Annotated in this window: 46 protein-coding genes, 3 pseudogenes and 3 riboswitches (1 of these 52 cut by a window edge); of the genes and pseudogenes, 24 read left to right on the top strand and 25 right to left on the bottom strand. The window is 70.6% G+C overall.

Annotated features, from left to right (window positions below; genetic code table 11):
• The 4 genes from ACWFRJ_RS22665 to ACWFRJ_RS22650 all read left to right on the top strand — a co-directional run.
• On the top strand, positions 1–121 hold the final stretch of the coding sequence (locus tag ACWFRJ_RS22665) for a GNAT family N-acetyltransferase (RefSeq protein ID WP_453533682.1). 413 nt of this gene lie to the left of the window's left edge; 121 of the gene's 534 nt are visible here — the last part of the coding sequence; its start codon lies off the left edge, out of view; the stop codon is at positions 119–121.
• Between the two features lie 85 nt (positions 122–206).
• A complete protein-coding gene (locus ACWFRJ_RS22660; RefSeq protein ID WP_453533679.1) occupies positions 207–1,700 on the top strand; it encodes an ABC transporter substrate-binding protein in 1,494 nt (497 codons plus the stop codon).
• A gap of 7 nt (positions 1,701–1,707) precedes the next feature.
• Positions 1,708–3,489 (top strand): ABC transporter permease subunit, encoded by a 1,782-nt coding sequence (locus ACWFRJ_RS22655; RefSeq protein ID WP_453533676.1) that lies wholly within the window; start codon positions 1,708–1,710, stop codon positions 3,487–3,489.
• Positions 3,486–4,730, top strand: a complete 1,245-nt coding sequence (locus ACWFRJ_RS22650; protein ID WP_453533673.1) for an MDR family MFS transporter — start codon at positions 3,486–3,488, stop codon at positions 4,728–4,730. Before ACWFRJ_RS22655 ends, ACWFRJ_RS22650 begins: the two co-directional genes overlap by 4 nt.
• Here ACWFRJ_RS22650 and ACWFRJ_RS22645 read toward each other — a convergent pair.
• The 10 genes from ACWFRJ_RS22645 to ACWFRJ_RS22600 all read right to left on the bottom strand — a co-directional run bounded on the left by ACWFRJ_RS22645 (position 4,719) and on the right by ACWFRJ_RS22600 (position 15,113).
• Complete coding sequence (locus ACWFRJ_RS22645; protein ID WP_453533670.1) at positions 4,719–5,624, bottom strand: energy-coupling factor ABC transporter ATP-binding protein; 906 nt, start codon at positions 5,622–5,624, stop codon at positions 4,719–4,721. The two genes, ACWFRJ_RS22650 and ACWFRJ_RS22645, sit on opposite strands and share 12 nt — an antisense overlap.
• On the bottom strand, positions 5,621–6,370 hold the full coding sequence (gene cbiQ / locus ACWFRJ_RS22640) for a cobalt ECF transporter T component CbiQ (protein WP_453533668.1): 750 nt from the start codon (positions 6,368–6,370) through the stop codon (positions 5,621–5,623). The genes ACWFRJ_RS22645 and cbiQ overlap by 4 nt, the downstream gene beginning before the upstream one ends.
• A gap of 6 nt (positions 6,371–6,376) precedes the next feature.
• Positions 6,377–6,751, bottom strand: a complete 375-nt coding sequence (locus ACWFRJ_RS22635) for an energy-coupling factor ABC transporter substrate-binding protein (RefSeq protein ID WP_453533665.1) — start codon at positions 6,749–6,751, stop codon at positions 6,377–6,379.
• A 5-nt stretch (positions 6,752–6,756) separates the two neighbouring features.
• Positions 6,757–7,497, bottom strand: a complete 741-nt coding sequence (locus tag ACWFRJ_RS22630; protein ID WP_453533662.1) for an energy-coupling factor ABC transporter permease — start codon at positions 7,495–7,497, stop codon at positions 6,757–6,759.
• 30 nt (positions 7,498–7,527) lie between these two features.
• A riboswitch (cobalamin riboswitch) is annotated at positions 7,528–7,725 on the bottom strand.
• Between the two features lie 61 nt (positions 7,726–7,786).
• Positions 7,787–8,590: an enoyl-CoA hydratase gene (locus tag ACWFRJ_RS22625; protein WP_453533659.1), complete on the bottom strand. Its 804-nt coding sequence runs from the start codon at positions 8,588–8,590 to the stop codon at positions 7,787–7,789.
• Entirely contained in the window at positions 8,587–9,507 is a 921-nt protein-coding gene (gene mmsB, locus ACWFRJ_RS22620; RefSeq protein WP_453533656.1) for a 3-hydroxyisobutyrate dehydrogenase, read from the bottom strand. The genes ACWFRJ_RS22625 and mmsB overlap by 4 nt, the downstream gene beginning before the upstream one ends.
• Positions 9,501–10,577, bottom strand: a complete 1,077-nt coding sequence (locus tag ACWFRJ_RS22615; protein ID WP_453533653.1) for an enoyl-CoA hydratase/isomerase family protein — start codon at positions 10,575–10,577, stop codon at positions 9,501–9,503. The genes mmsB and ACWFRJ_RS22615 overlap by 7 nt, the downstream gene beginning before the upstream one ends.
• Entirely contained in the window at positions 10,574–11,722 is a 1,149-nt protein-coding gene (locus ACWFRJ_RS22610) for an acyl-CoA dehydrogenase family protein (protein WP_453533650.1), read from the bottom strand. Before ACWFRJ_RS22610 ends, ACWFRJ_RS22615 begins: the two co-directional genes overlap by 4 nt.
• A gap of 5 nt (positions 11,723–11,727) precedes the next feature.
• A complete protein-coding gene (locus tag ACWFRJ_RS22605; RefSeq protein ID WP_453533647.1) occupies positions 11,728–13,227 on the bottom strand; it encodes a CoA-acylating methylmalonate-semialdehyde dehydrogenase in 1,500 nt (499 codons plus the stop codon).
• A 243-nt stretch (positions 13,228–13,470) separates the two neighbouring features.
• Positions 13,471–13,641, bottom strand: a riboswitch (cobalamin riboswitch).
• A 53-nt stretch (positions 13,642–13,694) separates the two neighbouring features.
• Entirely contained in the window at positions 13,695–15,113 is a 1,419-nt protein-coding gene (locus ACWFRJ_RS22600; protein ID WP_453533644.1) for a short-chain fatty acyl-CoA regulator family protein, read from the bottom strand.
• A 368-nt stretch (positions 15,114–15,481) separates the two neighbouring features.
• On the opposite strand from ACWFRJ_RS22600, the gene aceA reads away from it, so the two are divergent.
• The 5 genes from aceA (at position 15,482) to ACWFRJ_RS22575 (ending at position 25,471) form a co-directional block, all read left to right on the top strand.
• On the top strand, positions 15,482–16,771 hold the full coding sequence (gene aceA / locus ACWFRJ_RS22595) for an isocitrate lyase (RefSeq protein WP_453533641.1): 1,290 nt from the start codon (positions 15,482–15,484) through the stop codon (positions 16,769–16,771).
• 135 nt (positions 16,772–16,906) lie between these two features.
• A complete protein-coding gene (gene aceB, locus ACWFRJ_RS22590) occupies positions 16,907–18,499 on the top strand; it encodes a malate synthase A (protein WP_453533638.1) in 1,593 nt (530 codons plus the stop codon).
• Positions 18,496–19,365: a 3-hydroxybutyryl-CoA dehydrogenase gene (locus tag ACWFRJ_RS22585; protein ID WP_453533635.1), complete on the top strand. Its 870-nt coding sequence runs from the start codon at positions 18,496–18,498 to the stop codon at positions 19,363–19,365. Before aceB ends, ACWFRJ_RS22585 begins: the two co-directional genes overlap by 4 nt.
• Positions 19,366–19,536: 171 nt before the next feature.
• A riboswitch (cobalamin riboswitch) is annotated at positions 19,537–19,754 on the top strand.
• A gap of 169 nt (positions 19,755–19,923) precedes the next feature.
• Positions 19,924–22,245: a 5-methyltetrahydropteroyltriglutamate--homocysteine S-methyltransferase gene (gene metE, locus ACWFRJ_RS22580; RefSeq protein WP_453533632.1), complete on the top strand. Its 2,322-nt coding sequence runs from the start codon at positions 19,924–19,926 to the stop codon at positions 22,243–22,245.
• Positions 22,246–22,360: 115 nt separating this feature from the next.
• A complete protein-coding gene (locus tag ACWFRJ_RS22575) occupies positions 22,361–25,471 on the top strand; it encodes an NACHT domain-containing protein (RefSeq protein WP_453533629.1) in 3,111 nt (1,036 codons plus the stop codon).
• Between the two features lie 21 nt (positions 25,472–25,492).
• Here ACWFRJ_RS22575 and ACWFRJ_RS22570 read toward each other — a convergent pair whose 3' ends face one another.
• Positions 25,493–25,984 (bottom strand): MarR family winged helix-turn-helix transcriptional regulator, encoded by a 492-nt coding sequence (locus tag ACWFRJ_RS22570; protein WP_453533626.1) that lies wholly within the window; start codon positions 25,982–25,984, stop codon positions 25,493–25,495.
• A 167-nt stretch (positions 25,985–26,151) separates the two neighbouring features.
• On the opposite strand from ACWFRJ_RS22570, the pseudogene ACWFRJ_RS22565 reads away from it, so the two are divergent.
• A pseudogene (locus ACWFRJ_RS22565) lies at positions 26,152–26,616 on the top strand (SDR family NAD(P)-dependent oxidoreductase); the annotation flags it as partial.
• A gap of 153 nt (positions 26,617–26,769) precedes the next feature.
• Here ACWFRJ_RS22565 and ACWFRJ_RS22560 read toward each other — a convergent pair.
• Both ACWFRJ_RS22560 and ACWFRJ_RS22555 read right to left on the bottom strand, forming a co-directional pair.
• Positions 26,770–27,948 carry a cytochrome P450 family protein gene (locus ACWFRJ_RS22560; RefSeq protein ID WP_453533623.1) on the bottom strand — a complete coding sequence of 393 codons (1,179 nt, stop codon included), beginning with the start codon at positions 27,946–27,948 and terminating at the stop codon, positions 26,770–26,772.
• A gap of 571 nt (positions 27,949–28,519) precedes the next feature.
• Positions 28,520–29,485 carry a pirin family protein gene (locus ACWFRJ_RS22555; RefSeq protein ID WP_453533620.1) on the bottom strand — a complete coding sequence of 322 codons (966 nt, stop codon included), beginning with the start codon at positions 29,483–29,485 and terminating at the stop codon, positions 28,520–28,522.
• 196 nt (positions 29,486–29,681) lie between these two features.
• Between ACWFRJ_RS22555 and ACWFRJ_RS22550 the strand changes: the two genes are divergently transcribed.
• Positions 29,682–30,029, top strand: a complete 348-nt coding sequence (locus ACWFRJ_RS22550; RefSeq protein WP_453533617.1) for a tetratricopeptide repeat protein — start codon at positions 29,682–29,684, stop codon at positions 30,027–30,029.
• A gap of 109 nt (positions 30,030–30,138) precedes the next feature.
• Here ACWFRJ_RS22550 and crcB (ACWFRJ_RS22545) read toward each other — a convergent pair whose 3' ends face one another.
• Genes crcB (ACWFRJ_RS22545) through ACWFRJ_RS22535 form a run of 3 tightly spaced genes read right to left on the bottom strand, consistent with a single transcriptional unit; the run spans position 30,139 to position 31,390 of the window.
• Positions 30,139–30,513, bottom strand: coding sequence for a fluoride efflux transporter CrcB (crcB, locus tag ACWFRJ_RS22545; RefSeq protein WP_453533614.1), 375 nt, complete (start codon positions 30,511–30,513; stop codon positions 30,139–30,141).
• Between the two features lie 22 nt (positions 30,514–30,535).
• On the bottom strand, positions 30,536–30,970 hold the full coding sequence (gene crcB, locus ACWFRJ_RS22540; protein WP_453533611.1) for a fluoride efflux transporter CrcB: 435 nt from the start codon (positions 30,968–30,970) through the stop codon (positions 30,536–30,538).
• A 54-nt stretch (positions 30,971–31,024) separates the two neighbouring features.
• The gene (locus tag ACWFRJ_RS22535) at positions 31,025–31,390 is read right to left on the bottom strand and encodes an ArsR/SmtB family transcription factor (RefSeq protein WP_389906500.1); all 366 of its coding nucleotides are present in this window, start codon (positions 31,388–31,390) and stop codon (positions 31,025–31,027) included.
• A 103-nt stretch (positions 31,391–31,493) separates the two neighbouring features.
• Between ACWFRJ_RS22535 and ACWFRJ_RS22530 the strand changes: the two genes are divergently transcribed.
• Positions 31,494–33,518 (top strand): heavy metal translocating P-type ATPase, encoded by a 2,025-nt coding sequence (locus ACWFRJ_RS22530; RefSeq protein WP_453533608.1) that lies wholly within the window; start codon positions 31,494–31,496, stop codon positions 33,516–33,518.
• Between the two features lie 78 nt (positions 33,519–33,596).
• Here the strand turns inward: ACWFRJ_RS22530 and ACWFRJ_RS22525 are convergent, their stop codons facing one another.
• Entirely contained in the window at positions 33,597–35,024 is a 1,428-nt protein-coding gene (locus tag ACWFRJ_RS22525; protein WP_453533605.1) for a dihydrolipoyl dehydrogenase family protein, read from the bottom strand.
• Between the two features lie 144 nt (positions 35,025–35,168).
• Here ACWFRJ_RS22525 and trxA point away from each other — a divergent pair, with 144 nt between their 5' ends.
• A complete protein-coding gene (gene trxA / locus ACWFRJ_RS22520; RefSeq protein ID WP_389906497.1) occupies positions 35,169–35,558 on the top strand; it encodes a thioredoxin in 390 nt (129 codons plus the stop codon).
• A 75-nt stretch (positions 35,559–35,633) separates the two neighbouring features.
• Here trxA and ACWFRJ_RS22515 read toward each other — a convergent pair whose 3' ends face one another.
• A complete protein-coding gene (locus ACWFRJ_RS22515) occupies positions 35,634–36,674 on the bottom strand; it encodes a LacI family DNA-binding transcriptional regulator (RefSeq protein ID WP_453533601.1) in 1,041 nt (346 codons plus the stop codon).
• Between the two features lie 182 nt (positions 36,675–36,856).
• Between ACWFRJ_RS22515 and ACWFRJ_RS22510 the strand changes: the two genes are divergently transcribed.
• On the top strand, positions 36,857–38,266 hold the full coding sequence (locus ACWFRJ_RS22510; RefSeq protein ID WP_453533598.1) for an amidase: 1,410 nt from the start codon (positions 36,857–36,859) through the stop codon (positions 38,264–38,266).
• Positions 38,267–38,376: 110 nt separating this feature from the next.
• Positions 38,377–38,808, top strand: a complete 432-nt coding sequence (locus tag ACWFRJ_RS22505) for a type II toxin-antitoxin system PemK/MazF family toxin (protein WP_453534599.1) — start codon at positions 38,377–38,379, stop codon at positions 38,806–38,808.
• On the opposite strand, the gene ACWFRJ_RS22500 is transcribed toward ACWFRJ_RS22505, so the two are convergent.
• Positions 38,793–39,674, bottom strand: a complete 882-nt coding sequence (locus ACWFRJ_RS22500) for a TIGR02452 family protein (RefSeq protein ID WP_453533595.1) — start codon at positions 39,672–39,674, stop codon at positions 38,793–38,795. The genes ACWFRJ_RS22505 and ACWFRJ_RS22500 overlap by 16 nt on opposite strands.
• 247 nt (positions 39,675–39,921) lie before the next feature.
• On the opposite strand from ACWFRJ_RS22500, the gene egtA reads away from it, so the two are divergent.
• The 4 genes from egtA to egtD are packed head-to-tail and all read left to right on the top strand — an operon-like array spanning position 39,922 to position 44,295.
• Positions 39,922–41,256, top strand: coding sequence for an ergothioneine biosynthesis glutamate--cysteine ligase EgtA (gene egtA, locus ACWFRJ_RS22495; protein WP_453533592.1), 1,335 nt, complete (start codon positions 39,922–39,924; stop codon positions 41,254–41,256).
• Positions 41,253–42,581 (top strand): ergothioneine biosynthesis protein EgtB, encoded by a 1,329-nt coding sequence (gene egtB, locus ACWFRJ_RS22490; RefSeq protein WP_453533589.1) that lies wholly within the window; start codon positions 41,253–41,255, stop codon positions 42,579–42,581. Before egtA ends, egtB begins: the two co-directional genes overlap by 4 nt.
• The gene (egtC, locus tag ACWFRJ_RS22485) at positions 42,581–43,336 is read left to right on the top strand and encodes an ergothioneine biosynthesis protein EgtC (RefSeq protein ID WP_453533586.1); all 756 of its coding nucleotides are present in this window, start codon (positions 42,581–42,583) and stop codon (positions 43,334–43,336) included. The genes egtB and egtC overlap by 1 nt, the downstream gene beginning before the upstream one ends.
• A complete protein-coding gene (egtD, locus tag ACWFRJ_RS22480) occupies positions 43,333–44,295 on the top strand; it encodes an L-histidine N(alpha)-methyltransferase (RefSeq protein ID WP_453533583.1) in 963 nt (320 codons plus the stop codon). The genes egtC and egtD overlap by 4 nt, the downstream gene beginning before the upstream one ends.
• Before the next feature lie 29 nt (positions 44,296–44,324).
• Here the strand turns inward: egtD and ACWFRJ_RS22475 are convergent, their stop codons facing one another.
• Both ACWFRJ_RS22475 and ACWFRJ_RS22470 read right to left on the bottom strand, forming a co-directional pair.
• Complete coding sequence (locus tag ACWFRJ_RS22475; protein WP_453534596.1) at positions 44,325–45,578, bottom strand: extracellular solute-binding protein; 1,254 nt, start codon at positions 45,576–45,578, stop codon at positions 44,325–44,327.
• Between the two features lie 209 nt (positions 45,579–45,787).
• A pseudogene (locus ACWFRJ_RS22470) lies at positions 45,788–46,591 on the bottom strand (glycoside hydrolase family 16 protein); the annotation flags it as partial.
• A gap of 319 nt (positions 46,592–46,910) precedes the next feature.
• Between ACWFRJ_RS22470 and ACWFRJ_RS22465 the strand changes: the two are divergent.
• Positions 46,911–47,696, top strand: a complete 786-nt coding sequence (locus ACWFRJ_RS22465; RefSeq protein WP_453533580.1) for a GntR family transcriptional regulator — start codon at positions 46,911–46,913, stop codon at positions 47,694–47,696.
• A 49-nt stretch (positions 47,697–47,745) separates the two neighbouring features.
• Positions 47,746–47,967 (top strand): dodecin, encoded by a 222-nt coding sequence (locus ACWFRJ_RS22460; RefSeq protein WP_383270185.1) that lies wholly within the window; start codon positions 47,746–47,748, stop codon positions 47,965–47,967.
• 16 nt (positions 47,968–47,983) lie between these two features.
• On the opposite strand, the gene ACWFRJ_RS22455 is transcribed toward ACWFRJ_RS22460, so the two are convergent.
• Positions 47,984–48,472, bottom strand: a complete 489-nt coding sequence (locus tag ACWFRJ_RS22455; RefSeq protein WP_453533577.1) for a phosphatase domain-containing protein — start codon at positions 48,470–48,472, stop codon at positions 47,984–47,986.
• On the bottom strand, positions 48,469–49,215 hold the full coding sequence (locus ACWFRJ_RS22450) for a TetR/AcrR family transcriptional regulator (protein WP_453533574.1): 747 nt from the start codon (positions 49,213–49,215) through the stop codon (positions 48,469–48,471). The genes ACWFRJ_RS22455 and ACWFRJ_RS22450 overlap by 4 nt, the downstream gene beginning before the upstream one ends.
• Positions 49,216–49,381: 166 nt before the next feature.
• Between ACWFRJ_RS22450 and ACWFRJ_RS22445 the strand changes: the two genes are divergently transcribed.
• A complete protein-coding gene (locus ACWFRJ_RS22445) occupies positions 49,382–51,610 on the top strand; it encodes an MMPL family transporter (RefSeq protein ID WP_453533571.1) in 2,229 nt (742 codons plus the stop codon).
• Positions 51,611–51,630: 20 nt separating this feature from the next.
• On the opposite strand, the gene glgX is transcribed toward ACWFRJ_RS22445, so the two are convergent.
• Complete coding sequence (gene glgX / locus ACWFRJ_RS22440) at positions 51,631–53,751, bottom strand: glycogen debranching protein GlgX (protein ID WP_453533568.1); 2,121 nt, start codon at positions 53,749–53,751, stop codon at positions 51,631–51,633.
• A gap of 51 nt (positions 53,752–53,802) precedes the next feature.
• Positions 53,803–54,342: a pep a2 gene (locus ACWFRJ_RS22435; RefSeq protein WP_453533565.1), complete on the bottom strand. Its 540-nt coding sequence runs from the start codon at positions 54,340–54,342 to the stop codon at positions 53,803–53,805.
• Between the two features lie 186 nt (positions 54,343–54,528).
• Here ACWFRJ_RS22435 and ACWFRJ_RS22430 point away from each other — a divergent pair.
• Positions 54,529–54,726: pseudogene (locus ACWFRJ_RS22430) on the top strand (DUF5133 domain-containing protein); the annotation flags it as partial.
• A gap of 133 nt (positions 54,727–54,859) precedes the next feature.
• On the top strand, positions 54,860–56,854 hold the full coding sequence (locus tag ACWFRJ_RS22425; RefSeq protein ID WP_453533562.1) for an alpha-1,4-glucan--maltose-1-phosphate maltosyltransferase: 1,995 nt from the start codon (positions 54,860–54,862) through the stop codon (positions 56,852–56,854).
• The last annotated feature ends 69 nt before the right edge of the window (positions 56,855–56,923 follow it).

Genomic DNA, 56,923 nt, shown 5'->3' with positions numbered 1-56,923 from the left:
CGATCCGGCGGTCACCGGCGCCGAGGGCTTCTGGCGCTCACTGGGAAAGATCGTGTACGACGAGCGCGAGGACTCCGGCGCATCGCGCGTCGTGCATTTCGAAGTACCCATGCGGCCCTGACCCGCTCCACCTCCACCTCACTCCACGCCGCCGCTTCACCCCGCTCCGCCCCGCTCCACCCAGCTCCGCCCCGAGAACGAGGACCATGCGCTCCGTCCGCCACCGCCCCCTCATAGCAGGACTGCTCGTCGCTCCCCTGCTCGCCGGCTGTTTCGCCAGCAAGAACGAATCGTCGGGCGACACCGCGGGCGGCGCCCGGCTGAAGGTCGCGCTGGCCTTCCCACCCTCCGAGAACTTCAATCCCTACGGTGCCGACGCCACCCTCCTCAGCCGTCTCGGCGTCACCGAGGGCCTGACCGAGCTGGACGCGAACGGCACCGCCGCCCCCGCGCTCGCCGCGTCCTGGAAACAGGAGAGCGACCGCAGCTGGCTGTTCACCCTGCGCCGGGCCGACTTCCAGGACGGCACCCGGGTCACCCCTGCCGCCGTCTCGTCGGCCCTGACCCACGCGGCGAACGCCAAGCCCGTCACGGCCGCGCTTTCGGGGGCGAGTCTCACCGCCGAGCCCGTCGGCGACGACGGGGTCCGGATCACCACCGCCGACCCGGACCCGGCACTCCCGCTGCGCCTGTCGAGCCCCGGACTCGCCGTGCTCTCCGCGAAGGCGTACGAGAAGGGCGGCAAGGTCAGTCCGGTCGGCACCGCCACGGGCCCCTTCGAGCTCACGAAGACCACCGGCGCCACCGCGGCCACCCTCGACCGCTTCGACGACTACTGGGACGGCCGCGCCCAAGCGTCCGGCGTCGACGCGAGGTTCATCGCCGACGGCACCGCCCGCACGAACGCGCTGCGCACCGGCGACGTGGACATCGCCGAGGCCGTACCCGTATCCCAGGCCGCATCCCTCGACAAGGGCCACGACCGCGAGACCGCCACGGCACGCACCACGGCGCTCCAGCTCAACACCGAGAAGGGCGTCTTCAAGGACCCCGGTCTGCGCGCCGCCGCCCGCGCCGCGATCGACACGTCCGCACTCGCCAAGGACGTGTACGAGGGCCACGCCGACACCGGCAAGGGCATCTTCGGACCCGCCCTGAACTGGGCCGACGGTAAGCGCGACAAGCCCACGGGACAGGCGCGGGCCAAGGCACCCGCCGGGAAGTCGATCACCCTGGGCACGTACGACAACCGGCCCGAGCTGCCGGAGGTCGCCCAAGTGCTCAAGCAGCAGCTGCAGAAGGCCGGATTCAAGGTGACCCTTGAGGTCCGTGAGTCCTCCCGTATCGAGGGCGACGCGCTGGAGGGCAAGTTCGACGCGTTCGTCGGCGCCCGCAACACCATGCTCGACACCGGCGACCCCGTGTCGGTCCTCGCCAGCGACTACACCTGCGACGGCAGCTACAACCTCTCGCTGCTGTGCGACTCATCGGTGGACAAGGCCGTGAAGAAGGCCGAGAACGCGGCCGACACCGCGAAGCGGCAGGACGCGACCATGGCCGCCGAGGCCGCGATCCTCGGCACCGACGCCGTCGTACCGCTGGTCCACCAGCGGATCATCACGGGTGTCGGCGGCTCGGTGCGCGGCGAGATCCTCGACCCGTACGAGCGGACGCTGGTCTCCGTCGGCACGAGGCGCTGAGGGCCGCGTGCGGAGCCTCACCCGCACGGGCGGACCGGCGCTGCTCTGGCGCGTGGTCCTCGCCGCGGCGCTGCTGTGCGGGATCGGCCTGCTGCCCTGGCTCTCGCGCACCGACCCGGCGCTCACCGTGCTCAAGGCCCGGGCCGCCGAGCGCACGCCGACCCCCGAGGTCCTGGCGTCCATCCGCGCCGAACTCGGCCTCGAGCAGGGCCCGTTGCATCTGCTCGGCCAGTGGACGGGCGGGCTGCTTCACGGGGACGCGGGGCGGTCGTGGATCTCCGGCGAGGCGGTACTGCCCTCCGTCGCGCAGTCCCTGGGCGTCTCGTTGCTCCTCATGTCCGTGGCCCTTGTGGTGGCCGTCGTCACGGCAGGCGCGGTGTGCGCCCGCACACTGTGGCTCGGCCCCCGCCGACGGCTCGCCGGGCGCCGTCGTTCCGGCGGCGGAGCGGCGGTCCTCGCCGCGCTGCCCGAGTTCCTGATCGCCTCGGTGCTCGCCACCGTGGTCGGCGTACATCTGGGCCTGCTGCCCGCACTCGGCTGGTACGGGCCGCAGTGGATGGTGCTGCCCGCCGTATCGCTCGGTCTGCCCGCCGGGGCGCTGCTCGGGCGGCTCATCGACGACCTGCTGCCCGGCGCGTTCGCCGAACCCTGGGCGCGGGCCGCCGCTGCCCGCGGCATCCCGGGCAGACGCATCGCGTGGCAGGCGCTGCGCCGCTGCGTACCCGGCCTGCTGCCGAACCTCGGCCTGTTCCTCGTGGGCCTGACCGGTGGCGCGGTCGCGGTGGAGCAGATCTTCGACATTCCCGGGCTCGGCCGCTCCACTCTGCAGGCCGCGGTGGCGCAGGACCTGCCCGTCCTTCAGGCAGGCGCTCTGGCCCTCGTGCTGCTCGCCGCCGTGGCGGGCGGTCTCTTCCGCCTCGCGGCCCGGCTCACGAGCGGTCCCGCCCTGCGCGACGGCGCCCTTCCGACCCTGCACAGCCCGGCGCCGCCCGCTCCGAGCCGACTGCCCTTCCTGTACGGCGGGGTGCTGTTGGGCGTCATCCTGCTCAGCCTGGCCCGGGATCCCCTCGCCCTGGACACCGCGGCCCGGCTCCAGGCGCCTTCCTGGGCGCACCCGTTCGGCACGGACGCACTGGGCCGCGACGTCCTTGCCCGGGTCGGGCACGGCGCGCTCCACACCCTCGCCCTGGCCCTGGGAATCAGCGCCTTCGCCCTGGTCACCGGCGTTTTGCTGGGCCTCCTGCCCCGGTTCTCCGGTCCGCTCCTCGACACGCTCAACGCGATACCGCCGACGCTCGCGGGCCTCCTCGTCGCCGGTGTCGCAGGCAGCGGAGCGGCCACCCCCGCCATCGCGGTGGCCGCCGTCGCCTGGGTCCCCCTGTCCGCGCACACCGCCGCGCTGCTCCTCCAGGAGCGCGCCACCCTCCATCTGGCGGCGACCCGGAGTCTGGGCGCGGGCCGTCGGCACCAGCTCAGGCACCATCTGCTGCCCGCGGTCCTGCCGCCCGTCACCCGCCACGCGCTCCTTCGGCTCCCCGGCGTCGCGCTGGCCCTTGCCGCACTCGGCTTCCTCGGCCTCGGCGCCCAGCCTCCGTCCCCCGAGTGGGGCCTCCTCCTCGCCGAGAGCAGGCCCTACGCCGAACGCGCCCCCTGGGCACTGCTCGCCCCGGCAGCCGCGCTCGCCCTCCTGGGAGCCCTCGCGGTGACGGCGGCGGGCGGCGTGCCGCTTCCTCGGCGGGTGCGGCGGAGGCGTCGGCCCGACCGTGCGGTCACCGTGGGCCAACCTTGATCACGAAACGTCCGCGCCGCGAACGGACCTGGTCGAGCCTCTCCCCCTTGCTCCGACTGCTGATCCTGACCCAACTCGCCTTCAACATCGGCTTCTTCCTAGTTCTGCCCTTCCTGGCGGAGCACCTGGGCGCCGCGATCGGCATGGCGGGCTGGCTGGTCGGTCTCGTGCTCGGCCTGCGGACCTTCAGCCAGCAGGGGCTCTTCGTCGTGGGCGGCGCCCTGACCGACCGCTACGGCGTGCGGCCCGTCGTGCTCACCGGCTGCTCGCTGCGGATCGCCGGTTTCGCCTGGCTCGGTTACGCGCAGGAGACCTGGTCGGTCATCGGCGCGGTACTCCTGATCGGCTTCGCCGCCGCCCTGTTCTCGCCCGCCGTGGAGTCCGAGGTCGCCCGGCAGGCGGTGCTCTGGGAGGAGGCAGGACGCGGCCCGCGTACCCGCGTCCTGGCGCTGCTCACCGTGGCGGGCCAGGCCGGTGCGTTCGTCGGTCCGCTCATCGGCGTGCTGCTGCTCTCGGTCGACTTCCGCACCGTCTGCCTCGCCGGGTCCGGGGTCTTCGTCCTCGTACTGGCCGGGCATCTGCGGCTGTTGCCCCAGCGCATACCCGGCCGGGAGCGGATCCGCGTACAGGGAGGCGTACGCGAGATGCTGCGCAACCGCCGCTTTCTGGCGGTGTGCGGCGCGTACGGCGCCTACCTCCTGGCGTACAACCAGCTCTATCTCGCACTCCCACAGGAAGTGGAGCGCACGGCCGGGTCGCAGGCGCCGTTGGCCTGGCTCTTCGCCCTCTCCTCGCTGCTTGTGGTGAGCACGCAGCTTCCGGTCACCCACTGGGCGGCGGACCGGCTCGATCTGCGGCGCTCCATGGCGGCCGGGCTCGTGCTCATCTCCGTCGGGTTCGCCGTCGTGGCGCTCGCGCGCCCGGCCGCCCGGACCGGTGTCGCCGGGCTGCTGCCCGCCGCCGCGTTCGTCGTCCTCCTCACGCTCGGCCAGATGCTGGTCGCACCGGCCGCGCGCGCCTGGGTCCCCGACCTCACCCCCGACGGCAGGCTGGGCCTCTACACGGGTGCCCTGTCCTCGGTCTCCGGCCTGATCGTCCTCGCGGGCAGCGCAGCGACCGGCTCACTCCTCGACGCCGGGCTTCCGCCCTGGGCGCCGTGGCTCGCACTCGCCGTGATCCCGCTCCTGGCCGTGGCGCTGCTGCCCGGCCGCACCCCGGCCCCGGTTCCGTCAACCGGCTGACGCACCGGGCATCGCCGGGGCCATGAGGGCGGCCAGCTCCTCCGGTGTGCGCGGCCCTTCGCCGTCCCCGTCAAGGAGGCCCTTCGTCCGAAGGAACTCCGAGACGGCGATTCCCCACGGCAGGCGAAGTCCCGCCTGCGCCAGGAGATCCCGCCTGGCGAGCATCTCCGCGACCGGCCCTGTGCGTACTCCCGAGGGGGTGAGCAGCGCCGCGTCGTCGGCCCAGCGGAGGGCCAGATCCACGTCGTGGGTGGCCATGACCACGGTCGTCCCCGCGTCCCGCAGCCCTTGCAGGGTGATCAGGAGGCGTTCCTGGCCGTCCGGGTCGAGTCCGGCGGTCGGCTCGTCGAGGATCAGTACGCGGGGGCGCATCGCCACGGCGCCCGCGATGGCCGTCCGCTTGCGCTGGCCGTAGGAGAGCAGATGGGTGGGGCGGTCCGCCAGGGCGCCGATGTCGAGCGCGGCGAGCGACTCGGCGACCCGCGCCCGGACCTCGGCATCGGGCAGCCCGAGGTTCAGCGGCCCGAAGGACACGTCCTGCTCCACCGAGGCGGCGAACAACTGGTCGTCGGGGTCCTGGACGACCAGTTGGACTGTGGTGCGCAGCCGGGTCAGACCCTTGCGGTCGTACGTCACGGGAACGCCCGCGACGCTCAACCCGCCCTGGTCCGGGCGGAGTCCGCCGCTCAGCAGCCGCATGAGGGTGGTCTTGCCACTGCCGTTGCGCCCGAGCAGCGCGAGAGCACGGCCCTCGGTGACATCGAAGTCGAGGCCGCTGAGCACGGTCGGCCCCTCTTCGTACGCGTAGGAAGCGGCGCGAAGAGCGACCAAGGACGCGCCCGGCTCTCGCTCGCGAGGAGCTCTCGCGTCGCTCGGGTCGCTCGGGTCGCTCATGGAAGGAGCCTTTCCAGTACGAGGGTGAGGACCGCGAGGCCCGTGAGGAGTACCGCGCTGGCCGCCACGAAGGGCCGGGAGATCCGGGCTTCGGGCACAAGGACGCGCAGGGTTCCGTCGTAGCCGCGTCCGGCGAGCCCGGCCTGCAGCCGGGTCGCCCGGTCGAAGGCCCGCACGAACGCGGTGGCCCCCAGAGAGCCGAGGGAGCGCCAGGTGGCGGCCCGGGTGGTGTGGCCGAGCCGCGCGGCCTGCGCCTGCCGGATGCGGCTCATGGAGTCCAGGAGCAGGAAGCTCATCCGGTACATGACGAGGGCCACGTCCACGACCGGCGCCGGAACACCCGCCTTCACCAGGCGGGGCAGCAGATCCGACATCGGCGTGGTGAAGGCGAAAAGGAGGACGCCGAGCGAGGCCGCCGACGTGCGCAGGAGCAGACCGCCCGCCCTGGCGGGACCGCCGTCGGCGAGCGTGACGAACCCTTCGGTTCCGCCGAGTTGGACGATCAGGGTCAGGGCTCCGGTGACGCAGAAGCCGAGCGGTACGCGGTAGGCGCGCCACAGTTTACGCGGCGGCACACCGGCAGGCCCGAGCAGCACGGCGAGCGCCGCGATCAGCACCAGGGCGGCGCCGGGCCAGGGCGGCAGCGAGACGGCAAGGACAGTGAGGCCGAGCCCGAGGACAGCCTTGTCCACGGGGTGACGGCGGCGCCAGCGACTGCTGTGCGCCGCCGCGTCGATGGGCAGCACGCGGGCTCAGACCTGCTCGGTCTCGGGCCGGACGCCCTCCACGTCGCCGGACTGCTCCGCAGGTGCTGCCTGCGCCCGTGCCGTCTCCGCGCCCTGACGGCGCCCCTTGCGCACACCGAAGTAGTACGCGAGGACGCCCGCACCGAGTGCCGCCTGCAAGGCGAAGAGCGCCGACTCGATCTCCCCGGAAGGGGGTTCGTACAGCGGCGAGAACCAGGGCTCGTAGTCCGGCTTGATCTCGGTGATCGCGGTCTCGGCCTGGGCGTCCGCCCCGGCGAACGGTTCCTTCTCGTCGTCGCCGAGACCGAGCGCCACCGGCAGCACCGCGAGCGCGGCGACGATGACGAGGAGCACAATGTTGATCTTCGCGTTCCGGCTCATGCTCATCAGGCGCTGGCCCCCGTCTCGGTCTCCGTCTTCTTCGCCGCAGTCGTCGCGGTCGTCGCGGTCGCCGCCGCCTGCTTGCCCTGCAGCAGTACGCCGAGCCGCGTGAGTTCACCCTTGCTGGACTGCACGAGCAGCCGCATCACCAGGACGGTGAGAAGCCCCTCGCTGACGGCCAGGGGGATCTGCGTGACGGCGAAGATGCCGCCGAACTTGCCCAGAGCACCGAGGAATCCGCTGCTCGGGTCGGGGAACGCCAGGGCCAGCTGGACGCTGGTGACGCAGTACGTGGAGAGGTCGGCGACGAACGCGCCGAAGAACACGGCGACCATGAGCGGCACGTCGTACCGCTTCAGGAGCCGGTAGACGGCGTATCCGGCCCATGGCCCGACGATCGCCATGGAGAACACGTTGGCGCCCAGCGTGGTGAGCCCGCCGTGGGCGAGCAGCAGGGCCTGGAAGAGCAGCGTGATGGTGCCGAGCACCGCCATGATCGGCGGCCGGAACAGGATCGCGCCGAGCCCGGTGCCCGTCGGATGCGAGCAACTGCCCGTGACGGAAGGGATTTTCAGTGCGGAAAGGACAAAAGTGAAGGCTCCGGAGGCGCCCAGGAGCAGGGTGCTCTCCGGGTGCTCCTTGACCTCACGGGTCAAGGAGCGGACTCCGTGGACGACGAACGGCGCGGACGCTACGCTCCAGGCGATCGCGTGCGCCGGCGGGAGGAAACCCTCGGCAATGTGCATGGCTAAGCAGACCCTCTCCAGCACCTCGTGGATGGACAACGCGCCTTGGTCGGTCTCCTGGCTTACGGGTCATACCGACCGGACTCCGCCTTCCCGGATGCGTGTGCACCCAGTGGCTGCCGCGAGGGCTGGAGCCGGACTTCCCGATCACAGTGGCGAGGGCCGCACCGGCATCACACCGGATTTCCCGTTCACCAAGGCGTGGTGACCATAGTGCGCAACCGAGATTCCTGACAACTTGTGGGACGGCCGCGCCTGTGGGCGTACGCCCCTGGTCAGACCTCAGACCTCAGGAGTGCGTGAAGCCGGGCGGTCGCTTGTCGACGAAAGCGGCCATGCCCTCCTTCTGGTCCTCGGTCGCGAACACGGCATGGAAGAGGCGGCGTTCGAAGCGGACCCCCTCCGCGAGGGTCGTCTCGAACGCCCGGGACACGGCTTCCTTCGCCATCATCGCGACGGGCAGGGACATCCCCGCGACGGTCTCGGCGACGGCGAGGGCCTCGCCGACGAGTTCCCCCGCGGGCACCACGCGCGATACGAGTCCGGCCCGCTCCGCTTCCTCGGCGTCCATGGTGCGACCGGTCAGGCACATCTCCATGGCCTTGGCCTTGCCGACCGCGCGGGTCAGCCGCTGCGAGCCGCCGATGCCGGGGATGACCCCCAGTTTGATCTCGGGCTGACCGAAGACGGCGGTATCGGCGGCCAGCAGGATGTCGCACAGCATCGCCAGCTCGCAGCCACCACCGAGCGCGTACCCGGAGACGGCCGCGACCGTCGGCGTGCGCAGCGAGCCGAGCCTGTCCCAGGCGGCGAACCAGTCGCTGAGGTACATGTCCATGTAGCTCCGGGGCCGCATCTCCTTGATGTCGGCCCCGGCGGCGAACGCCTTCGGCGATCCGGTCAGGACGACGCAGCCGACGTCCGGGTCCCGATCCAGTTCCGCCGTCGCGGCGACGATCTCGTTCATCACCTGAAGGTTGAGGGCGTTGAGAGCCTTGGGCCGGTCGAGCGTGAGAAGTGCGGTACGGCCCTTTCGTTCGATGCGGATCGTCTCGTACGACGCTGAGGTCGTCTCGTACGGCTCTGTTGTCATGCGCTGTCCCCGTCCCCTGCCGTGTGCTGTCTGATGGTGTTGACGATCCCGGAGAAGTCCTGGTCCGATCCGGCGCCTTCCGCGTAGGCGGCATACAACTCGGCTGCCTTCACACCGAGTTGTGCATGGATTCCACTGGCCTCGATTGCGCTGGCCGCGAGTCCCAGGTCCTTGGCCATCAGTGGGGCGGCGAATCCGGGTCGGTAGCCGCGGTTGGCTGGGCTGGCCGGAACGGGCCCCGGCACCGGGCAGTTGACGGTCAGGGCCCAGCACTGCCCGGAGGCGGTGGAGGCCACGTCGAACAGGGCCTGGTGGGACAGGCCCAGGCTCTCGCCCAGGACGAACGCCTCGCTCACCGCGATCATCGAGACGCCGAGGATCATGTTGTTGCAGATCTTCGCCGCCTGTCCGGCGCCGGGTCCGCCGCAGTGCACCGCCTTGTTCCCCATGATCGTCAGGAGCGGGTCCGCCTCGGCGAACTCGGCATCGCCGCCGCCCGCCATGAAGGTGAGCGTGCCTGCGTCGGCGCCCACCACTCCCCCGCTGACCGGGGCGTCGAGGGCCCGCATCCCGGCCGCCGTCGCGGCCGTGTGTGCGCTGCGCGCGTCGGCCACGTCGATGGTCGAGCAGTCGATGAACAGCGTGCCAGGCCGGGCGGCGGCAAGGAGCCCCTCCTCCTGGTAGAGGCTAAGGACGTGCCGCCCGGCAGGCAGCATGGTGATCACCACGTCCGCCACGGCGGCGGCGTCCGTCGACGATCCGGCGGCCACCACGCCGTTCTCGACCGCCTCGGCGAGCAGTTCGGGCAGCAGGTCGTGGCCGAGCACCCGGTGCCCCGCCTTGACGAGATTGGCGGCCATCGGGCCGCCCATGTGACCGAGCCCGATGAAGCCGATGGTGAGAGCGGTGTTCACCACGCCACCTCCTGTGGGGTCGTCGCCAGGTGGATGTCGCCGTCGGCGGGCGGGCCGAAGTGGCGCGCCACGTCCGCGTCGGTGACCTCGGCCAGGGTGGCCGGTTTCCAGCGGGGACTGCGGTCCTTGTCGATCACTTGCGCCCGGATCCCCTCGACCAGGTCGTACGAGGCGAGCGCGGCGCGGGAGACCCGGTACTCCTGCTCGAGGACGCGCTCCAACGGGCCGAGCCGCCGCGCCCGGCGCAGTGCGGCGAGCGTGACCTTCAGGGCGGTGGGCGACTTGGTGGCAAGGGTGTCGGCCGCCTCCGTCGCCGCGCGCGCTCCATGGCCGCGCAGCCGGGCGAGGATCTCCTCCACCGTGTCGGCGGCGTAGCAGTCGTCGATCCAGGCCCGGTGACCGGCAAGGTCGCCGGGCGGCGGCTGGCGCACGTACATCTGGAGGGCGTCCCAGACCGGCTGCGTGGCGAAGTCGCCAAGCAGCCTGGGCATGTCGCCAGAGGCCACGAAATGATCGGCGAGCCCGCACAACAGGGCATCGGCGGCGCCGACTTGCGCGCCGGTGAGCGCCAGGTGGGTGCCGAGTTCACCGGGGGCCAGGGCCAGCAGGTAGGTGCCGCCCACGTCGGGGACGAAGCCGATGCCGGTCTCCGGCATCGCGATGCGCGAGCGCTCGGTGACGATGCGGACGTCGCCGTGCGCGGAGACTCCGACGCCGCCGCCCATCACGATCCCGTCCATCACGGCGACGTACGGCTTGGGGTAGCGGGCGATGCGCGCGTTGAGCCGGTATTCGTCGCGCCAGAAGTCGGCGGAGGCGGCTGTCCCCGCACGTGCGTCCTCGTAGATGGAACGGATGTCGCCGCCCGCGCACAGACCGCGCCCGCCTGCGCCTTGGACGACCACGGTCCGTACGGCAGGGTCGCTCTCCCAGGTGGTGAGCGCTTCGTCGATGCGCCGCACCATGGTGTGGGTGAGGGCGTTGAGGGCCTGGGGACGGTTGAGCGTGAGGTGGGCCGCGCGGCCCTCGGTCCGGAGCAGGACAGCGTGCTCGGTGTCCTTGGCCGCCGTCACCGCAGTGCTTCCGTCAGGCCTCGGGCCACGATGACGCGCATGATCTCGTTGGTTCCTTCCAGGATCTGATGGACACGGAGGTCGCGGACGATCTTCTCGATGCCGTACTCGTTCAAGTAGCCGTATCCGCCGTGCAGTTGGAGGGCGCGATCGGCGACGGAGTAGCCGGTGTCGGTGGCGAACCGTTTGGCCATCGCGCACAGCTGCGGCGCCTGGGGGTCACGGCGATCCAGAGCCTTGGCTGCCTCGTGGACCAGGGCGCGGGCCGCGGCGAGTTCGGTCGCCATGTCGGCGAGACGGAACTGCAGGGCCTGCGCGTCGAGGAGCCGGGCGCCGAACGCCTCCCGGTCGGCGAGATACGACAGGCTCTTGTCAAGGGCGCTGCGGGCGCCGCCCAGGGAGCAGGCGGCGATGCCGAGCCGACCGCCGTTCAGGCCGCTCATGGCGATCCGGAAGCCGTTGCCGGCCCGGCCGAGCAGCCGGTCCGCGTCGACCCGCACGCCGTCCAGGATCACCTGGCGGGTGGGCTGGGCGTTCCAGCCCATCTTCTTCTCGTCGGGGCCGAACGACAGCCCGGGGTCGTCCCGTTCGACGACGAACGCGGAGATCCCCCGGGGTCCCTCGCCGTCGGTGCGCGCCATGACGACGTACACCTGCGCGGCACCCGCACCGGAGATGAACTGCTTGACCCCGGTCAGGACATAGCTGTCGCCGTCGCGGACCGCCCGGGTGCTCAGGGATCCGGCGTCCGATCCGGTGCCCGGTTCGGTGAGGCAGTAGCTGCCGAGGTCGTCCATGGAGCACAGCCGGGGCAGCCACCGTGCCCGTTGCGCCTGGTCGCCGTAGGTGTCGATCATCCAGGCGACCATGTTGTGGATGGAGAGGTAGCCCGCGATGGACGGGCAGCCGGAGGCGAGGGCTTCGAAGACAAGGACGCCGTCGGCCCGGCTGAGGCCGCTGCCTCCCGCGTCCTCCCCTACGTACACCCCGCCGAGCCCGAGCCCGGCCGCCTTGCGCAGTACGTCGAGGGGGAAGTGCTTGTCCTGGTCCCACTGCACGGCACGGGGAGCCAGGTGGTCCTCCGCGAAGTCGAGCGTGGTCTCGACGAGGGCCTGCTGGTCCTGGGTGAGCGATGCGCTGGTCATGGCGCTCATCCCATGGTGGGCAGGGTGAAGCTCGCGCCTTCCCTGACCCCTGAGGGCCAGCGCGAGGTGACGGTCTTGGTGCGGGTGTAGAAGCGGATGGCGTCCGGGCCGTGCTGGTTCAGGTCGCCGAAGCCGGAGCGCTTCCAGCCGCCGAAGGTGTGGTAGGCGACGGGGACCGGGATGGGGACGTTCACTCCGACCATTCCGGTGTCGACGCGGCGCGTGAAGTCGCGGGCGGTGTCGCCGTCCCTGGTGAAGATCGCGACCCCGTTTCCGTACGGGTGCTCGCTGGGCAGCCGCAGGGCTTCCTCGTAGTCGGCGGCCCGTACGACGCACAGGACGGGCCCGAAGATCTCCTCACGGTAGATCCGCATCCGCGGACTGACCCGGTCGAAGAGCGATGCTCCGGCGAAGAACCCGTTCTCATGGTCCGGAAGCTCGAACTGCCTACCGTCCACGACGAGTTCGGCGCCCTCGTTCACGCCGATGTCGACGTAGCGCCGGACCCGGTCGAGCGCGTCCCTGCTCACCAGCGGGCCGAAGTCGGCTTCGGGGTCGTCGCTGCGGCCGATGCGGAGCGCGCCGATACGTTCCTTGAGTGCGGCGACCAGCGCGTCGGCGGTCTCCTCACCGACGGGCACGGCCACCGAGATGGCCATGCAGCGCTCGCCCGCCGAGCCGTATCCGGCACCGATGAGGGCGTCGACGGCCTGGTCGAGATCGGCGTCCGGCATGACGATCATGTGGTTCTTGGCGCCGCCGAAGCACTGGGCGCGCTTGCCGTGGGCGGCGGCGGTGGCGTAGATGTGCGCGGCGACGGGAGTGGAGCCGACGAAGCCGAGCGCGCCGACGCGGGGGTCCTCCAGGAGGGTGTCGACGGCTTCCTTGCCACCGTTGACGACGTTCAGGACGCCGGGCGGCAGGCCTGCCTCGAGGAACAGTTCGGCGAGGCGCAGGGGCACGGACGGGTCGCGCTCGGACGGCTTGAGGATGAACGCGTTGCCGCAGGCGATGGCGGGCGCGGCCTTCCACAGCGGGATCATGGCGGGGAAGTTGAAGGGGGTGATCCCGGCGACGACTCCGATCGGGGAGCGCAGCGAGTGCACGTCGATGCCGGTACCCGCGTTGTCGGTGAACTCGCCCTTGAGCAGGTGCGGGATACCGGCGGCGAACTCCACGACCTCCAGGCCGCGTTGAAGGTCGCCGTGCGCGTCGGCCACGGTCTTGCCGTGCTCGGCCGAAAGCATCCGCGCAAGGGATTCGCGTTCGGCCTCGACGAGTTGGAGGAAGCGCAGGAGGACGCGGGCGCGCCGCTGCGGGTTCCAACGGCCCCACTCCTGCTGTGCGTTGACGGCGTCAGTGATCGCCGTCTCGGTGTCGGCCCGGCCCGCGAGCGGTACGCGGGCCTGGACGGTGCCGGTGTTGGGGTCGTACACGTCGCCGAAGAGGCCCGACGTGCCGGCGGTGTGCTTGCCGCCGATGAAATGCGTGAGTTCACGGACCATGGGTGCCTGCTCTCGTCAGGTGCGATCCGGGGAGGGCACGGCGAGCCGCCGGCGGGGCGCACGGGTGTGTGCGCTGCCGGGGTGAGCCGCGGGACAGGGGACGTCGGGACCGTCAGGCGTGGAGGAAGAGTGCCGGAGGTCGCGAAGTCCTATGAGCGCGTGGTGAGTTGACTGCGCTCCGCCGGATCACCAGGGTCGTGGGTACGTACCGGTGCCATGCGTGTCTGCTCCATCCTCGTGGACAACACGGAACGTTCCGCGGCCGGTATCCTGACTCCCGGATCTACGCGCGGCGCCCGCCTTCCCGGCAGACCTCGCCAGTGGCGTGTGGATGGCAGCACACTCCCCGGTCACAGTGGCGGGACCGTGCCGGTTTCACACCGGCTTCCCTGCACCGCGGACCTTGTGTCACGAAGATATAGTTGGACGTCCTAGTAAGTCCACCCCCTCACTCGGCGTCCACCCCCTCATTCGATGCCCGCCCGCTTCACGGCCACGGGGTAGGGCACGAAGGTGCTGCTGTTCTCGTCGATCGCCAGGCTGCGGTCCAGTGGTGGCACCGCCCGCTGTGGGCAGTCCGTACGTTCACAGAGACGGCAGCCCATGCCGATGGGCACGGCGGACGACGCGCTGTCGAGGTCGAGGCCGTCGGAGTAGACGAGCCGTGAGGCGTGGCGGATCTCGCAGCCGAGGCCGATGGCGAAGGTCTTGCCGGGCTCGCCCCAGCCGCCGCGATGCCGGGTGACCGCTCGTGCGGTCCACAGGAAACGCTGCCCGTCCGGCATCGATGCCACCTGGACGTGGATGCGGCCGGGCGCGGCGAACGCCTCGTACACGTTCCAGAGCGGGCAGGTGCCGCCCGCGCGGGAGAAGTGGAAGGCGGTGGCGGACTGCCTCTTCGACATGTTGCCCGCCCGGTCGACCCGCACGAAGGAGAAGGGCACACCGCGCAGCCGGGGCCGCTGCAGGGTGCTGAGGCGGTGGCAGATCGTCTCGTAGCCGAGTCCGAAGTGGTCGGTGAGACGCTCGATGTCGTAGCGGAACTCCTCGGCGGCCGTGTGGAAGCGGCGGTAGGGCAGGATCAGCGCGGCGGCGAAGTAGTTGGCGATGCCGATGCGGGCCAGCGGCCAGGCCGCGGTCTCCTGGCCGAAGTCCTCCGAGGCGAGCGCGGAGATGTCGTCCGCGTATTCGAGCAGCACGAGTTGGGTGGCCATCCGGAACGCCTGCTGGCCGGGGCGCAGACGGTTGGAGAGGTGCAGGACGCGGGCCGTCGGGTCGTAGTGGTGCAGGAGCTCCTGGGCGTCCGCGGCCAGGCGCACTCCGTGGCGCTCGGCGAGGCGCGCGGACAGGGCGCGTACGACCTCGCCGGGGCGTACGCCGATCTCGGCGGCGAACCGCTCGGCGGCGAGATCGATGTCGTGCAGATAGTTCTGGCGCCGGTAGAAGAACTCACGGATCTCCTCGTGCGCGGAGCGGGGCTGCGCCGCCGTTCCCGGCCCCCGCCCCTCCGCGGCTTCGGAGAGCTGTTCGGTGAGGTGCTGGTTCCGTCGTCCGAGGTCCACCAGGACCGTCGCCACGGCGGGCATGCGCGATGCCAGGTCCGAGAGGTCGGAGGCGGACACCCGGCCCGCGGAGACCTCTCCGGTGAGGGCGTCCCGCAGGTCGGCCACCAGACGGCTCGTGTCGCGCTCGGAGAAGAAGCCCGGGTCGACGCCGAACGCCTCCGTGAGCCGCAGCAGCACGGGCACGGTCAGCGGCCGGGAGTCGTGCTCCATCTGGTTCAGATAGCTCGGCGAGATGGCAAGGGACCGGGCCAGATCGGCCTGGCTCATGCGGCGCTCCTCCCGCAGCCTGCGCAGCCGCGCTCCCGCGTACGTCTTGCTCACCCGTGGCTCCTGTCCGGTCACGATCACCCTCGTCGGCACTGCCCGTGATGGTAGCCACGCGAACGGGACTCCAGGCATTAACAGACTTGGCAATACGGCGTCGGAAGATGCGCAGAAGTTGGCAGCTTTCCCCGGTTGTTGGCACTGAGTGCCGGTGTCAGAGTCGTACCGCGGCCCGCCGGACTCCGTCGGGCGGATCGGAATCGGGGCGCGACTCGATGCCCTGACGTCGGTGATCCCGACCCTTCCGCCCAACTCGGCAGCATTGCTCGGATTGCACACCCAGGGGATCGGTGGGCCGCACCCTCAATTTGTCCGGCACTCAGTGCCAAGCATTCGCACAGTTCACGATTCCTCAGGAGACGGTCATGGCTCAGGCAGGGACGACCACAGCAACGGCCCAGGAGCTGGCTCAGCGGTGGGCATCCGCCCCCCGGTGGAAGGGCATCGAGCGCACCTACACCGCCGAGGACGTGGTCAGGCTCTCCGGCAGCGTCCGCGAGGAGAGCACCCTCGCCCGGCGCGGCGCCGAACGCCTGTGGCGCCAACTGCACGAGCAGGACTACATCCACGCGCTCGGCGCCCTGACAGGCGGCCAGGCGGTCCAGCAGGTCAAGGCCGGTCTGCAGGCGATCTACCTGTCCGGCTGGCAGGTGGCCGCCGACGCGAACCAGGCCGGGCACACCTACCCCGACCAGTCCCTCTACCCCGCCAACTCGGTCCCCCAGGTGGTCCGCCGGATCAACAACGCCCTGCTGCGCGCCGACCAGATCGCCACCGCCGAGGGCGGCGATGACACCACCGACTGGCTCGCGCCGATCGTCGCCGACGCCGAGGCGGGCTTCGGCGGACCGCTCAACGCCTTCGAGCTGACCAAGGCGATGATCGCCGCAGGTGCGGCGGGCATCCACTACGAGGACCAGCTGGCCTCGGAGAAGAAGTGCGGGCACCTGGGCGGAAAGGTGCTCGTGCCGACCGGCCAGCACATCCGCACCCTCAACGCGGCCCGCCTCGCCGCCGACATCGCCGATGTGCCGACGCTGATCGTGGCACGCACGGACGCGCTCGCCGCGAACCTGCTGACCAGCGACGTCGACGAGCGTGACGCCCGGTTCGTCACGGGCGAGCGCACCGCCGAGGGCTTCTACCGGGTGCGGAACGGCATGGAGCCCGTCATCGCCCGCGGCCTCGCCTACGCCCCGCACGCCGACCTCATCTGGGTCGAGACCGGCACCCCTGACCTCGCCCAGGCCCGCGAGTTCGCCGAGGCGATCCACGCCGAGCACCCCGACCAGATGCTCGCCTACAACTGCTCGCCGTCGTTCAACTGGCGTGCCGCCCTGGACGACGACCAGATCGCCAAGTTCCAGCGCGAGCTCGGCGCGATGGGCTACCGCTTCCAGTTCATCACCCTGGCCGGCTTCCACTCCCTCAACCACGGCATGTTCGACCTGGCCCGCGGCTACGCCGAGCACGGCATGACCGCCTATGTGGACCTCCAGGAGCGCGAGTTCGCCGCGCAGGCGCAGGGCTTCACCGCCGTGAAGCACCAGCGTGAGGTCGGCACCGGGTACTTCGACCAGGTGTCCACCGCGGTCAACCCGGCCTCCTCCACGACTGCGCTCGCCGGGTCCACCGAGGAGGAGCAGTTCCACTAGACGCTTCGCTGGAACGCGGCAATCACACCCTCGGGCCGGTGGGGGCTTGGCGCGCAGTTCCCCGCGCCCCTTCGGGGCACGTCCATCGCGCCCCCACCGCCCCGTCAGTCCGCCCCGCCTGCTGAGGAGACCCGCATGTCCATCTCCGCTCCGACAAGCCGTGCCCAGGTCCTCGGCGTGCCAGGTCACCGGCACGACGAGATCCTCACCCCCGAGGCTCTGGATTTCGTAGGCAGCCTCGTCGAAGCCTTCGCCGATCGCCGTCTGGAGATCCTCAAGGAGCGCACGCGGGTGGGCGCACGCCTCGCCTCCGGCTCCCCGCTCGACTTCTCCGTCGCCACCGCCCGCGTACGGGAGGACGACTCCTGGCAGGTCGCACCTCCGGCGCCCGGACTGACCGACCGCCGCGTCGAGATCACAGGACCGCCGGAGCGCGGGATGGCGGTCAACGCCCTCAACTCCGGTGCCCAGGTGTGGATGGCGGACTTCGAGGACGCCACCTCACCCACCTGGGACAACATCATCGGCGGTCAGCTGAACCTGCTCGACGCCATCGAACGCAGGATCGACTTCACCACGCCGGAGGGCAAGGGCTACCGGCTCGGCGAGCAGATCGCGACCATCGTCGTCCGCCCGCGCGGCTGGCATCTGGACGAAGAGCACCTTGAGATCGAAGGCCACCCCGCGCCCGCCTCTCTCGTGGACTTCGGGCTCTACTTCTTCCACTGCGCCCAGCGGCAGATCGACGCCGGGCACGGCCCGTACTTCTACCTGCCGAAGCTGGAGAACCGCGACGAGGCACGGCTGTGGAACGACGTGTTCGTCCTCGCCCAGGACCTCCTCAGCATCCCCCGCGGCACGATCCGGGCCACCGTCCTCATCGAGACCATCACGGCCGCCGTCCAGATGGAGGAGATCCTCTACGAGCTCCGCGAGCACAGCTCCGGCCTCAACGCGGGCCGCTGGGACTACCTCTTCAGCCTCATCAAGACCTTCGGGCACCGCACCGACTTTCTGCTGCCCGACCGGGCGAAGGTCACGATGACCGCCCCCTTCATGCGCGCGTACACCGAACTCCTCGTACGCACCTGCCACAAGCGGGGCGCCCACGCCATCGGCGGCATGTCCGCCCACGTACCCGGAAAGGATCCTGACGCCCACCGGGCGGCCCTCGCCACGGTGCGGCTCGACAAGGAACGCGAGGCCGAGGACGGCTTCGACGGCTCCTGGGTCGCCCACCCCGCCCTTGTGCCCGTCTGCCGCGAGGTGTTCGACGGAGTACTCGGCATCCAACCCCATCAGATCGACCGCGCCCGCGCCGACGTCGAGGTGACGGCGGCACAGCTCCTGTCCGTGCGCCGCGTCAGCGCACCGCCGACCGCAGAGGGCGTACGCACCAACATCGCGGTCGCCCTGCGCTACTTCGCCGCCTGGCTGCACGGGCAGGGAGCCGTCGCCCTGTACGGCCTGATGGAGGACGCGGCCACCGCCGAGATCGCCCGGGTGCAGATCTGGCAGTGGCTGCGGCACCGGGCCGTCGGCCGCGAGACGGTCCTCGAACTGGTGGAGGAGGAGCTCGCCGCCCTGGGCGCGGAGTATCCGTGGGCCCCGCTCGCCGAGGTCCGTGGGCTGTTCGAACGTACCGCCCTGTCAAGGGAGTTGCCCGCATTCTTCACCACGGATGCCTACCACCGCCACCTCACGCACCGCCCGGAGGGACAGTCATGACCACAGCCATCCGCCGGGTCGGCGTGGTGGGCGGGGGCCAAATGGGCGCCGGGATCGCCGAGGTGTGCGCCCGCGCCGGTCTGGACACCGTTGTGTGCGAGGCCGACGCACCGGCCGCACGTGCCGCCCGCGAGCGTGTGGCCGTCTCACTCGAACGGGCAGTCCAGCGAGGGAAGCTGGACCGCATCGGCGCCGAGGACGCACTGGCCCGCATGGTCTTCACCGGCAGCCTCGACGACCTGGCCGACCGCCAACTCGTCATCGAAGCCGTCGTCGAGGACACCGCCGCGAAGACGGAGGTCTTCGCCGTCCTGGACAAGGCCGTAGAGGACCCTGAGGCGATCCTGGCCACCAACACCTCCTCCATCCCGGTCATGCGTCTGGGCATGGCGACCCGGCGTGCCGACCGCGTCCTCGGCCTTCACTTCTTCAACCCCGCCCCCGCCCTTCCCCTGGTCGAGGTCGTCTCCTCGCTGCACACGGCCGCCGAGGCCGTGGCCGCCGTCCAGGACTTCGCCACGCACACCCTGGGAAAGACGGTCGTACGGTCCCAGGACAGAGCGGGCTTCGTCGTCAACGCGCTGCTCGTCCCCTACCTCCTCTCGGCGATCCGGATGACGGAGTCCGGCTTCGCCACGGCCGCCGACGTGGACGCGGGCATGGAGCTGGGCTGCGCGCACCCGATGGGGCCGCTGAAACTGGCGGACCTGATCGGCCTCGACACGGTCGCCGCCATCGCGGCATCGCTCTACGAAGAGTTCAAGGAACCCCTGTACGCCCCGCCGCCGCTGCTCCAGCGGATGGTGGAGGCGGGGCTGCTCGGCCGCAAGAGCGGCCGCGGGTTCCACCTCTACGACCGGGGCTGAGGGGCCCGGGTCCGCCGCCGGGCCGAGGGGCCTGCGGCTGCTGTGAGCGGGGCGCGGAACGGAGTGGTGATCCGTTCCGCGCCCCTTCGTGTGTCCCCCACTCCGTGGATCCGTGTCTCACCTCACGGTCCGGAATGTGATCAGCACTGCCCAAGAAGACGACCACCCCTTAGCCTGACCAGTGCAGCTGGTTCGCCCTGCCCGCCAGGCAGACGCGTCGTAAGAGGGAACCCGGTGAGAATCCGGGACTGCCCCGCAGCGGTGAGTGGGAACGACCGCCGTCATACGCACTGGATCCGAGCGCGGATCCGGGAAGCGACGGCCAGTAGGAACCTGCCTCGGCAGGTGTGCCCGCGAGTCCGAAGACCTGCCCGTTGCCCGTACGTGACCCCTCATGTGCGGATATCCCGGTGACCTCGTGGGCGGGTCGGCGTCAGATCAGGTGGAGTACCGCAGCACCGCGCCGACGGCGCGCGTTCGGTCCGCCAGGTCCGTCACCCTTCGCGTCCGTGTCCCGTCTCCGGGATCTCAAGGAGTCATCTCGCGAAGGAGATTTCCGTGACATCGAAGTCCGCAGCCGCGGCAGCACGGTCCACCGTGTACGGCTACCCCCGCCAGGGCCCCCATCGGGAACTGAAGAAGGCCGTCGAGGGCTACTGGAAGGGCCGTGTCACCGCCGACGCCCTCCGGGAGACCGCGGCGCAGCTGCGCCGGTCCACCTGGCAGCACCTGGCCGACGCCGGCATCGATGAGGTGCCGACCGGCGACTTCTCGTACTACGACCACGTCCTCGACACCAGCGTCATGGTCGGCGCCGTCCCTCAGCGACACCGCGAGGCCGTCGACACCGACGGGCTCGACGGCTACTTCGCGATGGCCCGCGGCACCCAGGACGTGGCGCCGCTCGAGATGACCAAGTGGTTCGACACCAACTACCACTACCTCGTGCCGGAGCTCGGCCCCGACACCGTCTTCACCGCCGACTCCGCCAAGCAGGTCACGGAGCTGGGGGAAGCCCTGTCGCTCGGCCTCGCGGCCCGTCCGGTCCTCGTCGGCCCGGTCACCTATCTGCTGCTCGCCAAGCCCGCGCCCGGCGTCACGGCCGACTTCGAGCCGCTCACGCTCCTCGACCGCCTGCTGCCCGTGTACGCCGAGGTCATCGCCGACCTGCGCGCGGCGGGCGCGGAGTGGGTGCAGCTCGACGAGCCCGCCCTGGTCCAGGACCGCACCCCGGCCGAGCTCAACGCCGCCGCCCGCGCCTATCGCGATCTGGGTGCCCTCACCGACCGCCCGAAGATCCTGGTCGGCTCCTACTTCGGCAGGCTCGGCGAGGCACTACCGGTGCTCGCCAAGGCGCCGGTCGACGGTCTCGCCCTGGACTTCACCGAGGCCGCCGCGAGCCAGCTCCAGGACCTCGCCGCCGTCGGCGGTCTTCCCGGCAAGCGTCTGGTCGCGGGCGTCGTGAACGGCCGCAACATCTGGATCAACGACCTGGAGAAGTCCCTCTCCACGCTGGGCACGCTCCTGGGTCTCGCGGACCGGGTCGACGTCTCCGCGTCCTGCTCCCTCCTCCACGTCCCGCTGGACTCCACCGCCGAACGGGACATCGACCCGCAGATCACCCGCTGGCTGGCCTTCGCCCACCAGAAGACGGCCGAGATCGCTACCCTGGCCCGCGGCCTGGCCCAGGGCACGGGCGCCATCACAGCCGAACTGTCCGCCAACCGCGCCGACCTGGCGTCCCGCTCGGGCTCGGCCCTGACCCACGATCCGGCCGTACGTTCCCGGGTCGCCGCCGTCACCGGCGCCGACGCCCGCCGCGCGCACGCCTACCCGGAGCGTGCGGCTGCCCAGCGGACCCGCCTCGGCCTCCCCCAACTGCCCACGACCACCATCGGCTCCTTCCCCCAGACCACCGAACTGCGCACGGCACGGGCCGACTTGCGCGCTGGACGCATCGACACGGCCGGTTACGAGGAGCGCATCAAGAACGAGATCCGCGAGGTGCTCGCCTTCCAGGAGAAGGCAGGCATCGACGTCCTGGTGCACGGCGAGCCGGAACGCAACGACATGGTGCAGTACTTCGCCGAGCAGCTCACCGGCTACCTCGCCACGCAGCACGGCTGGGTCCAGTCGTACGGCACCCGCTATGTGCGACCCCCGGTCCTCGCGGGCGACATCTCACGGCCCGAACCGATGACGGTGCGCTGGACCTCGTACGCCAACTCCCTCACCGACCGCCCGGTCAAGGGCATGCTCACCGGCCCGGTCACCATGCTCGCCTGGTCCTTCGTCCGCGACGACCAGCCGCTCGGCGACACGGCGCGCCAGGTCGCCCTCGCCCTGCGCGACGAGGTCAACGACCTCGAGACAGCGGGTACTTCGGTCATCCAGGTCGACGAGCCCGCGCTGCGCGAGACGCTGCCGCTGCGCGCCGCCGACCGTCCCGGCTACCTGGACTGGGCCACCGAGTCGTTCCGCCTCACCACCAGCGGCGTACGTCCGGACACCCAGATCCACACGCACATGTGCTACGCCGAGTTCGGTGACATCGTCCAGGCCATCGACGACCTCGACGCCGACGTCATCAGCCTGGAAGCCGCCCGCTCACACATGCAGGTGGCCCGCGAACTGGCGGAGCACGGCTACCCGCGCGAGGCGGGCCCCGGCGTCTACGACATCCACTCCCCGCGCGTCCCGAGCACCGAGGAGGCAGCGGCCCTGCTGCGCAAGGGGCTTGAGGCCATCCCTGCCGAGCGTCTGTGGGTGAACCCGGACTGCGGCCTCAAGACCCGCGGCTGGCCCGAGACCAGGGCCTCCTTGGAGAACCTGGTCGCGGCGGCGCGCGAGGTACGGGCGGAGCTGCCCACGGGTTCCTGACCCGAACGCACAAGCCGGGGCGGCCATTTGCAGGGCGAATGGCCGCCCCGTTCCGTCATGATGGACACGCTGGCCGTTCCGTCGCGGAGCTGGGAGGCGACCGGTGCCCAGGGGGATGAGTTACGCGGATGCGGTGCGGTTGCTCGGCGGGGCGGAGAGTCCCGCCCTCGCCGCCCTCGACCGGCTGACCGGCGGGGCGCTGCTCGTGGCCACCGGTGGCGGGTCCGCACTGGCGTTGAGTCTGTTCGACGCGCGGGGCGAGCTGGCGCGGCTGAGCCAGTCCCTGGTCTCCGGCCTGGCCGAGCGGTCACGCGGCCTCGGCCGGTTCGACCGCACCCAACGCCTCGTCGCGGCACACGCCGTCGTGGTCCTCGCCTCGTACTTCGACACCCTCAAAGAGCTCGACCTCCCCTTCGACAGACGGGAGTTGAGCATGGGCAGAGCCCAGAGCGTGCGCATGGCCACCGGGAGGACACCGGAATCCGGGCGGCTCGCGGCCCTCGCGGACGAGCTGCTGCGCGCCGAGGTACCCATGCCCGCGCCGCACCGCCCCTACGAACGGGAGCTCCTGTCGCTGCGCGAGTTCTACCTCTCGTTGTCCGAGCGGCTCCTGACCTACGTGTCGGGTTGTGCGGCCTGGGAAGCCGTGTCGGAGCGGGAGCGGGAAGAATTGCGGGCCACTCTGGTGGAGTCCGTTCCCCAACAGGCCGTATCCGCCTACGAGATCATGTACCGAAGCCTTGCGGCGGACTCGCCCGAGGTGGCCGTCTGGGTCAACCTCACCGACCATCAGGCGACCCGCAACGAGGTCCGCCGCCTCGAAGGCACGCTGCGGCAGCTGGAGGAAGCGATCGCCAGGGCGGCCGACGGGCGGATCGCGGCCGAGCGGTACATGGCGCTGAACCGCGCGTCACGGGCGGCGATGGAAGCGCCCTTGCTGTCCCTGGAGGACCTTCCGGAGGGCCTGACGGTCCCCACGCTCGGCGCGGGGTACATCTCCCCCGACTTCAAGGTGGCCGCTTTCGGCGCCGCGGACCGCCTTTCGGAGGAGCACTGGTGGGACGGGCGCCAGGTCCACCAGGACCTGGAAGGCTTTCTGGCCGGTCTGTTCACCGCGCCGCAGGCGTTCGAGTCGCCGCTCCTCCTTCTCGGCCAGCCGGGTTCGGGAAAGTCCGTGCTGACCCGCGTCCTCGCGGCCCGGCTGCCCGCCGACGACTTCCTCGTCGTACGGGTGCCGCTGTCCGCCGTGCCCGCGGACGCGGCGATCCAGGACCAGATCGAGACCGCCATCCGCGACGCCACCGGGGAGGCCATGACCTGGCCCGACGTGACGCGTACGGCGCGGAGGGCGCTGCCCGTCGTGCTTCTCGACGGTTTCGACGAACTCCTCCAGGCCACCGGCGTGAGCCAGTCCGACTACGTGCAGAAGGTGGCCGCGTTCCAGCGGCGCGAAGCCACGCACGGCCGCCCCCTTGCCGTGGTGGTCACCAGCCGCACGGCGGTCGCCGACCGGGCCCGCCTCTCGCCCGGCGGTGTCGCCGTACGGCTCGAACCCTTCAGTGATGAGCAGGTGACGGGGTGGCTCGAGCTGTGGAACCGGACCAACGCGGCGCACTTCCGTCAGCAGTCCCTGCTGCCGCTGTCCCCGGAGCACGTGCTGAACCAGCGTGAACTGGGCAGCCAGCCCCTGCTGTTGCTGATGCTCGCGCTGTACGACGCACAGGGAAACGCCTTCCAGCACGACCAAGGAGACCAGCGGGACCTCGCGGGCTTCGACCTCTACGAGCGCCTGCTGGCCCGCTTCGCCGCGCGCGAGGTCCGCAAGAGCGATCCGGGGCTCACCGAGGAACAGCTCGCCCGCGCGGTGGAAGCCGAACTGCTGTGCCTGTCCGTGACCGCCTTCGCCATGGTCAACCGCGGCCGTCAGTGGGTCACCGAGGAGGAGCTGACGGCCGACCTCAAGGTACTGCTGCCGCAGCGCACGCAGGCGGCACGCCCCGCCGATCTACGGGCGGCACTCACACCCGGTCAGGTGGTCGTGGGCCGGTTCTTCTTCATCCACCGCTCGGAGGCGTCCAGGGACGGAGTGCGGCTGCGGTCCCTGGAGTTCCTGCACTCCACCTTCGGTGAGTTCCTGGTGGCCCGGCTGGCGTTGCGGGAGCTCGAAGACCTCGCGCGGGCGGCCCGCGCGGACGCCTCCCGCGTCCGCGTCCCCGCCCCTGACGACACCTTCCTCCACGCTCTGCTCTCCTACGCGACGCTCTCCGTCCGCGCCGCCACCCTCACCTTCCTCCACCAGGCTCTGGAGCGGCTGCCCGCGGAGCAGTTGTCGGCCCTGCGACCGCTGCTCCTTCGGCTCTTCCACTGCGCGCTGCATGCCCGGCAGGAGCGCGCCTTCGAGGGATACCGGCCCGCGAACCTCCCGGTACCGGCCCGGCACGCCGCCTGGGCCGCCAACCTCCTGCTGCTCCTGGTCCTCATCGGCGAGCCGGTGGGGGGCCGGGAGCTGTTTCCCGAGGAGGAGCCCGCGCACCACTGGAACCGGTTGATGACGTTGCTCAAGTCGCAGCTCATGAACGAGGGTTGGCGCACGCTCCGGCACGCCCTCGCCCTTGAGCGCACCTGGTTGGGCGAGTTCAAGGACATACGTGTCACGCTCGCGGAGATCGACTCCGGTACGGATCCCGTCACCCCGGCCGTCGATCCCTACTGGACGTACGGCATGGCGCCCGGCAGCGACCAGCGGGGACACCTCTCCTGGATGAGGAGTGACGAGGAGCCCTGGCGCCGGGAGACTCACCTACTGTGCGACATGGACCGCGACATCCTGCAGCACGCACTGGAGCCTCTGTGCGACGCCGGGCTCGGGATGGCCGTCACCGATTTCGTCGGGTACTGGGAGGACCGTTGCGTCTCGGCGGCCCAGGTCCTGCTCCAGCTCTGGACCGCCCGGCCTGACGGATCCGCCTCGGATCGGCCCGCGGAACTGCACCGCACCGCGCTCCACATCGCGCTGCACAGCCTGCCCGGATCGGAAATCGAGTTCCAGGACTTCATCGAACGCTATCTGCGCACCGTGCTCCACGAATGGCGGGCCATCGGCCGCCACCCGGGCGAGACCTGGATCGAACAGACCATGGCCATCATTCGCACCAACTACTCCGGCAACACCGCGGGCCGGGAACTCGACCGACAGGCGAGTGCGCTCCTGGACGATCCCGACTGACCGATACCCGGGGAGTACTCCTCAGCCCCCCTCCGTATGAGCCACCCGAGACAACAGCACATGCAACATCTCCCGCTCCTCCACTCCAAGCGGGGCAAGCAGCTCATCGGTGACACCCCGGGCCACCTCGGCGGAGTCCCGCAGGAAGTCGTGGCCCGCCGGGGCGAGGGCGACGATGCGCCGCCGACGGTCGTCGGGGGCGGGGCGGCGTTCGACGAAGCTGAGGCGCTCCAGGTCGTCGACAAGGCCGACGATCGCGCTGGGGTCGTAGCCGAGCTCCTGGCTCAGCTCGCGCTGTGCCGCGCCCTCCACGGTGGCCAGATAGCGCAGCAGCGCGTAGTGACGCAGGCGCAGGCCGGATCTCTGGAGCGCCGCGTTGAAGAGCTGCCCGGAGCGCAGGCCCAGGCGGTAGAGCAGGTAGCCCGCGTCGGCGTGCAGGCCGCGCATCCAGGGCGCGCCTTCGTCGACGGACCCTTCCTCCACGGGCTCGGCGGTGGTCTTCCGGCTGGTCATGAGGGGCGCTCTCCCTGATCGGTGCTTCGCAGGCGTACGGCGGTCGTCGCTGGCAGTGTCCAACATGCCGCAGTATCGATGTCAGAAACAATCATTGACGACAACAATGATTTGTCTTGGCTTCCTTTCTGCCCGTGCCTTTCGCTGTCTGCCGAAGGAGTTTCCCCGTGCCGGACTCATACACCATCGACCTGAGCGGCAAGGTCGCCGTCGTCACCGGATCGGGGCGTGGCCTCGGGCTCGCCTATGCATCCGCCCTCGCTCGTGCATCACGGAGGCAGGCGTGCGCGCCGTCGAGGAGTATGACCGACGACGACTTCGACGCGGTCGTCACCACGCACCTGCGGGGCACCTTCACCTGCGCCCGCGCCGCCGCCGTACGCATGCGGGAGCAGGGCGAGGGCGGCAGCCTGTTCCTGGTCGGCTCCCCCGCCGAGCAGCGTGGCAACTTCGGCCAGACCAACTACGCCGCCGCAAAGGCAGGGATCGCGGCCATGGTGCGTACGTGGTCGATGGAACTGGCCAGGGCCGACATCACCGTCAACGCGATCGTGCCGGTGGCGGCCACCGCGATGACCGAGACCATCCCCGCCTTCGCCCCGTACATCGAGGCCATGAAAGCGCGAGCGCCGCCGTGACGTACTGGCTGACCGTCCTCGCCGCACGGGGAGCACGATGGGCCTATCTGCGCGTGCGCGTCATCTCGATCGTCATGCCGATCACGATCATCACGAGCTGCGCGCCGCCGCTGACCGGTGAGGACGGAATCCGGGAGCGTCGATTGTTCACGTCAGGACGGGGAGAGACACCAGTCCGCGAACGAGGCGGGTACGCCGCCAGTCAAGTTGGTCTGGCGATACGGCAAGGCGGATTCCGGGGAACCGGGCCACGATCGCTCGTAGGGCGATCTCCGCCTCGGCCCTTGCCAGGGGAGCGCCGACACAGCGGTGGATGCCGTGACCGAAGCTGAGATGGGCGGCGGTGTCCCGGTTCAGATCGAGCTGGTCGGGTGAGGGGAACCGCTGTGGGTCGCGGTTGGCGGCGCCGAGCGACACCAGCACGGGGGCGCCTTCTGGGATCTCGGTGCCACCGAGATGGACAGCCTCTGTCGTGAACCGGAAAGTGGCTGTGCTGACGGGCGAATCGAAACGGAGCAGCTCGTCCAATGCGGCCGGCACATCGCCGGGAATTCTGCGCAGGCGATCCAGTTCGTGAGGGTGCTGGAGCAGCGCCAGGACAGCGTTGCCGAGGAAGTTGGTGGTGGTTTCGTGCCCGGCGACCAGCAGTAGCACTGCGAGGGAGACCAATTCCTCCTCGCTGAGGTGGTCGTCACCGTCGCGCGCCGAGATGAGACGGTCGAGGAGTGAATCTCCCGGACGCGCGCGCTTGGCGGCGATGAGGCCGGTCATGTAGTCGGCCATGGAGTGCGACGCTGCGTCGATGAGGTCCGGCCTACCGGCGGCGAACAACTCTCCGGACCAGCGCTGGACGTCGGTTCGATCTGCCTCCGGTACGCCGAGCAGCTCGCAGATCACGATGACGGGCAGCGGCACCGCCAGGTCGGCGACGACGTCGACCTGCTCGCCTGCGGGCCACTGATCCAGCAGGTCGTCGGTGACCCGGGCGATGAAGGGACGCAGCGCTGCGACGGCCCCGGTGGTGAATGCTCCGGTCACCAGCTTGCGCAACCGGCTGTGCTGGGGCGGGTCACTGGCCAGCATGCTGTGCGCGACCGCGGGGTGCAGGCGGCGCTGTGACCCCTTGTCCGCGAAGAAAGCGGCCGTGTCTTTCGAGAGCCGAGCGTCACCGAGAGCTTCCCGCGCTTCCGCGTAGCCGGTGACCAGATAGCCGGCGTGCCCACCGGAGCCGGTGGGCAGGGGCTGCACCGGGCAGGTGGACCTCATGGCCGCGTAGGCGGGATACGGATCCTGGAGAAAGCGGGGGTCCTGCGTCGGGTCGGTCATGCTGTCGGGCTCCGATCATCGCTTCCGGCAGGGCAATCCGTCGGCGAACCGGTCGGCCCTCGACGACGACGCCGACGAGCTTCTTCGCATAACTGTCCCTGCGACAGGTGAGTGGCGCCCCTGCCGGGCGGCTCCATCGCCGAGGCAGCACGTACTGCCAGAGTTTACGGCCGCGCTCACTCCCTCACGCATCGCTCCACTGTGCTGGCCGCCGTAATCCTGGGAGGTGGGACGGCCGCCGCTACGACCGCGAGCGCCGCGCCCAAGGAGGCCGGTACCCAGTCGTGTTACGGCAGCGCGACGAACTACACCCGCAAGGTGCGCGCGTGCTGGCTGGAAGGACATCCCGTGCAGCGGTTGGGTGACGGCGCCCAAGAATGCGTGGACCGTGGTGAAGAGCGGGGTCCCGACGCGCTGTCCCTGGGCCCGCTGAAGGGCCCAGGACCCCGGTGCGGTGAGACGACGGTACCGGGGCGGTCACGGTGCCGTCGTCGTTGCCCGGAGCCGACTGGGGTCAGCATGCGGCATGGACGGATCCGCCGTCGCCGGTTGACGGCGGCAACCGCACTGGTCAGCGCACCCGTCCCCGCGGCTTCAGCGGTACCGGCGGCAAGTCCGGCGCGGGGATGCGCTCGCCGTCGTAACCCTTCACCTCACCGAAGCGCGAGCCGGCCATCCAGTCCGAACGGGCCTGCGCGATATCCTCGTTCGACCGCCCGATGAAGTTCCACCACATGACCAGTTCCTCGTCGAACGGCTCTCCGCCGAGCAGCATCAGGCCCGCGTCCGACTCGGCGTGCAGCGGCAGTTCGGTGCGGCCGCAGCCCAAGTACAGCATCGAGCCCGGCAGTACGGGGACGCCGTCCACCCGGGTCTCGCCGGACATGCACAGGACGGCGTACTCGAAGTCGGGGTTCAGCGGGAGGCGTACGTCGGCGTCGCGGGTCAGGGTGAGGTCGGCGCCGACGATCGGGGTGTAGGTCGTGCCGGGTGAGGTGGTGCCGTCGACCGTGCCCAGGATGAGGGTCGCCGTCAGACCGGGGGCCGTGACCTGCGGCAGCTCGGCGTGGTGCTCGAAGCGCGGGTCGGTGTTGCGGTGGACGTCGGGCAGTGCCACCCACAGCTGCGCGCCGTGCAGGAGGCGGGCGTGCGATCTGGGGCTCTCCTCGGAGTGCGAGATCGCCTTGCCCGAGGTCATCAGGCCCAGTTCGCGGGGGCGGATCGTCTGGAGGCCGCCCGTGGAGTCGCGGTGCAGGACCTCGCCGTCGTGCAGCCAACTGACCGTCTGCAGGCCCATGTGCGGGTGGGGGCCCACCTGCATGCCGGGCTCGTCGGCGATGTCGTCCGGGCCGTAGTGATCCACGAAGCACCAGGCGCCGACCATGCGACGGCCCAGGTTCGGCAGCAGGCGGCGGACCTCCGTGGACTGACCGAGCTTGACCTTTCGGGGGCTGAGGAGTTCCCGGACCGGTTCGGCGACGACGAACCCGCGCCCGCCGCACAGGGACGGGACCGGCTCGCGATCAAGATTGCTCATGCCGCACAACCTAGACCCGTGGAGCACCTGCCGTCAGGGCACGCGCTCCGGTCATTCCGGAGGAACCGCCGCACCGGTGCCTCGGCGGTGGAAATGATCAGCGGATCAGTGGAACGGTCAGCGGAATTGGTTAGTGGAATTGGTTAGTGGAATTTTTAACTACCTGGGGTGGTTGGAGGGCTCGAAGGAGGCAACAGTGGACACGACGTACTACGACCACGGAACCGCGGCGGAGCGCTGGGAGCGCGCGCGGCAGTTCTTCGACGCCAAGGAGTACGCCACGGCGGCGCGCATCCTCGGCACCCTGGCCGACGAGGTGCCCGAGCAGGTCGCCCCGCGTCTGCTCCTCGCCCGGGCCTACTACCACTCGGCGCAACTGCGGCGCGCGGAGACCGAGTTGCGGGCGGTCATCGAGCTCGACCCCGTCGAGCAGTACGCCCGGCTTCTCCTGGGCCGCACGCTCGAGCGGCAGGGACGGGACGCGGACGCGGCCCCGCACCTGCGGATGGCCGCGGCCCTCTCGGGGGACTTCGCGGAAGCCTGATCCCGGGTCGTGACCGGCCGACAGACCGGTCACGCCCCCAGGGCGCCGATGGCAGCTGCCATCGGCGCCCTGGCCGTATCTCCCGACCCAGTTCTCCCGCCCCAGCCCGTCACACCCACACCGCGTCCGCCAACGCGACGCCCACGAAGACCGCGCCGAGCGCCGCGATCACACTGGCCACGGCATTGGCCGCCGCGTAGAACCGGGCGCCACCCTCGGAGAGCCGCAGCGTCTCGTACGAGAAGGTCGAGTACGTCGTCAGGGCGCCGCACAGGCCGGTGCCGAGGAACAGCTGGGTGTGCGATGAGGCGGCGCCCGCGACGGTCGCGCCGGTGAGCACGCCGAGGATCAGGCTGCCCACCACGTTGACCGCGAACGTCCCCCACGGGAAGACCGTGTCGTGCCTCGCCTGCACGGCACGGTCGGTGAGGAACCGCAGCGGGGCGCCGATCATCGCCCCCGCGATCACGCAGATCCAGTTCACCGACCCTCCCTGTTCCGGTCTGTCATGGCCGACTCCACGCCACGGCGCGGCGCGTCGCCCACGACGCACTCCACACCGCCGCGAGGGCCGTGAGCAGCGTCAGTCCGAGATAGGCGAGGCCCGTGCGGGCGCGACCGTGTTCCACCAGGCGCTCGATGTCCACCGCGTAGGTGGAGAACGTGGTGAAGCCACCGAGCACGCCGGTGCCGAAGAAGGGCCGCAGCAGTCGGTGCGGCGTCCGCATCTCGGTGAGGATCACCATGAAGACGCCCATGACGGCACATCCGATGACGTTCACCAGGAGCGTCGCCGTCGGGAAGGCGTCGGGAGCGGTCGGCCAGATCAGGGACGCGCCGTAGCGGGCGGACGCGCCGATCGCGCCGCCGACGGCCACGACCGCCACGACGGGCCACACGCCGCGCTCCGTCACCTGCACCACCCGCATCACCCGCACCATCACCCGCACCATCCGTACAGAACCAAGAGATCGCCTCTGAAGATCATCCTCAGGCTAGCCGCCCGCCGGTGCGTCCCGCAGACCGAGGCGCAGGTGCTCGACATGGAAGAGGGCCTGGTCGAGGAGTTCGGCGACGTGGTGGTCGTAGAGGGCGTAGATGACGGAGCGGCCGTGCCGTTCGCCGGTGATCAGGCCGAGGTTGCGGAGCAGGCGCAACTGGTGGGAGCAGGCCGACTGCTCCATGCCGACCGCCTCGGCAAGGTCTCCGGCCGCGCAGGGGCCCTCCTGCAGGCGGGCGAGGATCAGCAGCCGCGAGGGTGTCGCCAGGGCCTGGAGGGTGGCGGCGACGTCGGCGGCCCCCACGGTGTCCAGGCGTTCACGCGTGGTGGCGGTGCTCTTGTCGTCGACTCCGTGACCCATGGCGTCATCCTAGCGATGGCGCCACAACACATGAAAAGCTGTTCATTCATTCCTGTACGGTGTGGGCGTTGCCGCTTCCCAGCCCGTGAAGGGTTCCTTCGTCATGCCCACTGCCCTGCTCCCCCGCCCCCGCTCCGACCAGAGGCCTTCCGCCGGCCTTGCGTCGGCTCCACGCCGCCGCACCCGCGTCCTCGCCCTCTCCGAGGCCCGCTGGGCGGCGGCGGCAACGACCGCGTTCCTGCTCGCACTGCCGCTCCAGCTGGCGGGAGCCGCTTCCTGGACGTGGGGTGCGCTGTACGCCGTCGCTTACGTCGCCGGGGGCTGGGAACCCGCGCTCGCCGGGCTGCGGGCGCTGCGCGAGAAGACCCTGGACGTGGACCTGCTGATGATCGTCGCGGCCCTCGGCGCCGCCTCGATCGGGCAGGTGATGGACGGGGCGCTGCTCATCGTCATCTTCGCCACGTCCGGCGCGCTGGAGGCCCTTGCCACCGCCCGCACGGCCGATTCGGTACGCAGCCTGCTCGACCTCGCGCCCACCACGGCCAAACGGCTGATGGACGGGTGCGGTGAAGAGACGGTCGGTACGGCCGAGTTGAGGGTCGGCGACGTCATCCTCGTACGGCCTGGTGAGCGTGTAGGTGCGGACGGCGAGGTGCTCGATGGTGCGAGTGACGTCGATCAGGCGACGATCACCGGAGAGCCGCTGCCGGTCGCCAAGGAGGCCGGGGACGCGGTCTTCGCGGGCACGTTGAACGGTGCGGGTGCGCTGCGGGTGCGGGTCGGGCGTGACGCGGCCGACTCGGTGATCGCGCGGATCGTGGCGATGGTCGAGGAGGCGTCACAGACCAAGGCGCCGACCCAGCTGTTCATCGAGAAGGTAGAGCAGCGGTACTCGCTCGGCATTGTCGTCGCGACGCTCGCGGTGTTCGCGGTGCCCCTTGCGCTCGGCGACGACCTGACCGGGGCCCTGCTGCGGGCGATGACGTTCATGATCGTGGCATCGCCGTGCGCGGTGGTGCTCGCCACCATGCCGCCGCTCCTCTCGGCGATCGCCAACGCGGGCCGACATGGCGTCCTGGTCAAGTCCGCCGTCGTGATGGAGCGCCTGGGTCAGGTGGACGCGGTCGCCCTCGACAAGACGGGCACCCTGACCGAGGGAACTCCGCGGGTGACTGCTGTCCACGCGCTCCACGGCAGCGGCCTGACCGACGACACCCTCCTCGCGCTCGCGGCAGCCGCCGAGTACCGCAGCGAACATCCCCTGGCCCGCGCTGTCGTGGGTGCGGCGCGCGCTCGCGGCATGGACATCCCGCCGGTGACGGACTTCGCATCGGCGCCGGGTGTCGGGGTGAGCGCCACGGTCGGCGACGCCTCCGTCGAGGTGGGGGCTCCGGAACGGCTGCTCGGTACTCAGCCGACCGGCGACGCCCAGGACACGGCCGACGCCCAGGACACGGCGAGCGGGACGAGCGCGGATGTCCTCGCACGCGCAAGGCAGTTGGGCGACAGCGGCCAGACCGCCGTGCTCGTACTGCGCGACGGAACCCCCGTGGGCGTCCTCGGCATCGCCGACCGTCTCCGCTCGGACGCCGCCGCGACCGTCACCGCCCTGGGGTCGCTGACCGGCAGGGTTCCGATGCTGCTCACCGGCGACAACACGCGGGCCGCGGCCCGGCTCGCGGCGGAGGTCGGCATCAGTGACGTACGGGCCGGGCTGCTTCCGCAGGACAAGGTCGCGGCGGTGCGCGAGGCGGCGGGCGCAGGACGCAGAGTCCTGGTCATCGGGGACGGCGTCAACGACGCGCCCGCCCTCGCCGCGGCCCACACCGGCATCGCGATGGGCCGGGCCGGTTCCGACCTGGCGCTCGAGACCGCGGACGCCGTCATCGTGCGGGACGAACTCGCCACCGTGCCGAAGGTGATCGCCCTGTCCCGGCGCGCCCGCGGGCTCGTGGCGCAGAACCTGGTGATCGCCGGAGCGTTCATCGCCGTCCTTGTCACCTGGGACCTGGTCGGCAGCCTGCCGCTCCCCCTCGGCGTGCTCGGCCACGAAGGCTCCACCGTGCTCGTGGGGCTCAACGGGCTGCGGCTCCTTCGGGACGCGGCGTGGCGGGACGCGGGGACCTGAGCGGAAGGTCACGACACCCGGGGCCCGTCACTCATTGCGGTGACGGGCCCCGGGTCGAACACCTGGGCGCCGTACCGGCTACGCCCCGCGATAGGTCTCCAGGAGCCGCAGCCACACCTCACTGATCGTGGGATAGGCCGGAACCGCGTGCCACAACCGGTCGATCGGCACCTCCCCCGCGATCGCCACCGTCGCCGAGTGGATGAGCTCGCCCACGCCGGGGCCCACGAAGGTCACGCCGAGCAGGACCTCCCGGTCGAGGTCGACGATCATGCGGGCGCGGCCTTCGTAGCCGTCCGCGTAGAGGCCCGCGCCCGCCACGCCCGACATGTCGTAGTCCACCGCGCGCACGCGGTGGCCCGCGGATTCCGCTTCCTCGAGGGTGAGGCCCGCCGATGCCGCCTCGGGGTCGGTGAAGACCACCTGGGGTACGGCGTCATGGTCGGCGGTGGCCGAATGCGCGCCCCAGCGGTCGGTCTCCAGGAGGGGGACGTCCTGGGCGCGGGCGGCGATCGCGGCGCCCGCGACGCGCGCCTGGTACTTGCCCTGGTGGGTGAGGAGCGCGCGGTGGTTGGCGTCGCCCACCGCGTAGAGCCAGGTGCTGCCCTGCACCCGCAGGCTCTCGTCGACCGGCAGCCAGGAGCCCGGGTCGAGGCCGATCGTCTCCAGGCCGATGTCGTCGGTGCGCGGGGCGCGGCCCGTGGCGAAGAGGATCTCGTCGGCTTCGAGGGTGTCGCCGCCGGTCAGGGTCGCCGTGACGGTGCCGTTCTCCCTGCGTACGTCCGTGACCGAGACGCCGGTGCGGACGTCCGCACCCGCTTCCCGCAGCGCCTTGGCGACAAGCTCACCGGCGAACGGCTCCATGCGCGGCAGCAAGCCGTCGCCGCGCACGAGCAGCGTGACCTGCGAGCCGAGCGCCTGCCAGGCGGTGGCCATCTCCACAGCGACGACACCGCCGCCGACCACCGCGAGCCGGCCGGGCACATGGTCCGCGCTGGTGGCCTCGCGGCTCGTCCACGGCTTCACGTCGGCGATGCCGGGCAGGTCGGGCAGGGCGGCACTGGTGCCCGTGCACACCGCGACCGCGTGGCGGGCGGTGAGGGTCTGCTCGGTCCCGTCGGAGCCCGTGACGGTCACCTTGCGTGCTCCGGCGATGCGGCCGTGGCCGCGGTGCAGGGCCACGCCGATCGATTCCAGCCAGCTGACCTGGCCGTCGTCCTTCCAGTGCGAGGTGTAGTCGTCGCGGTGCGCGAGGACCGCCGCCGCGTCCAGAGGACCCTGCACCGACTGGCGCAGTCCCGGCACCTTGCGGGCGTCCGCCCGGGCGATGACCGGGCGCAGCAGCGCCTTGCTCGGCATGCACGCCCAGTACGAGCATTCACCCCCGACGAGTTCACTCTCCACGATCGCCACGCTCAGACCGCCCGCCCGGGCCCGGTCCGCTACGTTCTCCCCCACGGGACCCGCGCCAAGGACCACTACGTCGTACGTCTTCGAATCCGTCATGGAAGACAGTGTGGTCGCAGGTGTGCGACGTGGCCACATGGGTACGCGCGCGGAACGAGCCCGGGTGAGCGCGTGGAATACGTCTGCCGCCCGAGCCGTTGTGCACAGCGGCTCCGACCGACAGCAGCAGGAAGAGGTAACACCATGAGCAGCACGACTGTGGAGCTCACCAAGGAAAACTTCGACCAGACGGTCACGGACAACGAATTTGTCCTGATCGACTTCTGGGCGGAGTGGTGCGGCCCGTGCAAGTCGTTCGCGCCCGTCTACGAGAAGGCCGCCGAAGGCAATCCCGACATGGTCTTCGGCAAGGTGGACACGGAGGCGCAGCCTGAGCTCGCTCAGGCTTTCGGCATCCAGTCGATCCCGACGCTGATGATCGTCCGCGACCAGGTGGCCGTGTTCGCACAGCCCGGCGCGCTGCCGGAGGCCGCCCTGGAGGACGTCATCGGGCAGGCCAGGCAGCTGGACATGGACGAGGTCCGCAAGTCCGTCGCCGAGGAGCAGGCCAAGGCTCAGGCGCAGGAACAGTAAGGAAGACGGCACAACAAGGAAGACCCCTGAGCGGAGAGTGCGGAGAAGCCCTCTGAACAGATCTGAACAGAAGGGTCAGCTGGACTCGCGGTGCACCGCCGTCGCACCGAGTACGTCGTGCACCTCGGGCTCCATGCCCGGGTCACGCACGACCCGGTCGACGAGCTCCGCGAGTTTCTGACCCGACGGCAGCTCGATGCGGACCGTGCTGAGCCGCGGCCGCAGGAGCCTGCCGAGCATCAAGTCGTCGGCGCCGATCATCGCCGTCTCCTCGGGGACGGCGATGCCTTCGTCCTGCAGCGCCCGCATCAGCAGCATCGCGTACTCGTCGTTGTACGTGAACACCCCGTCGACGCCCAGAGTCCGCCAGCGTGCCGCGAGGCGGGCCGCAGACTCCTCGTCGTAGGCGAGGGGCAGCTCGGTCATCGTGGCGTCGGGGCCGTGCTGGGCGAGTGCGCGGCGGATGCCTTCGGCGCGCGGGCGGGCGAACGGCTCGAGGCCCCGTTCCTCGGGAATCACGACGCCGATGTGCCTGCGTCCGCGTTCCAGGAGGTGCGCCGCGGCGCAGTCACCCACAAGGCGCTGGTCCATGAGCAGCGCGTGGGCGCCCTCGGCCCGCTGCGGGCCCAGGGTGAAGACCGCCTTGGCACCTGACCGCTTCAGGACGCTCACTCCGCGCGCGCCGAGCCCCGACGCGTCGGGGGCGAGGACGGCCACGGGGCGCAGCTCGGCCCAGGCGCGGGCCGCGTCCTCGCCGGTCAGGCCTAGGCTGCCGTACTGCACGACGGTGTAGTCGAACCGGCTGAGCGCCCACTGCAGCTCGTTGAAGAACTCGCTGAAGAGCGGGCCCGCCGGGATCTGCGGCGTGGGCATCAGCACGACGCGGGTGTGCCCTGCGCGCAGGCTGCGAGCCGCGGCGTGCGGGACGTATCCGAGCTCCTTGGCGGCCTCGTGGACGCGGCGGCGGGTGGGCTCGCTGATACGGACGGCGCTCGTGTTGTTCAGGACGTACGAGACGGTCGCGCGCGAGACCCCAGCCAGGCGCGCCACGTCGGCGCTCGTCGGCACGGAGTACTGCGCGGGCTGCTGAGCGGTCTTGTTCGGTATCTGCACCATGGCGGGACTCATCTTTCCAGACGGCGCGAGGGCGCTCCCATGCGGGCGCCGGGGCGGCCCTGACTCCGCGTCGAAGTGCTCCCGGCCGCCCTGCGCGGCGCGAACTGCCCTTCCCTCGTACCGTGTTCCTCCCTCGCCGGTTAGCGTGCGTGCACCTGCCCGTCGATCAAAGGTGCCCCCACATGACTGCCGACCGTGCCGACGGCCTCGCGCGCACCGCCCGCGCGCTGGCCGCCGGAGAAGTGTCCTCAACGGCGCTGACGGAGCGCACGCTGGCGCGGATCGAGGCCTCGCAGCCCGTGCTCAACGCCTTCAAGCTGGTGCGCGCCGAGGCCGCGCTCGCCGAGGCGGACGCCGCCGACCGGGAGTTGGCCTCGTCCGGCGGAGCGGGACGACCGCTGCTGGGTGTCCCGCTCGCCGTGAAGGACGACACCGACGTGGCGGGCGAGCCGACCGCGTTCGGCTGCCGTGGCGACTTCCCGCCGAAGGAGGAGGACGCCGAGTCGGTACGACGGCTGCGGGCGGCCGGGGCCGTGATCGTCGGCAAGACCAACACGTGTGAGCTGGGGCAGTGGCCTTTCACGGAAGGGCCCGGGTTCGGGGACACCCGCAATCCGTGGCACACGGGGCACACCCCCGGCGGCTCGTCGGGCGGCTCCGCGGCCGCGGTCGCAGCCGGGCTCGTCCCCGCCGCCCTCGGCTCGGACGGCGCGGGCTCGGTGCGCATCCCCGCCGCCTGGACCCATCTGGTCGGGATCAAGCCGCAGCGCGGCCGCATCTCCACGTGGCCCTGGCCCGAGTCCTTCAACGGCATCACCGTCAACGGCCCGCTCGCGAGGACCGTCGCCGACGCGGCCCTGCTGCTCGACGCTGCGAGCGGCAATCACGACGGTGACCTGCACAAGCCGCCCACCATCCGCGCCTCGGAAGCGGCGACCCGCGAGCCGGGGCGGCTGCGGATAGCCCTCTCCCTGCGCATGCCGTTCACCGCGACCCCCAAGCGCCTGCATCCCGTGGTGCGCCGGAAGGTCACCGTCCTCGCGGACCGGCTCGCCGAGCTGGGACACGACGTCGAGGAGGCCGACCCGCGCTACGGCCAGATCGGCCTCGGCTTCCTGCCGCGCGCCACGGCGGGCATCACCGAATGGGCCCGCGAGGTCCCCGAACCTCATCTCCTCGACCCTCGGACCAAGGAGGCCGCCCGCCTGGGACGCGTCCTCGGCGGCGCCCCGCTGCGTCTCTCCCGCCGCGCCGAAGCCGTACTGCACCGCCGTGTCGGCGCCATCTTCTCCACGTACGACGTCGTCCTCACCCCCACCACCGCCACTCCCCCGCCCCGCATCGGCACCATGGCCTCCCTCAGCGGCTGGCGCACCGACCAGGCGATGATCGCCGCCTGCCCCTACGCGTGGACGTGGAACGTCCTCGGCTGGCCCGGCGTCAACGTTCCCGCAGGGCAGGTGGCCGGAGGTCTGCCGGTCGGCGCGCAACTGCTCGGGCCCGCGGGCAGCGAGCCGCTCCTGATATCCCTTGCCGCCCAGTTGGAGGCGGATCAGCGCTGGTACGAGCGGTGGCCGACGGCGGCTGCGTGAGGCGCGGCCCGTGGCCCGACCCCGCGGACCATCAGGCGGACCCGCCCCACGGGTTGGGCCGGACAGGTTCTACGGTGGCCCGCGTGACTGCCAACACCGAAGACCCGCAGATGAACGCGCACCCGGGCCGCACGGGCCGCACCGCGACCACCGAGGCCGAGCCGCGCGAGGTCGGCCAGGTCCAGACGACGTACGCCCCCGCCCACGACGGCGATCCCGACCCGGGCGAGATCGTCTGGACGTGGGTTCCCTACGAGGAGAACGACGGGCGCGGCAAGGACCGCCCCGTCCTCGTCGTCGCCCGCGAGGCGCGCGGCACGCTGCTCGCCGTGCAGCTCTCCAGCAAGCAGCACGCGAACGACAGGGAGTGGGTGCCGATCGGCAGCGGCCCCTGGGACCGTGAGGGCCGCGACTCCTGGGTCGACATCGACCGGGTCCTTCGGGTGCACGACGAGGGCATGCGGCGCGAGGCGTGCGCGCTCGACCGGATGCGGTTCAACCTCGTCGTGCGGCGGCTCCAGGAGCGCTACGGCTGGCGTTGAGCCGCGTCCCTCGACGCGCCCCTGAACCCCGCGCCGAACGCCTCCTCGAAGGCGGCCCGCGTCACCGCGCCGCGCGTGCGGTCGAGCACCCCGAAGACGATGTGCTCGAAGTGCCCGTGGAACCGGCCGCCTTCGTCGAGCAGCGTTCGGAACGCGCCCGCCACCTGCGCGGGGTCGTTCTGGAAGACCCCGCAGCCCCACGCGCCGAGCACGAGCCGCCGGTAGCCACAGGCAGCGGCGGTCTCCAGAACCCGCTCCGCCCGCCCGGCGAGGGCGGCCGGAAGGCGCTCCGCACGCTCCGGGGTCTGCCGCAGGACGACTCCCGCGTTCGGCGCCGCCGAGGTCAGGAAGCCGACCTCGTACGCCTCGTCGAGCAGCCGACCCTTGTCGTCGCGGAAGACCGGCACGGCCGGGGAGTGGATCACTCGGTCGCTGTAGAAGGGGTCGCGGTGGGCGCGGTGGTGGTCGTAGAACTCACGGGCCGAGCGCACGCACGTGTACAGCGCCGACGCGCGGCACAGCGCCTCTTCCTGCGCCTGGGCGCCGTTCAGATATCCGCCGCCGGGATTGCGCGCGGAGGAGAAGTTCAGGACGGCCACGGGGTCCGTGGCGGCGGCCGTGAGCCGGTGCGCGGCTTCCAAGCTGCTCTCGCCGCTGACCTCGACTACCGTGGAGCTCAGCTCGGGCGTCGTCACGTCCGTCACGTCCGTCACGTCGAGGGGCGCCGGACCGAACATCCGCGTGCCGGAGCGCGCGGCGTCCACCGCATCCGCGATCACCACACGGCGGCCGCCCGGAGCGGCATACCACCCTGCCGCCACGATCTCCTCGGTCTGCTGCGCGATGCCACGCAGTCGCGCGCTCATGCTCGCTCCCCCACTCCGCACTCTGTCCTGTCCCCCGTCTCACACATGAACGCATCGTGAGCTCTTCCCGACGTCCGCCGCAACAGAATTCCCTGGCATGGACTCAACCCCAGGGGCACTCTTGTGCGAACGGCCGACAAGGTCTTGGGTAGGACGAGCGCTGCCAACTCGGTCACACCCCATATCGAGTTGACCGGGTGGTCCGCAACCGCTGGACCAGGCAGAACTTGAACAGGAGGACCCCTGCATGCCCGAGGGCGACTGTACGAAGTACCGCGAGAAGTACGGCACCGCGGTATCCGAGTCCGAGGCGGAGGCGCTGGTCACCGGCATCTGCTTCAAGACAGGACCACCCCGTATCACCGGTGTCGAACTGGAATGGCTGATCCACGAGCCGCACCGGCTCCATCTGCCCGTGTCCCCCGCCCGCCTCGAAGCGGCCTACACCGCTCTGCGGGCCCTGCCCCTGCACTCCCTGATCACCGTCGAACCAGGCGGCCAGCTGGAGCTCAGCTCGCTCCCCGCCGCCTCGCTCATGGAGTGCGTGTCCGACGTATCGGCCGATCTCGCTCTCGTACGCGATCGCCTCGCCACCCTGGATCTGACGCTCACCGGACTCGGTGCCGATCCCTGGCGCCCGCCGTCCCGCATCCTGCACCGGCCTCGCTACGACGCGATGGAGAGCTATCTCGACCGCGCGGGCCCCGCCGGCCGCCGCATGATGTGCTCCACCGCTTCCGTGCAGATCTGCCTGGACGCGGGGCACGAGGAGCCGGGCCCGCTCGGCTACGGCAGACGGTGGCGGCTCGCGCATCTGCTCGGCCCCGTACTGGTCGCCGCGTTCGCCAACTCGCCGGTCCAGGACGGGCGTTCCACCGGCTGGCGCTCCACGCGGCAGGCCGTGTGGGCGTCGATCGATCCGGGTACGTCCGGCGCGCCGCCGATGGACATGGAGCCGCGAAAGGCCTGGACACGGCACGTGATGGACGCGCCGGTGATGTTCATCAGAGCGGAGGGCGAAGGGAACGAAGCGCCCTGGGCCGTCCCGGAGGGGCTGACCTTCCGCACCTGGGCCCGCTCGGGCGCGCCACGCCCGCCGACCCGCGAAGACCTCGAACACCACCTGACCACCCTCTTCCCGCCCGTGCGCCCGCGCGGCCATCTGGAGATGCGGATGGTCGACGCGCAGGCGGGCGCGGACGGCTGGATCGTGCCGCTCGCCGTGACGAGCGCGCTGTTCGACGACCCGCAGGCGGCCGAGACCGCCTACCGCACCCTGAAGCCGCTGGCCGAGCGCGCCTGCCCGCCCGGTGCGCCCGCGGCGCCGCGCAGCCCGCTGTGGCTCGACGCGGCGCGGCACGGGCTCGCCGACCCGGAGCTCCGCGAGGCCGCCGCCGCCTGTTTCGCCGCGGCGGTCGAGGCGCTGCCCCGGATGGGCGCGAGCGCCGAGGTGCAAAGTGTGGTCGCCGCGTACACCGAGCGGTATGTCGCGCGGGGCCGCTGCCCGGCCGACGACCTGCTCGACGGGCACCAGGACGGCCACCACTACGACCACGAGCACGAGAAGGGCATCCTCCGATGACCGGAACCGTCAGCGACCCCGATGCGCTTCGACAGCGCGCCACGGCGGCGCTCCTCGCCGCCCGGGACCGCACCTCGCTCCTCACCACCTGCGTCGAGGAACCCGAACTGACCGCGCAGCACTCGCCGTTGATGTCCCCGCTGGTCTGGGACCTCGCCCACATCGGCAACCAGGAAGAGCTGTGGCTGCTGCGGGCGGTGGCGGGCCGTGACGCCATGCGACCCGAGATCGACGGCCTGTACGACGCCTTCGAGCACCCCCGCTCCGAACGGCCGAGCCTGCCGCTGCTCGCGCCCGCGGAGGCCCGCCGCTACGCCGCCGAGGTGCGCGGGCGGGCGCTCGACGTACTGGAACGCACACCGTTCCGCGGTTCGCCGCTGACCGACGCGGGGTTCGCGTTCGGCATGATCGCGCAGCACGAACAGCAGCACGACGAGACGATGCTGATCACCCATCAGCTGCGCTCGGGTCCCACCGCGCTCACGGCGCCGGACCCCGAACCGGCGCCGACTTTCAACGGCCCGGCCGAAGTCCTCGTGCCGGGCGGCCCGTTCACGATGGGCACGTCCGCCGAGCCGTGGGCGCTCGACAACGAACGTCCGGCTCACCACCGTCTGGTCCCTCCGTTCTACATCGACACGACGCCGGTGACCAACGCCGACTTCCAGCGCTTCATCGCCGACGGCGGCTACGCGGAGCAGCGGTGGTGGACCCCGGCGGGCTGGGACATGGTCCGCGGCAACGAGCTGGCGGCGCCGCTCTTCTGGCGCCGCGAAGACGGCCAGTGGCTGCGCCGCCACTTCGGTACGGTCGAGGTCGTACCGCCCGAAGAGCCTGTCCTGCACGTCAGTTGGTACGAGGCCGACGCGTACGCACGCTGGGCGGGCCGGCGTCTGCCCAGCGAGGAGGAGTGGGAGAAGGCCGCACGCCACGACCCGGCGAGCGACCGCTCGATGCGCTACCCGTGGGGCGACGCGGACCCCACCCCCGAGCGCGCCAACCTGGGCCAGCGCCATCTCCGCCCGGCCCCCGTCGGCAGCTATCCGGCCGGTGAGTCCCCGCTCGGCGTACGGCAGCTGATCGGCGACGTGTGGGAGTGGACGTCGAGCGACTTCCTGCCCTATCCGGGGTTCTCCGTCTTTCCCTACCCCGAGTACTCGGAGGTCTTCTTCGGCGGGGACTACAAGGTGCTGCGCGGCGGTGCTTTCTCCGTGGACGAGGTCGCCTGCCGGGGCACGTTCCGCAACTGGGACCATCCCATGCGGCGGCAGATCTTCTCCGGGTTCCGCACCGCGCGCGACGCGGACGCGACGGAGACCGTCTGATGTGCCGTCACCTGGCCTTCCTCGGCCCCGAAGAGCCCCTCGGGAAGCTCCTCGTGGACCCCGCGCACAGCCTGTTCCGGCAGTCCTGGGCGCCGCGGCAGCAGCGCTACGGCACGGTCAACGCCGATGGGTTCGGAGTGGGCTGGTACGCCGAAGGCGACCCCGTGCCCGCGCGCTACCGCCGCTCCGGACCGATCTGGGGCGACCAGTCCTTCTCCGACCTCGCCCGGGTCGTCAGGTCCGGGGCCCTGCTCGCCGCCGTGCGCGACGCGACCGAGGCGGGCGCGGACGGGGAAGCGGCGGCGGCGCCGTTCTCCGCCGGGACCTGGCTGTTCAGCCACAACGGCGCGGTCACGGGCTGGCCGCGGTCGCTCGCCGCCGTGGCCCGGCTGCTTCCGCCCGCCGAGCTCCTCTCCCTGGAGGCGCGCTGCGACTCCGCCCTTGTGTGGGCGCTCGTCCTGCACCGGCTGCAGAGCGGCGACGACGAGGGCCAGGCCCTCGCGGACACCGTGACGGAGGTCGCGGAGGCGGCTCCCGGATCGCGCCTCAACCTCCTGCTCACCAACGGCGAGACGATCGTGGCGACCGCCTGGGGCGACACCCTCTGGTACCTCACCGAACCGGGCCGCCGCACCGTCGTGGCCTCCGAGCCCTACGACGACGATCCGCACTGGCACCAGGTGCCCGACCACACGCTGCTCGCCGCAAGCCGTAACGATGTTCTGCTGACCCCGCTCAAGGAGCCCACCGCGTGAGCCCGTTCCAGCTGACCCGCACCCTGCCCCTGGACGCCACCGACGCCGCCCTGCGCGCGGACGTCCTGCAAGGCCTCACCCGCTCGCCCAAAACGCTGCCACCCAAGTGGTTCTACGACGCCCGGGGCAGCGCGCTCTTCGACGAGATCACCACACTGCCCGAGTACTACCCCACGCGCGCCGAGCGCGAGATCCTCCAGACCCGCGCCGCCGAGATCGCCGAGGTGACGGGCGCACGCACGCTGATCGAGCTGGGCTCGGGATCGTCGGAGAAGACCCGCCATCTGATCGACGCGCTTCCGGACCTGCACACGTACGTCCCCGTGGACGTGAGCGAGAGCGCGCTCACCGGCGCCGCGAACGCCCTGCTCGCCTCGCGCCCCTCCCTGAACGTGCACGCCCTGATCGCCGACTTCACCCGCGGTCTCGCCCTGCCTGGCACACCGGGCCCGCGTCTCGTCGCCTTCCTCGGCGGCACGATCGGCAACCTCCTCCCGGCGGAGCGCTCCGCGTTCCTGACGTCGGTACGCACCCTGCTCTCCCCCGGCGACGCGCTGCTGCTCGGCACGGACCTGGTGAAGGAGGAGTCGGTGCTCGTCTCGGCGTACGACGACGGGTCGGGCGTCACGGCCTCCTTCAACAAGAACGTCCTGGCCGTGATCAACCGCGAGCTCGGCGCGGACTTCGACCCCGACGCGTTCTCGCACGTGGCCGTCTGGGACCGCGAGCACGAGTGGATCGAGATGCGCCTGCGCTCCCTGGCCGCCCAGACGGTGAAGATCCCGGCGCTCGACCTTGCGGTCGACTTCGACCGCCACGAGGAGATGCGCACCGAGATCTCGGCGAAGTTCCGGGAGGAGGGAGTGCGGTCCGATCTGTCGGCGGCGGACTTGAAGCTGACCCACTGGTGGACGGACGAGAGGGCGCGCTTCGCGCTGTCGCTCAGCGTGGCGCGCTAGCGGCCTCCCGGAGCTCCGCACCAAGCCCCTCACGACCCGCGGACATCCAGTTCCCGGGTGATCCGGCGCGAGGCCGCCTTCGCCTCCCTCGCCGGGTCACCCCCTTCGAGGACCTTCGACATGTACTTCTTGATCGGGTTGTCCGCCTCCACTGCCGCCCACTGCGGCGAGGCGGGCGTCGCCCGGCCCCGCGCGGCACCCGCGGCCATCGCGGCGACCCCCTCCTCGTCCGAGACGAGCGAGGCCAGAGTCGTCTTGTTCGGCACGTAGTTCATGGTCCGGGCCAGGTCCTTCTGCCACTTCTTGCTCACGAGAGCCTCGATCACGGCGACCGCGCTCTTGCGGTCGTCGGTCTTCCCGCGCACGACGAGGTCGGATCCGCCGGTGAAGACGGCGCCCGGCTTCGCCGCCGTCTTGCCCGGGACCGGGAAGAAGCCGAGCTTCCCCTTCAGTTCGGGGTTCTTCTCCTCGATGGCGCGTGCCGTCCCCGGCACGGCGACGATCTGCGCCACGTCCCCCTTGGCGAACACCCCGGCCTGCGGCGGATGCTCCTCGTCGGCGTCCCGGGGACCTTCGCCCAACGCCTGCAGCTCCTTGTAGAACTCCATTCCGCGCAGCGCGTCGGGCGAGTGCAGGCTGCCCTCCCACACGCCTCGCGACCCCTTGGCCTCCGTGGCCAGCTCGCCGCCCTCGTCCCAGATGAACCCGGCCAGGGTGTACCAGTCCTGGCCCGCCAGGTAGATCCCCTGGTCGGTGCCGGCGTCGAGCCGCTGGGTATCGGCGATCCACTGTGCTCGCGTCTTCGGCGGCTGCTCGATCCCGGCCCGCTCGAAAAGATCCTTGTTGTAGATGACCACACGGTTGGCGGCGTACCAGGGAATGCCGTACTGGCTGCCGTTGTACCGGCCCGGCTCGGCGAGGCCCGGCAGCCAGTCCTTCATGCCGAGGTCGCGCGCGGACTCCAGGGTGAGGTCGTAGAGCCCGCCCTCGTCGACGTACTGGGCGACCTGCGTGTTGCCGACCTCGATGACGTCAGGTCCGTTCTCGTCCTTGAGCGCGGCCTTGACCTTGCCGCCGATGCCGGTCCACTCCTGGAGGCGTATCTGCAGGTCGATGTCGTCGTTCTGCTGCTCGAAGTCCGTGGTGAAGCGCTTGATGAACTCCGCCGACGCACTGCCCCGCATGAGCCACACGGTGACGGTCCGCTTGTCCTCCCCCGTCCCCGGCAGGACACCGCAGCCGGGGAGCAGGACGGTGGCGGCAAGAGTGAGGGACAAGGACATGGCGACACGGCGGCGCGGTTTCACGTGGGTCACTTTCTTCCTGCGGACAGGGAAGGTCGGCCCGACGTGGGGGATGAGCTCTCAGCTCAAACGGGTATGGCTGGATTTTGGTCTGTACCAATGGGTCGGTCAAGGGGGGAACGGCACCGGATTCGAAGATTCCGGTGCCGTTCCCTGATGAGGGATCAGTCGAGCGACCAGGCGAGGGATCAGCTGCCGGGGACAGTGTCCTTGAACGTGATACCTTCGCTGCGAGCCGCGCTGACCTGCGCCTTTACCTCGTCCGGGGTGAGTACCTGGTCCTTGACGTGCAGGACGTAGTCGACCTGTTGGTCGTAGGCGCGCGGCGTCGAGCTCGATTGCCCCGCCAGGTCGATGAGCCACTGGTTGAAGTTGATGGACATGGGCCGCTCCGGCAGGTACTTGGCGTCGTGTGCGCCGAACAGCTCCCCGTCCACGTAGTACTTGATGCTGCTGTCGTCGATGGTGAACACCACGTCGTGCCAGCCCGCGTAGCTCTTCCGCACCTCGGTGTGCTGATTGACGGCCTCCCACGGCTCTGGATCGAAGGTCTCCCAGGACGTGGTGTAGAGGATGTTGCCCGACTCGCCCCAGCCTCCGTTGGGCAGATACTCGAAGTCGTACTCGGAGTAGTCGTCCGCCATCGGGGCCTTGAGGTCGTTGATGGCGAAGAACGCCTGCACGAGGCGGTCTCCGTCGGGACCCGACCGGGGTGCGTCGGCGTACTTCACGCGGGCCGCGTAGGTGCCGTTCCTGAACTTGACCGACTTGGTGAGGATCTCGGTCTGCTCCGTCGACCCGCCCGTGCCCGAGGTCGACGTCTCCAGGTTCATGACGGAGTTGCCGTCGGCAGCCGGGAAGGTGACGTTCTCGGGCACCCACGAGGCGCCGGGGACGCCGGGGCCGCCCGCGTTGGAGCGGATGCTCCAGCCGTGCTCGGAGACCTTCGGATCGGTGTGGCCGCTGTAGTTGAAGTCGTCGAAGAGCATGGGGGCGGCGACGGTGTCGGGCGCGGCAGGCACGGCGGACGCGGGCAGTGCGGCGAACCCTGCGAGGCCGAGCCCTGCGGCCGCTGCGGCCGCGATGGCCGTACGCACCCGGAACGTCATGCTGGAGCGGTGTCGATTCATCGACCTGATTCCTTTCGCGTGGGGGGGGGAGGTGCGGTACAACGACACTTCGTGGCTTTACCAATTGGTAAGCTGACCACTCGCGAGGACCGAAGGTGGCATAGACCAATGAGGGCGTCAAGTCCCCCTGCTTAAAGGGGCGTTGCACTCTGTCGGCAACTCAGCAAAGGCGGACGTATCCATGGACCAGCAGGGCACACCCCGCGGCGTACGCAAGCGCGAGCGCGTACGGGAGGTCCTGCTCGATCTGATCGAATCCCGCCACCCCGGCGACGCGATCCCCTCCGAGCGGCAGCTCTGCACCGAACTCGGCGTATCCCGCCCGACGTTGCGCGCGGCCGTCGACACGCTGGTGGCCTCGGGGCTCCTTGTGCGCGAGCACGGCCGGGGCATGTTCGTGGCCCGCGCCAAGGTCACTCAGGAGCTGACACCGGGCAGCCGTCCGCTCACCGTCCCGCGAGCCGCGGGCGCCTGGTCGAGCCGCGTCCTGGAGTTCAGCACGGTCCGCGCCGGGGCGCGGGTCGGCCGCAAGCTGCGGATCTCCCCCGCCGCCGAGCTCGTGCACGTGGTGCGGCTGCGTCTGGTCGACGGTGAGCCCATCGCCCTGGAGAGGCTGCACATTCCGGCGGTCCTCGCGCCGGGGCTCACTCCCGCGCAGGTGGAGTCCGGCTTCTACGCCCACCTCCGCGAGGTCCGCCGCATCCGCCCCGCGCACGCCGCGCAGTCCATCGAGCCCACGGTCCTGACGGAGGACGAGGCGGCGCTGCTCGGCGTGCCCGTGCTCTCCCCCGCCCTGCTCTTCGACCGGATCACCACGGACACCGGGGACCGTCCCGTCGAGTACGTGCGCTCGCTCTACCGCGGCGACCGCTACCGCATCGTCTCGCGGCTCGAACTGGACGGTGCCGCCGAGCACCCCGCGCCCACCGCCTCGCGCACCGCCGCGTGGTGGGGCACGGTGGAGTGAGGTCACCTCACAGTTGTCAGGTCACCACACGGCGGAGAGGAACACCCTCATGACCGACCACACCTATCGGGTCACCGAGATCGTCGGCACCTCGCACGAGGGCGTCGACGAGGCCATCCGCAACGGCATCGCCCGCGCCTCGCAGACGCTGCGTTCGCTGGACTGGTTCGAGGTCACCCAGGTGCGCGGCCACATCGAGAACGGCGAGATCGAGCACTACCAGGTGGGCCTGAAGGTCGGCTTCCGCCTGGAGGACGGTGACAGCGCCTGACTCCACAGCCGAGCGGTCATGTACGCCCCTCACGCTCCTGAGCGTCCTTCAGCGCGGCGGACGTGCTCGCCCAGCGCGCCCGTACGACCCTGAAGCCCGCCCGCTCGGCCTCGTCGCACACCAGCTCGTCGTCGTCCACCAGCATCCGGACCTCGCGCGACCTGGAGATCTTCCGCAGGATCTCCAGCTTGGTGTGCCGGGCGGGCCGCCGGTCGTCGTCGCGGCGCATCCAGATGCGCCCCTCGGGAAGCCCGTTCGCCGCGAGCCACGCCACGGTGTCCTCGCGGCACCGCTCGGGCCTGCCCGTGAGGTAGACGACCTCGCACTCCCGCGTGCTCTCGCGGGCCAGAGCCACGCCCTGTTCCAGCGGCGGGTCGTGCGGAGCCGCCGCGAAGAAGGCGGCCCAGTCTCGCGGCTTACGCTCCAGGAAGCGCTGCCGGTGCGCGGTGTCCGCGAGAGTGCCGTCCAGGTCGAATACGGCCAGTGGCCTGCTGTCGTCCGTCACGCGCCCAGCGTAGGCAATCCCTGCGGGGAATCCGCCACCGGCGGGATCCGGCGGTGGACGTCCTCGATCAGGTTCCGCATGGCCATGCGGAAGATCTCGGCCTGGTGGTCGCCGAGGAAAGAGGTGTGTCCGAACACCTCCAGGACGACGAGGCCGTGCAGATGTCCCCACCCGCTCATCAGGAGAGCTGTCGCGGGGGGCGGCAGATGTCCCAGACCGTAGTGCGGCAGCTGTTCCAGGTATGACCGCAGTGAGGGCGAGAGCACGGGGGCCTCGGCGGCGGCGAGTTGGGCCTCGGTGAACCCGCCGAACAGCTCGCGCTCGAAGATCGCGCTCATGCGTCGCGACGCCTGGGTGGTCGGTCCTTCGACCGGAGCCGAATAGTCCCGCAGCGGCGTTCCGTACAGGAGCTGGAAGTGCTCGGGGTGGGCGATGGCCCAGCGACGGTAGCCCTCGGCCGCGACCACCAGACGCGGCAGGTCCGGGTCGTCCGCCGCGGTGTCGACGGCGGCCTGCACGGCGGCGGCCTGGTCGTCGTACGCCTTGGTGACGAGCGCCGTGACGAGGGCGTCCCGGCTCGGGAAGTAGTGGTAGAGCGCCTGCACGGTCATCCCGAGGTCGCGGGCGATCGCTCGCAGGGACAGCGCCGCGGGTCCGTGTTCGGTGATGTGGCGCTCGGCGGCGTCCAGGATCTCCTGCGTGGCCGCGGCACGGCGTCGCTGGCGCAAGGTGGGCGTGGCCATGGCGAGTTCCTCTGCGGTCGTGGGGTGTGAAGAAAATCTAACACTGCCAAATTCTCTACCTCCTCACTAACGTCGCTCACGCCGGGCCCCACTGGTCAACTCCGGCCATTCAGCGACGTTTTCACCGTACGGACATCAACCGTATGGACATCAAAGGAGAAAGTGCGTGTTTGAACGCATAGCCGAACTGGCGATTCGCCGGTCCCGGCTGATACTCATCGCCACCGCAGTGGCTGTGGCCCTCATGGGTGTCCTGGGCGCCGGCGCGTTCGGCAAGTTGCTGGGAGGCGGCTACGACGACCCGGCATCCCAGTCCACCCGGGCCGGGAAGGTCATCGAGGAGAAGTTCGGCGGGGAGACGAACCTCGTCCTCCTTGTCCGTACCGACGAGGGCCGCGTCGACACCCCGGCCGCCCGGCAGAGCGGCCGCGCCCTGGTGGCAGACCTCAAGAAGGAACAGAACCTCGAGAACCTGATCTCGTACTGGGACACGGCGAGCCCCGAACTCCGCTCCAAGGACGGCCGCGAGGCCATGGTGCTCGCCCATGTGAAGGGGGAGGGCACGGAGCGCGACGAGAACGCCAAGAGCGTCATCGACGCCTACACCGGACCGTACGAGGGCGCGCTCACCGTCCAGGCCGGTGGCGCCAGCGCCGTCACCAGCGAGATGGGCACGCAGTCCGGCAAGGATCTCCTCCTGGCCGAGGGCATCGCCGTACCGCTGACCCTCCTGCTGCTCCTGCTCGTCTTCGGCAGCGTCGTCGCGGCCCTGCTGCCGCTGGTGATCGGCGTCATCGCCATCGCGGGCACGTTCGCGGAACTCTTCGTCCTGGGCAGCGTCACCGACGTCTCCGTCTTCGCGATCAACCTGACCACGGCTCTGGGCCTCGGTCTCGGCATCGACTACGCCCTGCTGATGGTCAGCCGGTTCCGTGAGCAGCTCGCGGCGGGGGCGAGCGTGGAGGACGCCGTCCGGCGGACGGTGAGCACCGCGGGCCGTACGGTCGCGTTCTCCGCCGCGACGGTGGCGGCAGCGCTCGGGGCGCTCCTGGTGTTCCCGCAGTACTTCCTGCGCTCGTTCGGCTATGCGGGCATCGGTGTCGTCGTCATCGCGGCCGTCAGCACCCTGTTCGTCATGCCCGCGCTCTTCGTCGCCCTGGGGACCAGGATCAACAGTGGGCGGCTGCCGTGGGCGAACCGTGAGCGAACCGCGACCCGTGCACCCCTGTGGGGACGCCTTGCCGCCACCGTCATGCGGCGGCCCGCGCTCACCGCGCTGCCCGTGCTCGCGGTCCTGCTCCTCGCGGCGAGCCCGCTCCTCGGCATCACGTTCGGTACGCCGGACGAACGTGTATTGCCCGAGAACGCCGAGAGCCGCCAGGTCTCGTCCGTACTGCAAGAGAAGTTCAACGGCAGCGACGACGCCGCGCTCCACGTCGTCATCGACACATCGGTGAGCAAGGCTCCACTGGAGTCGTACGCCGGTGAACTGTCCGGCCTCGACGGCGTGATCCGCGTCGAGACCGGCGCGGGGACCTACACCGAGGGACGGTCCACGGCGTCCGGCCCCGGCAACAGAGCCCTCGCCCGCCCCGACGCGCAGCAGATCGCCGTGGTGAGCAGCCTGTCACCGAAGTCGGACGAGGCCCAGAGCCTGGTCAAGGAGGCACGGGCGGTCACCCCGCCTGCCGGGACCCAGGCCCTGGTGGGCGGAGTCGACGCCGAACTGGTCGACTCCAAGGCCTCCATCGCCGACCGGCTCCCCATCGCCGTGGCCCTGGTCGCCCTCACCACCTTCATCCTGCTCTTCCTGTTCACCGGCAGCGTCGTACAGCCGCTGCGTGCGCTGCTCCTCAACATGATCAGCCTGGGAGCGACCCTCGGCGTCATGACGTGGATCTTCCAGGACGGCAACCTCTCCTCCCTGCTCGGCTTCACGGCCCAGCCCATGGAGGTGTCCATGACGGTGCTGATGTTCTGCATCGCGTTCGGCCTCTCGATGGACTACGAGGTCTTCGTCACCAGCCGGATCAAGGAACTCCACGACCAGGGCGAGGACAACGAGTCCGCCGTGACCAACGGCCTCGGGCACACCGGACGCATCGTCACCGCCGCGGCCTGCCTGCTCGCGGTCAGCTTCTTCGCCTTCGGAACGGCCAAGCTGAGCTTCATGCAGATGTTCGGCCTGGGCAGCGGCCTCGCGATCCTGATCGACGCCGTCGCGGTACGCGGCATCCTCGTACCCGCGGCGATGCGTCTGCTGGGCCGCTCGGCCTGGTACGCGCCCGGCTTCCTGCGCAAGGTCCACGGGCGGTTCGGCCTCAGCGAAGGCGGCCCCGCGTCCGAGGCCGTGCCGGAGCCCGCGCCGGAGAGGCGGGTACGGTCGATGCAGTGATCACCGATTCTGATCACTGATCAGACGGAGGTTCCGGGAGGCCGGGAGAGCATGAGGAGGCTGTGGGGCTCCACGGAGACTTCACTGTCCGCCTTGTGCTCCACCTCGTCGGCGGCGACACCTCGGGGTTCCGAGGTGTCGATCCGCGTCGTCCAGCGTTCGCCGTACGCGGCGTCCGGCAGATCGAAGACGACCGGCTCCCGGTGGCTGTTCAGCAGGAGCAGGAAAGAGTCGTCCACCACAGCCCCTCCGTGAGCGTCGGGTTCGGCGATGGCGTCGCCGTTGAGGAAGACGCCGACGGCGTGTGCGTCGGGCCGCTGCCAGTCCGCGTCCGTCATCTCGCGTGCGTCGGGCCGCAGCCACACCAGGTCGGGCATCGGCTGACTCTCGTGTGTCGCGGTGTCACCCCGGAAGAAGCGGCGTCTTCGCAACACGGGGTGCGCTGCCCGGAGTTCAATGGCGCGGTGGGTGAAGGCGACCAAATCCCGCTGCTCGTCACTGAGTTCCCAGTTGATCCAGGAGATCTCACTGTCCTGGCAGTAGGCGTTGTTGTTGCCTTGCTGGGTGCGGCCGAGCTCATCGCCGTGGGCGAGCATCGGGATGCCCTGCGAGAACATGAGGGTGGCCAGGAAGTTGCGCTGCTGGCGTGCGCGGAGCTCGAGAATTCCCTCGTCGGCGGTGGGCCCTTCGACACCGCAGTTCCATGAGCGGTTCGCGTTCTCACCGTCCTGGTTGTCCTCACCGTTGGCCTCGTTGTGCTTGTCGTTGTACGAGACCAGGTCACGCAGGGTGAATCCGTCGTGCGCGGTGACGAAGTTGACGCTGGCGCGCGGACGCCGGCGGTCGTGCTGATAGAGGTCGGACGAGCCGGTGAGGCGGGAGGCGAATTTGGCGAGCGTGTGGTCGGCGCCGCGCCAGAAGTCCCGTACGGAATCGCGGTACTTGCCGTTCCACTCCGACCAGAGGGGCGGGAAGTTGCCGACCTGATATCCCCCGTCGCCGACGTCCCACGGCTCGGCGATGAGCTTGACGCGGCTGACCACCGGGTCCTGCTGGACCAGGTCGAAGAAGGCCGACAGACGGTCGACGTCGTGGAACTGCCGTGCAAGCGTGGCCGCCAGATCGAAACGGAACCCGTCGACGTGCATCTCGGTGACCCAGTACCGCAGCGAGTCCATGACCAGTTGCAGGACGTTGGGGTGCCGCATCAGCAGGCTGTTGCCGGTTCCCGTGGTGTCGAAGTAGTGCGCCGGATCGTCTTCGGTCAGGCGGTAGTACGACGCGTTGTCGATGCCCCGGAAGGCGAGCGTGGGGCCGTTCTCGTTGCCCTCCGCCGTGTGGTTGTAGACCACGTCGAGGATCACTTCGAGCCCGGCCTTGTGGAGCGCCTTGACCATCGACTTGAACTCGGTGACCTGCTCGCCGCGGGAGCCGTGCGCCGCGTAGGCGTTGTGCGGGGCGAAGAAGCCGATGGAGGTGTAGCCCCAGTAGTTGGACAGGCCGCGATCGCGCAGAAACCCGTCCTGTACGTACTGATGGACCGGCATCAGTTCGACCGCCGTCACGCCGAGGGACGTGAGGTGGTCGATGACCGCCTCGGTCGCCATACCCGCGTACGTGCCCCGCAGTTCGGCGGGGACCCCGGGGTGTGTGCGGGTCAGGCCGCGCACATGTGCCTCGTACACCACCGTCTCGGCGTACGACCGCCGCGGCGGCCTGTCGTCCTCCCAGGCGAAGAACGGGTCGGTGACCACCGAGAGCGGGGTGTGCCCGGCGCTGTCCGCCGGTTCGGGCCCCTGCGCCGCGCGCTCGAAGAGAGCGGCGTCGTTGTCCATCTGCCCCTCGACGGCCTTGGCATAGGGGTCGATGAGCAGCTTGGCGGGGTTGCACCGGTGACCTGCCGCAGGGTCCCAGGGGCCGTGCACGCGGTAGCCGTAGCGCTGGCCCGGGCCGACCCCGGGCAGGTAGCAGTGCCAGACGAAGCCGTCGACCTCGGAGAGCGTCACACGCCGGTGCGTGCCGTCGTCGTCGACGAGCACGAGGTCGACGCTCTCGGCCACCTCGCTGAACAGGGCGAAGTTGGTTCCTTCACCGTCGGATGTGGCGCCCAGGGGGAAAGGGGCGCCGGTCCAGGTGCGCACGCGACTGCCTCCCTGCGGATGGACCGGGCCTGGCGAGGCTCGGCAGAGCGGTCACACGGGCGCCGGGGCAGCCGCATAGGCCAGGAAGTGCGCCTCGACCGGGTCCGTGCGGACGGGGACGAGGAGGGGAACCTCCCCGGGGTCCTCCCGCGGCACCTCCAGCGCCTCACGCAGGCTGGGTGCGGGCATCCCGGGGGCCAGCCGGGCGGGTTCGGGCGACCGGACGCGGCGCGTGAACCAGATGATCTTGCCGTTCGTCGCCGGGCAGCTGCCCCAGCCGTCACTCAGCGCGGCGATCTGCGTCAGGCAGCCCTGCGGGCCGTAGTGCCGCTCAGGAAGGTCGGGGTTGTTGTCCGACACGGCGGTGATGAGGTGCTGTCCGTTCCACCACATCTCCACGACGGCCCTCTTGTCCGCTCCGTGCTCCTCGATCGCGCGGAGCAGCACCCCGGAGCAGTGTCCGACAGGTTCGGCGAGAACCCCGAGACCCCAGTGCCGCAGATGCGCGGCCAGAATGCGGCTGATCTGCTCGATCTTCTCCGAGCTGACCTCCACGTCGAGGTGGTAGTAGCAAGGGATCGCGGATTTCATCGCTCCTGGCTCCTCTCAGTGAAGCTCCCGTTCTTCCTCGGTCCTGCCGACCGAGCCCCGAACACGGAACGTGAGCACTGATCACTTCTGGGTCAGTCTCAGCGTGCGAGCACTACTCCATTTGCGCAACAGGAGCCCCCGGCGCCCCGATGGTTGAACTCCCAACAGGACGCTGGGTGCCCATACGTGCACCATGAGTCATATGGCTTGATCTTCGTGACGAAGAACGAAAGAACGAGGGTGACCAGCGTGGTGCTGTTGCCTGCCAAGGCCGATGTCGCACGGCAGCTGTGCGACTACCGGGCGTGGGAGAGGCTGCTGCTCGCCCGGCCCGCCGACCGCGCCGTGCGGGTCCACTTCGAGGACACCGCTCGCACCCTGCGCTCGCTGATGGGCGAGAGCACGGCGCGGGTCGCCGCCGACGCGGCCGAGCTCTACCTGCGCCCACGTGCGCGAAAGCAGCCCGCACTCGAGCCCCCGCTTGAGCCCGTACTCGAACTCGGTGGAGGAGAGACCGATGACGTCAGCTCCGGAGACGACTTCAGTCCCCACCACCGTCGCCACGCCCGTCCTGGACGTCCAGCCGGTCGTCGACCGCGGCCGGCGCCCGGCAAAGGCCGTTCCCGGCGAGACGTTCCGGATCACGGCCACCGTCTTCGGTGAGGGCTCGCTGACGGTCGGCGCCAACGTCGTCCTGCGCGATCCGCGGGGGTGCCCCGGGCCGTGGACGCCGATGCGTGAACTGGCCCCGGGCAGCGACCGCTGGGGCGCGGACGTCACCCCGGACGTCGAGGGGCAGTGGACGTACGGCGTGGAGGCCTGGGCGGACCCCGTGACGGGCTGGCGGCACTCGGCCGAGATCAAGGTTCCGGCTGATATCGACGCCGGTCTCATGCTCGAAGAGGGCGCGCTGCTGTACGAGCGAGCGGCACGCGGAGCTCCTCAAGGAGCGGAGCGGCAGGTGCTGCTCGCCGCCGTGAACGCGTTGCAGGACGAGCTGCGGTCCCCGGTCGAACGCCTGGAGGCCGCGCTGACTCCGCAGGTGGAGGCGGTTCTCGCGCGGTATCCCCTGCGTGAGCGGATATCCCCCTCCCCGGCGTTCCCGCTGCTCGTGGAGCGGCAGCGGGCGTTGTTCGGGTCCTGGTACGAGTTCTTCCCGCGCTCGGAGGGTGCCGTCGCGGGCGAGGGCGAGCCCGCGCGGTCGGGGACGTTTCGCACCGCCTCGGAGCGGCTTCCGGCCATCGCGGCGATGGGCTTCGACGTCGTCTACCTCCCGCCCGTCCACCCCATCGGCACCACCTACCGCAAGGGCCCCAACAACTCCCTCTCCCCCGGCCCCCACGACGTCGGCGTGCCCTGGGCCATCGGCTCCCCCGAGGGCGGCCACGACGCCGTCCACCCCGACCTGGGCACCCTGGACGACTTCGACGCCTTCGTGCGCCGCGCCACCGACCTGCACCTCGAAATCGCCCTCGACTTCGCCCTGCAGTGCTCACCCGACCACCCCTGGGTGGAAAAACACCCCGAGTGGTTCGCGCACCGCGCCGACGGCACCATCGCCTACGCCGAGAACCCCCCGAAGAAGTACCAGGACATCTACCCCCTGGCCTTCGACCACGACCTGCCGGGCCTGATCGCCGAGACCGTACGCCTGCTGCGGTTCTGGATGGACCACGGCGTACGTATCTTCCGCGTCGACAATCCGCACACCAAACCCGTCGCCTTCTGGCAGGAAGTCCTCGGCGACATCAACCGCACCGACCCCGACGTCATCTTCCTGGCCGAGGCCTTCACACGGCCTCCCGTCATGCGGGCCCTGGCCCAGGCCGGATTCCAGCAGTCCTACACGTACTTCACCTGGCGCAACACCAAGCAGGAGCTCACGGCATACCTGACCGAGCTCTCCGTCGAGACCGCCGCGTACCTGCGCCCCAACCTGTTCGTGAACACGCCGGACATCCTGCCCGCCTGCCTCCAGGACGGCGGCCGTGCCGCCTTCGAGGTCCGGGCCGTGCTTGCCGCGACCCTCGCGCCGAGCTGGGGCATGTACGCCGGTTACGAGTTGTGCGAGAACACCCCGGTCCACGCGGGCTGCGAGGACTACCGGGATTCGGAGAAGTACCAACTGAGGCCGCGCGACTGGGAGTCGGCCGAGCGCTCCGGCGCCACCATCGCGCCCCTCATCACCACACTCAACCGGATCAGGCGCGATCACCCTGCCTTGCAACGGCTCAGGAACCTGCATTTCCATCAGGCCGACAACGACGCGGTCATCGTCTACAGCAAGCGCGCGGGCCGGGACACGGTTCTGGTGGTCGCCAACCTGGATCCGCATCACGTCCGGGAGGCCACGGTCACCTTGGACATGGCGGAACTCGGCCTCGACCCGCACGAGTCGGTGCCGGTGCGTGACGAGCTCACCGGCGAGACCTACCACTGGGGCAGCACCAACTACGTACGCCTTGGTCCTGGCTGCTCGCACGTGCTGATCGGAGGGTCACCCACATCATGATCATCAATGAGCCCGTCCAGGACACCTTCGAGGACACCCCCGCCAAGGACCGCGACCCCGAATGGTTCA

This window comes from Streptomyces sp. NPDC055239, assembly GCF_053606205.1.
Note: the sequence above shows the minus strand (reverse complement) of the source record. Positions and strands in the feature narration are given on the sequence as shown.

Excerpts from the sequence above, each read along its gene's own strand:
- ACWFRJ_RS22660 (WP_453533679.1), top strand. The coding sequence starts at position 207 with ATGCGCTCCGTCCGCCACCGCCCCCTCATAGCAGGACTGCTCGTCGCT.
- ACWFRJ_RS22645 (WP_453533670.1), bottom strand. The coding sequence starts at position 5,624 with ATGAGCGACCCGAGCGACCCGAGCGACGCGAGAGCTCCTCGCGAGCGA.
- ACWFRJ_RS22635 (WP_453533665.1), bottom strand. The coding sequence starts at position 6,751 with ATGAGCCGGAACGCGAAGATCAACATTGTGCTCCTCGTCATCGTCGCC.
- ACWFRJ_RS22630 (WP_453533662.1), bottom strand. The coding sequence starts at position 7,497 with ATGCACATTGCCGAGGGTTTCCTCCCGCCGGCGCACGCGATCGCCTGG.
- ACWFRJ_RS22625 (WP_453533659.1), bottom strand. The coding sequence starts at position 8,590 with ATGACAACAGAGCCGTACGAGACGACCTCAGCGTCGTACGAGACGATC.
- ACWFRJ_RS22610 (WP_453533650.1), bottom strand. The coding sequence starts at position 11,722 with ATGACCAGCGCATCGCTCACCCAGGACCAGCAGGCCCTCGTCGAGACC.
- ACWFRJ_RS22605 (WP_453533647.1), bottom strand. The coding sequence starts at position 13,227 with ATGGTCCGTGAACTCACGCATTTCATCGGCGGCAAGCACACCGCCGGC.
- aceA (WP_453533641.1), top strand. The coding sequence starts at position 15,482 with ATGGCTCAGGCAGGGACGACCACAGCAACGGCCCAGGAGCTGGCTCAG.
- aceB (WP_453533638.1), top strand. The coding sequence starts at position 16,907 with ATGTCCATCTCCGCTCCGACAAGCCGTGCCCAGGTCCTCGGCGTGCCA.
- ACWFRJ_RS22585 (WP_453533635.1), top strand. The coding sequence starts at position 18,496 with ATGACCACAGCCATCCGCCGGGTCGGCGTGGTGGGCGGGGGCCAAATG.
- ACWFRJ_RS22575 (WP_453533629.1), top strand. The coding sequence starts at position 22,361 with ATGAGTTACGCGGATGCGGTGCGGTTGCTCGGCGGGGCGGAGAGTCCC.
- ACWFRJ_RS22570 (WP_453533626.1), bottom strand. The coding sequence starts at position 25,984 with ATGACCAGCCGGAAGACCACCGCCGAGCCCGTGGAGGAAGGGTCCGTC.
- ACWFRJ_RS22560 (WP_453533623.1), bottom strand. The coding sequence starts at position 27,948 with ATGACCGACCCGACGCAGGACCCCCGCTTTCTCCAGGATCCGTATCCC.
- ACWFRJ_RS22555 (WP_453533620.1), bottom strand. The coding sequence starts at position 29,485 with ATGAGCAATCTTGATCGCGAGCCGGTCCCGTCCCTGTGCGGCGGGCGC.
- crcB (WP_453533611.1), bottom strand. The coding sequence starts at position 30,970 with ATGGTGCGGGTGATGCGGGTGGTGCAGGTGACGGAGCGCGGCGTGTGG.
- ACWFRJ_RS22535 (WP_389906500.1), bottom strand. The coding sequence starts at position 31,390 with ATGGGTCACGGAGTCGACGACAAGAGCACCGCCACCACGCGTGAACGC.
- ACWFRJ_RS22530 (WP_453533608.1), top strand. The coding sequence starts at position 31,494 with ATGCCCACTGCCCTGCTCCCCCGCCCCCGCTCCGACCAGAGGCCTTCC.
- ACWFRJ_RS22525 (WP_453533605.1), bottom strand. The coding sequence starts at position 35,024 with ATGACGGATTCGAAGACGTACGACGTAGTGGTCCTTGGCGCGGGTCCC.
- trxA (WP_389906497.1), top strand. The coding sequence starts at position 35,169 with ATGAGCAGCACGACTGTGGAGCTCACCAAGGAAAACTTCGACCAGACG.
- ACWFRJ_RS22515 (WP_453533601.1), bottom strand. The coding sequence starts at position 36,674 with ATGGTGCAGATACCGAACAAGACCGCTCAGCAGCCCGCGCAGTACTCC.
- ACWFRJ_RS22510 (WP_453533598.1), top strand. The coding sequence starts at position 36,857 with ATGACTGCCGACCGTGCCGACGGCCTCGCGCGCACCGCCCGCGCGCTG.
- ACWFRJ_RS22505 (WP_453534599.1), top strand. The coding sequence starts at position 38,377 with ATGAACGCGCACCCGGGCCGCACGGGCCGCACCGCGACCACCGAGGCC.
- ACWFRJ_RS22500 (WP_453533595.1), bottom strand. The coding sequence starts at position 39,674 with ATGAGCGCGCGACTGCGTGGCATCGCGCAGCAGACCGAGGAGATCGTG.
- egtA (WP_453533592.1), top strand. The coding sequence starts at position 39,922 with ATGCCCGAGGGCGACTGTACGAAGTACCGCGAGAAGTACGGCACCGCG.
- egtB (WP_453533589.1), top strand. The coding sequence starts at position 41,253 with ATGACCGGAACCGTCAGCGACCCCGATGCGCTTCGACAGCGCGCCACG.
- egtC (WP_453533586.1), top strand. The coding sequence starts at position 42,581 with ATGTGCCGTCACCTGGCCTTCCTCGGCCCCGAAGAGCCCCTCGGGAAG.
- ACWFRJ_RS22475 (WP_453534596.1), bottom strand. The coding sequence starts at position 45,578 with ATGTCCTTGTCCCTCACTCTTGCCGCCACCGTCCTGCTCCCCGGCTGC.
- ACWFRJ_RS22465 (WP_453533580.1), top strand. The coding sequence starts at position 46,911 with ATGGACCAGCAGGGCACACCCCGCGGCGTACGCAAGCGCGAGCGCGTA.
- ACWFRJ_RS22460 (WP_383270185.1), top strand. The coding sequence starts at position 47,746 with ATGACCGACCACACCTATCGGGTCACCGAGATCGTCGGCACCTCGCAC.
- ACWFRJ_RS22450 (WP_453533574.1), bottom strand. The coding sequence starts at position 49,215 with ATGGCCACGCCCACCTTGCGCCAGCGACGCCGTGCCGCGGCCACGCAG.
- ACWFRJ_RS22435 (WP_453533565.1), bottom strand. The coding sequence starts at position 54,342 with ATGAAATCCGCGATCCCTTGCTACTACCACCTCGACGTGGAGGTCAGC.
- ACWFRJ_RS22425 (WP_453533562.1), top strand. The coding sequence starts at position 54,860 with ATGACGTCAGCTCCGGAGACGACTTCAGTCCCCACCACCGTCGCCACG.